Raw genomic sequence first — 57,671 nt, 5'->3', positions numbered from 1 at the left:
CATCACCCTTCTGTCGAGTGACACAAGACCACTGACTTTCAACTACGAAATGCTTGATTCGTCACCAATATCAGCTTGTCGACCGAGACACCCGAAATGCGGAGACCTAATGCTTCCCGTATCCGACCGACTTAAGGGCCGACACGATGAGTTCTCTTTCCAAACTGCTACATCTCTGCATTTACAGAGGCTCCAAGCTCGCCCTACGACAGCATTTTCGATTGATAGCAAAGTTCGTTGATGTCGCACCCAAACGCATTAAGATGCACATCCCCTCTTCGCACCTCCGAAATACTAAAATCTACAACACAAACATACCGCTTGCAAAGCGCCACCGCCATCAACAGCACCTTTTACAATCACAACAGCGCCTCGATCCGATAACCACGTTCATCAAAGCCCTACACCCTAACAAATACGCTACGCTAAACTCAGCGGCCACGGCGATTGGTACGCTACATTAGCAACTTAACCTCACAAAACGTAGATGGCATATAGTACTAAACCCTCACATCGGGAGGTATCAAATCACAATCACTTTCGCACAACCCAACTATGGTATCCGTTGCACCGGCATGCCCAGCCACACACGGACGAACACTCATCTCACCAACCCAGGTTGTCCGCGCTACCGCTTGCCCGCTTTAACTGGCTGCAAGACCCCATCTGGCCGAATACAGAATGAATCTCGAACACCACAGCAGTCGCCGTCGATATCCTCGTCGTTTGTCAGCGGATGCTCGTTGTCAGAAGGGACCAGTCTCGAAAAGTCGAGAGACGGATCTATCTCACCATCTACCCAAACCAGTGCGCCGGCGGAAATAAGATCAAGATGTACCTCGCAGTCGTCAGGAACCACATTCCGGGTCTGATTATGCTGACCCAAGCCCAAATGAATACCCGGCAAGCGCTCGTTGATATGAGAGTTCAGCGGACTCAACTTTCTGATTCCGACGTTAGTACCGAAGCCAACTTCCCCCACGCGATTGAAGAACGGAAAAGTCCTGCATATGTTGAGGACTCGCTGTATGGACGCCTCATCGCAACTAAGATCCTCTAGCTTGTCTCGCCTAAATACAGCAGTGACAGGGTGAGCAGCCAGGCGCGGATCAATTCTCGTGTAGAAGTTAGTGTTCAAAGCACTCTCTGCCACCAGCACCCCTTCCACGTGAGCCGGGAAGGTCGCCACTTCCCCTGGCGGCAAAATCACGAAGCCACCTGGGCGCGCCCGTCCCCGATTGCTAATCCATGTGTACTTCGTCGAGTCTAGTTCGACATCTAACATGGTTCCAGACGGTGTCTCTATATGGAGCTGCTTCGCTGACTGCAGTCGGGTTAGCACTCCAGCATTCAGCCTTGACAGTTCGGCGGGCTCCACTGTCATGGTTTCCAGAAAAAAATCCTCGCATACACTAATACAACGAATCACTTCGCACTTCTCCGGGCCAAACTCATCGAGAATCCGCCGAAACAGTGGAAAGTGTGACATCGTCTCCAGCTCGAACGATATGATCACGATACGGTCGAAAGATCCACACTCAGTAATCGACTCCTGTAGACGGCTACTCAGGCCCGGATCATCGAGAGGAGCCATAGGAACTCCGTCGAGTTTACCCTTGACATTACCTCGAGACCTAAGAACGGACAACGCGGTCGCCGCAGCTAGCCGACACTCTACCGTATAGCAGATTAAAACTGCGCTGGGCTGAGCTCTCTCCACGTAATACTCGCAAAACCTCTCCACCCCAGCTATTACGTCAGGTTCGAGGAAAGACGTGGTACAACCACTAACCTCGTTCATCAGCACTCTCCTTCTGAGCTTGTATAAATTCGAAGCTTTAACCTCATCCAATCTCTATCCGACAAGGGGGCCGACACTCCGCAAACAATTCACGGAGGTTGCCGACCCCCACGTCTACATATCATGTTTCATATGTAATTCGGTAACGACGTGCTATAGTGTGCCCGCCATCAGCCATATCGACATCCTCCAAATTCGTTATTTCAAGGGTAAAATCACCCTCGGCTTCACGGCCTTGGAGATCGCTCATAGCTTCCATTACCATTGTTTCCAGGTCAGACATTATTCATTCACCTCCTCTCAGTTTCTTCTATCCACGGGTTCCAAAGAGCGCATCGACCAATGATGCGTGGGACACTATGAGTTATCCAGGGGTATCGTGCAAACAGAACCTCCCGGCTATCGATCATGTTACGCCTTATCCGGAGAATGTGTCGCCGTCGAGCCCACCCTAGCTCCTTACGCTAGCCAGACGAAAACTGAGAGCCACAGTGCCCCCACCAACCATGCCTGGTACCTTCATCTTTACCCCCTTATGGTAATTATCACTACCAGAGTTATCGTCTGGTACATCTCTTAACCTAACACATCGTGGCGACGTTCTCACAGCATTATGACAAATTAGCGAAAATATACCTACTACCAGGATGTTTGGCATCTGACAGCTGAAAACCCCAGGATCGGTGTCCAACATTCGTAGGGGGAGACTGTCAGCCGAGGTAGGACCAGTTGCGACATGGGTTTCACCAACAGAGGAACATGGGCCTTTGGGTGATATTGCGATTGAATATGGGCAGCTCAGACGGATCAAAGACGGTCCTTGCTCTTTACTCTCTCACGTGGTTGAGTTATGAACCTACGATTCTGGTGACCAACGAGTTGAGCGCTTGCCGACGGTGATTGCAGTCTCTGTCATCCGTTTGGAGGACAAACATATTGACAGTTGCTGTTACACTGGGTGGCTTTTAACTTGATCACCGTTAAGGTCTCCCAGCCACTTAGCAGCTCGTGATCGTGCCATGATGGCAATGAACAAGACGAAGAGGCCAGAACCACGCTCTTATGCTACCTCCAGCCGAGGAGACGCTAACTGAGTTGCCGACCTCGCTACAATAGAGAGGAACCGTCTATTTCACAGGCGGACCGGTCACACTCGTCATGGCACTTGAGGAGGAGTCGTCGACCCCGCATCCTTCGATTATCTGGGCCAAACTGGCCAATGATTTGCTAGGGATCATCTCCCTTGAGGTATCCGAGCGCTGGGAGGATGGGGAGGTAACAGGAAAAGTTGAGTATGGCCTACTGATGAGCGCGGGGGGGAAAGTTTGAGGTGAGTGGCCTGGTTGGGTGCAGATTTCCTACTGGAATGTCAGTAAGAAAACAAAACACAATCAGAAAGGAAATCGCAGGTGACCATGATAACCCCTGACTTCTCGGGTAAGCCCACCTACGCCGTAACTGATGCGATAACCGAGTTGTTGCGCGTTCATGGGAAGGCATCTCATCGCTACCGCTCTTGAGGTAGAGGTGACTGAGATGGTAAACGAGCTCAAGAGTGCCGGTAGGGACGTAGTACGCAATGGCTACCTCCCCGAGCGATCCATCACCACCGCGATCGGAGACGAGCGAGGTTGAGGTAGCAAGAATCCGCTCTCGTGACGGCGATGGGTCGATCAACTTCTCATCCAAACTCATCCCTCCCCACCTACACAGATCCAAGTCCATCGATGCCTGGGTCGCCTATGCCTACCTGAAGGGGGTCTCAGAACGTGATATGGCCCAGGTTCTTGAGGTTGTCCTCGGTGAAGGAGCCAAGAAGCTGACCCCAAATGTCGTCTCCTCCCTCAAAGTCGAGTGGAAAGCTCAGTTCGACGAGTGGAAAAAACGGGACCTGGGTAAGATCACCTTCTCCTATGTCTATGCCGACGGCATCTATCAGGAGATTAGAGGCCCTAGCCTGCACATTTCGCTCATTTCGGACACCGAATCCGGAGTTTTCGGACAGGGAGTGAGCATTCGGGTAGTCATCGGGTGCCACGCCCAACCCCTACCTCACCTCCTTTCTGGTGACCGTTCTTGATCGGCGATTGATTTTTCTCATCCTAGGTGTTCGGCCACTCCTAATCCCTGTAGGTCGGTCGAGGGGGACTACTTTGCGCATCGATTCTCCGTTCAGTTCGATGCGGTGAAGGTTCGTTGTTAAGCGGTCAAGAAGAGCGTCAGCGATCGTCGGATCGCCAATGCTTGCGTACCAGTTGGCAACTGGGAGTTGTGAGGTAAGGATCGTTGAGCGAAGTCCATGACGATCCTCGATCACCTCCAAGGTGTCACTGGCGGCATCCGGGCTGATGGGTCGGATGAGGAAATCATCCAAGATCAACACCTCCACCTTGGACCAGGCATTCATGAGACGTGCCAACCTCCCATCACCACCGCGCGGTAATTCGGCAACGAGATGCATCGATGATCGATTGACATGACCAGGTTCTTCTGCGAAAAACCGCGCTCGCAAACTGTCAACAAAGACCCGGTCGTCGACAGTCATACCCTTAGGGCAATCCAACAGAGAGCCTATCGCTCACACCAGCAAAGGCCTAGCTCAGCCGGACACCCAAAGTAGCCAAACTCCTAGCACACCCAAAGTAGCCAAACTCCTACCACACGCCTTGCATCCGAGGCCGCTATCGCGAAATTCGAACGGACATTCGTCAACGAGCGTGACAGATTTCCAACCGTTTGGTCCCCTAACAAGGACACACTCGGCACCCCTTTATCAAAGGAACACTCCCATGCTCACCATCCGCAAGCTCTCCCTCGGCCAGGGTTATAGGTACCTCATGGACTCGATCGCCGTAGGTGATGGCCGAGGAGATCAGAGCTCAGAGCTGACCCGTTACTACGCAGAGTCTGGCACCCCACCGGGTCGATGGAAGGGTAGAGGGCTGGCTGATCTCGGAGGGGGGAAGGGGGTAGAGCATGGTTCAGAGGTCACCGAATCTCAGTTGTGGAACATGCTTGGACTTGTTGCTGATCCACTCACTGGTGATCCAGTTGGACAGGCGTTACGAATCCGACGGGTGAGCATGGCCGATCGGATCAAGGCCAGAGTTGCCCGGTTACCAGAGACTCTCACAGAGGAGGATCGAGCCTTGGCGATTGAAACGATCAAGGCCGAAGAGGCCCAAGCTGAAAAGAAGATCGGCAAGCCGGTAGCTGGTTTCGATCTCACCTTCTCACCCTCTAAATCCGTCTCTGTTGCATGGGCTCTAGCCGATTCGGAGACCAAGGCAATTATCTATCGGTGTCATCAACGAGCTATCGACTATGTCCTTGGCTATGCAGAACGTGAGGTGATTCACTCACGCTCTGGTAAGAACGGCGTTCTCCAGGAGGACGTCACCGGCATTAGTGCTGCAAGCTTTACCCACTATGACAGCCGAGCTGGTGATCCACAGCTCCACGATCATGTCATCGTCTGGAACCGAGCCAAGTCAATCTCTGATGGCAAGTGGCGAACCCTCGATGGGAGTGGCCTGTATAAGTCCATCGTGACCCTTGGCGTGATGCACGAAGGAGTATTGTCTGACCTTCTCACCGAGGCCCTCGGGGTTGGCTGGGAAGAGAGGGTGACCCCAGGTGGGATGTCAAAGTCTGAGATGATAGGAGTGCCAATAGATCTCATGGAAGAGTTCTCACAGCGGGTAGCGGCGGTCAGAGAACACAAGGCACATCTCGTAGAGCAATTTACTCTCGCTCATGGACGAACCCCAAGTGCGGTCGAATCGGTACGCCTCGCCCAACAGGCCAACCTCGAGACCCGCCAGGACAAGGTGCATCGAAGCCTCGCCGAGATGACAGATGACTGGCGCCAGCGAGCAGCCCGCTACCTCGATGATGACCCAACTACCTTCGTTGCCAGCTTGGCGAATCGCAATGAGTTGCCACTACTTCGTGCCGGCGATCTCAGTAAAGAGATGCTCCAAGAAGTTGCGGGCCTAGCCCTCGAGGGGGTCTCAGAGCGTCACGCCACCTTTGGACGCACAAACGTCCTAGCCGAGGTCCATCGCCAACTCCAGGGGTTACGCTTTGTCAGCCCCGACGACCGGGTAGCGGTTGCAGAGCGAACGACAGAGATCGCCCTGGGCGAGGCGATCCAGATCAGCTCACCTGAGCTCTATCACCTACCAGAGCGGTTTCAAAGAGCAGACGGCAGCTCTCGGATGCGACCAAAGGAGCGCCATCTCTATACCACCGCAACCCTCTTGGATGCCGAGACAGATCTGTTTCGGGCCGCCAGGTCCCTTGATGCTCCGGTCGTTTCGGTCAGCACCGTCAAGGCTATTACCGAGGTAAACCTACCGGGAAAAAACTTTACGATGAGCTCCGATCAAGCCCTGACAGTTGAGGCGATCGCCACCTCTCCTCGTCGCCTTGATCTACTCGTTGGACCAGCGGGTACCGGCAAGACGACGACGATGGCTGGCCTACGTGCTGCTTGGGAGCTAGAACATGGACCAGGTAGCGTCATTGGGCTAGCTCCATCGGCAACGGCTGCCCAGGTGCTAGCCGATGAGCTCGGCATCGAGACCGAGAACACCGCCAAGTGGCTCCATGAGTGGCGACAGAGCGCCAGGAGACAGGCAGAACGCGATCGCCTGGCCAGCCTTACCGCGGTAATTCCAGATGCTCCAGAGCAAAGGGGCGCCCGCCAAAGGGAGATCGAAAGGCTACAGGGGCTGCTCACCCGGTGGCGCTTTCACCCCGGTCAGTTGGTCATCATCGATGAGGCCTCTCTCATTGGAACCTTTGCCTTAGATGAGCTTGTAAGTGCCGCCCAAGAGGCCGATGCCAAGGTGTTACTGGTTGGAGATCCGGCTCAGATCTCGAGCATTACAGCCGGTGGGATGTTTGGATCCCTGGTTCGAGAGCGAGGAGACATGGTGGTGCCGACGTTGAGCGATGTTCGCCGCTTTGTCCATGCCTGGGAGAGGACAGCGAGCATGGAGCTACGCATAGGTGACGAGGAGGCGATCGATGCCTATGAGACGCACCAAAGGATCAAAGAGGGTGAACGAGAGGAGTTGATCGAGACACTCTATCAGGCCTGGAGGAGCGACGTCACAGCGGGCAAGGACTCACTCATGATCGCGGGGGATTCGGATACGGTAACCGAGTTGAACAACCGAGCCAGAGTCGACAGGGTTGCCACAGGTGAGGTAGCAGAGTCGGGGTTGAGCTTGGTCGATGGGGCTGTAGCTGGGGTTGGTGATGAGGTCGTAACTCGAGAGAACAATCGACTACTCACAACCGGCAAGGGGTGGGTGAAGAACGGTGATCGTTGGCGGGTAATAGCGACCAGTAACGACGGCACTATGACCATCAGACGCCTTGGAGGAAGAGGAGAAGTCACACTGCCACCTGACTATGTGGCCGAACATGTCGAGTTGGCCTATGCCACGACTGCGTATCGTGCACAGGGACGAACGCTCGATACTGCCCATGCGATGATCACCAGTACAACTCCACGAGAGGTTCTTTACGTCGCAGCTACGAGAGGGAGAGAGGCAAACCTCCTCTATGTCGATACCCACTATGACCCAGATCCCGCGACTGCACATGAGGGGACGACCGAAGTACAATCCGCTCGCCAAGTCCTTATCACCTGTCTTGCCAATCAGGGATCAGAGATGGGAGCCCATGAGATGATCCGGAAAGAACACGAGGAAGCAGAAGGAATCATCCGGCTCCATGGGGAGTATGAGACGATCGCAAGAATCGCCGAAGAGGAGCGGTGGAACGAGTTACTTACGCGCTCGGGTCTAACGGATGAACACCTAGAACAGATTCGAGAGAGCTCAGCGTACGGACCACTACTCTCAGCCCTTCGAGGTGCAAAGGCACGTGGAATTGACATCGACAATGACTTCCCAACAATCGTTACAGCACGCCAATTCGATGATGCCGATGACCTAGCGGCGGTGTTAGCCAACCGAGTAGCGAGTTGGACGCACAAGCATGGCAGCAGGCGGATCGGGGCAAGCAACCTTATCGCGGGACTCATCCCAAGAGCGACCGAGGTAACCGATCCAGACCTGGGCCAAGCCCTTATCGAGCGTGAGCGTGCAATCGAGCAACGTGCTATCGCACTCGCTGAACGGGCAATAGAGGAGCGGGCCAAGTGGGTACAACTACTCGGACAGATGCCATCAGATCCAACACACCAAGCAGCTTGGTTGGCAAACGTCGCGACGATTGCAGCCTATCGAGAACAGTGGAACATCACCGGTAACACGGTCATCGGCAAGGAGGAATGCGTCGATAGCATCGAACAGCTTGGGCAGTGGAGAAGGGCTAGCTCCGCGGTAAAGGCTGTTGTCAGGCTCTCTAATAGCACGGTGAATACGAGCGAGACGCACGGCCATATCGGTTTTGTCGAGAACAGTGCCACAAGAAATATCAATGCAGCTGAAAGGTAGTTCTGGTGTCGAAGTCGTCATCAGTGCTCGCTACAATGCCCCACCGCGTGGCTGTCCGAACGACGCATAGTCAACATCATGCTCGACCATGGAGTCAAGGAAGGACTGCGGCGCACTATATCGCAAACACTAGTCAAAATATCCACCATTTAGGCCCTTGGTGTGATCAACAATGACTCAAGGATCTGACTGACTCGAGCTGTGCTTCGGGGCTCGCCCTTGGCACCGGGCGGATTGGCATTGTGCTGGTAGTGAGTAACGTCCAAGTGATTGGCATCGAACTGTCCGACCCGATAGTCCGCGAGCTAAGGCGCGAGACGCACTACTCATCGCTGCCCCTGGCTGCGCCGAAGCTAACACGTAATCACGACGCTAGTGCCTGGTGACTTTTCCCTGGTCCATCTCGTCCCCAACGCCATTCCATTCTACAGACCCAGCCATACCAAGTAGCGTGCATCCAGAATGTTGCAAAACCCCTGGTTTCGGACGACCGCTACGTCGCTGAGCTGCAAGCCATCCGGAACGCGTTCACCCATACACAACCGGTCAGGCCGAGCCTGACGAGAGGCGCCGGGCCTCATTTCGGCATGCAACTCGGACTGCCGAACGACGCTGGACGTCCCGGAGATCTTCTTGCAGCGTACGGCCGTTCCCGTGATCCGCTCTGATGAACTCCTCGAAGCTTGCAGCGGCATCCGCGTGGGATACTCCCGTCAATGATAGAGTATCGCTCCACTCTTCTAGAAGATCAGCTTCTTCGTAGGTGTGTGCAAACGCTTCTTGGATGCGGAAGGTCTCGACTGCAAGGCGCGTAAAGTGCCAGATAAGTCGTTGCTGGAGAAGGTTCACCCCGTACTCCGACAGGCACGCTACTCGTTTGGCAGTGTTGAGATCGACTGTTAGGGCCGTCCCGAGTTCGTCGAGCCGACCGACATAGAAGTTGCTGTTGATGAGCTCGGGAAACGGCATGAAGTCGTAGTAGCCCTTCGTCCAAGCCTCGCGCCCGATTCGGCTATGCCCGCGAACTGCTGCGACGAGGATGCGTTCTCGCATTCGCGCCTGGGACCCGCGCATGGTGCATGGATGGGCGACAATGACGGCCATCCCACCATCCTGAATACCTGGGATCGGGACGTCAGCTAAGACGTCTCCGGTGAAGGCTGGGCGGTTGCTATTCACCTCCTGGCCTCGGGCCAGGTACAAGTCGGCGACTACAGCGTAGGTTTCGAGGTTCAATCATCGCCTCGGGAAATCGGACGAAGACCGAGTTCCCCGTCGGCGGCCTCAAATATCTCGAATTCCGAGAAGCTACGTTCGCGCCAACCTGGCTGCCAGTGGTCGAGTGCTGCCTCTGGGGTCTCGTGTCCCGTAGCCAGATCGAGTAGGTCCACAAAGTGACCATCGACAGCCATGTCGATCCCGGTCATGGGTGCTTCAGGGACGAGTGGCATTTCCAACCACGCAGCGACATCATATATGAGGTGGTCGATGCGGAGGATCTCGATGAACGCAAAGAGACGTGCTATGGCCAGTAGGTGCGGGCCGGTTGGGGATTCGCCTTGACGCCACCTTCGGACTGCGGGAACAGATACTCCAACCAGTCGAGCGATGTCTCGCCAGGCGAAGCCTCGCCCGGCGAGCTCGTCGAGCATCTCGGTCGCTGGCCGCTTCGCCATGTCCCGGGCCTTGCTGTTGAGCTGTGCCTGAAATGCTTGATGGTGGACTTCGCTCACTCGTCGACTTGCCTCTTCGACATCATCACCAAGGAGGCGAGTGACATTACGCAGATGGCCGACATCTTCGACCAGCTCGTCAATGGTCCGAGTCCGTGACACATTCGTCGGCGCTTCCGTGGTCGAGCTAGTCCGAGTGCGATCCGCCGTGATGAGGTCAGCCAACGTTCCCCTCCTTCGTGAACTCTGCGAGGAGCTTGTCGGTGACAAGCATGTCGAATAACGCCCGAATGGGTCGTCTGAGTTGGTCGCAAGTGTCCATAATGATCCCCGAGTCAAACTCGGGAATGTCGGGTGGCTCCCAGAAACAGTCAAAGTCCAGTGCGAACAGAGGCCCTGGACTGGGCGGAGTAGGCCGGTTGAGCAGGCCGACCGGGTTGACCACGTAACCAGTCCGGGGTCCGTACCGAAGTACCAACCTCTGGTCTGGTCCGGTCCTGTACTGTGCCGCTCCCTCCCACCCGGTTGAGACGAAGCCGGCATCGCTCATCGCGTCGAGTTGGGGGGCCAGGAGTGAGGCATCGACCCAGTCCTGCCAGGCCGAGGGGGCTTCGTTCGCAATGTCGGGCACGCGGACCTCGTCGATATAGCGCATACCTACGCGGGCGACTCCATCGGGCAGGAGGACCTCGGCTGCTGCGGCTACAGCACGTGCCACGATCTCACGGAACTCGGGGTAATGGCGATAGCGGGTGGCTTCGATGGTCAGGCTCTCTTCAGTGATCGCCACTGCCAGCGTACGGTCCCGCACAGTGAACCTCGGGATGGTCAGCATCGGCATCGCTTGAGGCACGGCACCGGCAGTGTTGACGGCAAACGTAACCTGTTGGACTTTCTGAGACTCGATGACCCACGCCTCGCCAAGCAGGTCCCGGAACGAGCGTTGCAGATTCATCGGCAGGGGACGGGTATCCGCGCTGTTCGGGAACCGCACCTCGACGGCGACCAGCGCCAACGGCGCGTTCGGGTATACCTCATGTGTATCGGCCACTAGCGTCCTTCCCTGAGTAAGAGCATAACCTAAACAGTAAGCAGATAGCATAGTTTAGGTGTAACCAATATCCGCCTGAGAGGAGGAACAATGACCGCAGATTCGATGCGACCGCTCGTGAGCCAACCTGCGAATGCCCGTGCTCAGGTCTTCCTCAGCCACTCCAGCGCTGACCGCCGGATCGTCGACTGGGTTGCTGCCCAGATCGAGGCCATGGGGATCGACGCCTACCGTGCCGATCACGATGTGCAGGCCGGCACGATGCTGGCAGAAAAGATACGTGATGCCATCATCAGAAGCGACGCACTGCTCGCGTTGCTCACTCCTCAGGGTGACTCCTCCCGTTACGTCCATCAGGAGATAGGCGCGGCGCGACAAGTCGGGAAACCAGTTCTGGTCCTCTTCGATCGCCGAGTGGACCCGACTTCCCTTGCCATGCTCGACGGGATTGAGTACATCTCCTTTGACCACGAGGACGTCGCCGCGAGTAGCGCGGACCTCATCGCAGCCATCAGAAGGCTGAGCGAGCTGCAAGGTCTTCCGACGCCCCCAGTCTTCGTCGTCAACACTCAGCCCGCCTTTCAGCTCCAACTTAGCGCTCAGCTCCAACTGAATGCCAACCAGGTTCTGATCGGTTTGCTCGTCCTGACCGCTGTTGCCGGGTTGTTGTACTTGGCCGTCAACTACGCCAAAGAAGACGGGCCAGGCACGGTCGATGGCGCATAGTGCCTTCATCCTGATAGCGCTGATCCACGAAGCGATCGACCATCGCCGGGGTGAGCCGTTCGATCCGGAGAGATCCCAACCTCTTCGTGATATGCCTTGTGGCCCACTCGTACTGCACCAAGGTGGAGCCAGCGATATCGCCTTCGTGGGTTGTGAGCCATCGGGTGAGCAACATGTCAATAGTCGTTGTTGCATTCTCGGTGACACCGGCATCACGTATTCCGCGAAACTTCGCTAATGCGGCTTCTGCCTCTGCCTTGGTGCGACATCGCTTCGATCGGGTGATGACTTTACCGTCGGGTCCGGTCCACTTCAAGAGGGCACGCCACTGGTCGCCATAGCGATAGATGCTGCCTTGGCCAAGCGTCCTTCGACCTCGCATTCTTTCACTCTAGCCGGTTGCCTATCCGGTTGCCTATGGGGTCACGGACGTGGCCTGGGGTGACTTACCCCAAAATGCATAATGCCAGCTCAGAAGCACTTTGTTGGACTCAATGAGACCCTATAAACCCTACTTTGCGGAACTGGCGATAACGTTCGCCTTCAGACAGAGAACGCCACGCTACTGGCAAGGGTGAGCGAGGTCGAAGGCCAGATTGGCGCACTCACCGAGAAGGTGGTAACCCTTACCAAGCTTGTCTGTGGCATCTCGTCGGAGAAGAGCAAGCCGATGGAGCCTAGAAGAGGCAACGACGATGCCGCAGATGAGAAACGCCCCCGGGTCAGAAAGATCTCAAAACTATGCGTCATTGTCTGCTCGCGCTGTCGCGAGTGCAACGCTAGCTCTGGCTGCAATTGGATATCCGAGTGTTCCAAGACCCGCAACAACACCTGATGCAGTTGGGGAAAGGATTGAATTGTGCCTAAATGTTTCGCGAGCCCAAATATTGGATATATGGACTTCAACCCACGGAAAAGGCGACATCTTCAAGTGCGTCTCGAAATGACCATCCCACAATCATCAGCGCTCCGGAATTTATGATCGCCGCCCTGATGTCTGGGTGTTTAAAGAGCAGTCCAATTAACTCGGCCTCGTTGTCAGATTGCTCCGCAACAACTGTCCAACCTAAGGGCTCGGTCACAGCCTCTACTTCGAGCACAACATCGTCGAGGGTTTCTTCCATATATGTGTCTGTTTCGATTTCCAAGCCGAACCAAATTTGGCCCATTGAGCATGAGCAACTGCGGTCGGTCGCTTTGGGGCTCTGAATTGGGGAGCTGGTTCATCCATCACCTTTTGATTGATTGCTTGAACTAAATAGAGACAAGTCTTCGAAGAAACGAGGGTAGGTTTTCAATACGCAATTTGGCCCGGAAATCTCAACTCCTGGGACTTGAAGACCTAAGAGTGATAGGCTCATGGCCATTCGATGGTCGTCGTAGGTCGCGAACCTGGTCGGATGCGGCTGGCCTGGATAGATCGTAAAGCCGTCCGGATCCTCTTGAGCTCGGATGCCGGCACGACCCAACTCTTCGACCATTGCAAGTATTCGATTCGATTCCTTATGTCGTATGAATCCGATTCCCCTTACTCGAGTTGGTGATGTTGCGAACACGGCGACTGCGGCGAGCGTCTGTGCTGTGTCTGACATGTTCGAGAGATCTACATCCACTCCAGCAAGTTGCTCGGGCCCCGTCAGCATCGTACGTGTTGGCTCTTGGATGATCTTGGCGCCCATCATTTCCAATACTTTGACGAATCCAACGTCACCTTGTATACTCGACGGGCCAAGACCTTCGATAGTGATTTGGCCGCCGGTAATCGCAGCTGCGGCAAGCATATATGAGGCCGCTGTTGCGTCGGGTTCAACCTCGTACGTAGTTGCCACGTAACCTGAGTTTCGAACGGTTAATCCGCTGACCTCTGCGCCAAATGCTGCCATTACCGCTCGCGTCATTTCCACGTACGGTTCGGAGACCAACGGTGAAGTGAGTTCTATCTCTAAGCCATCCGGCATCATCGCACCTGCGATGAGCAATCCAGACACAAATTGACTGGACAGATGACCGGCGATTTGGAGCTTGCCACCCTTAGCCGGTCCGCTCACCGACACTGGAAGCTGCCCTGGCTCCGCTAGGTTCTCGATCTGTCCACCGATTGAACGAAGTGCGTTGAACAGCGGCTCGAACGGACGCGACCTCAATTGTGAATCGCCGTCAATGATGGTCTTGGCAGTTCCTAGTGCCAACACGGGCAAGATGAAGCGTGAAGTCGTGCCCGACTGTCGAGCGTCTATGCGGGGCGGGTGGTGGTACTCAGATCCAGTGACGCCCTTCACGGTCGCGACGCAGTCAGTTTCGTTGACTGAAGTTTCGGCACCCATCAAAGTGATAGCATCCACCATCGCCCAAGAATCCTCGGCCAGTAATACGCCTCGCAACTCGCTTCGACCCGTTGCCAGAGAGGCGCACAGCAGCGCCCGATTAGTGAGGCTTTTTGAGCCAGGCGGTCTAACAACCACTTCGGGTCGTGTCAAAGTTCGCTTGATCGATACAACGTCCGGAAATGTACTGCGGGAGAGATGCATGTACTCATTATCGCTGACTTCGGCCTCAGCTGCAAAGTTACGAGCATTTCGCATTTTGAATTGGATGTGGCTCTTGCGTATTCCGAGGGTTTCCGCACAGCGATTCCGATTGAATCCGTACACCCGTTCCGAAGTTTTCGTACACCCGAGAGGGGGTCGGCGTCTGACGTTTGCGTCAGTGGCATCGGCATCCTTGGACAGGCAGTGAACAGTCTTTGGGTACTTGGCTCCGCAATTGGTTTAAATCGTGGTGATAGCCCGTCTGGCATGATCAGGAAACGCTTCAAGTTGAGAAGATAGTAGACATTGAGTGTCGATGACCCATCTTCATCTATCTTCAACCCACTGGAGAACCGCGCAAGCTTGAATTTAGAACAGCGACAGTTGCAAGCAGCTCAGCTCACAGCGGGTGTCGCGCAAGGAAACAAACGACGTCGAGTTTCGTGGAATTTGCACCGTTAGCACCATCGGATATAGGCGATCAATCTGGCTGATCGCCTGTTCTTGGCATATCCTGGAAGTCAGCCATCTCTTCAGGAGTCAACGCGTCAATGGCACGCTGGTATTCGATCTCTATTGCTTCTAAAGCATCTGTAGCTCTTCGCGCCGCCTTCAGCTCTTTCTTCGCTGATTTGACATAGACAAGACGCTCTTTCTCGCTTGCTTTGGCATGACGGGCAGCCGCATTGATCCTCGCGGCAAAATCGAAAGCAATCGGACCAGCGTTCTTGCCTGGAGGAAATACCGCCACACCGTTCACCTGAGGTCCTTCAATGGAAACATAGGCATGTCCAGAGCGGATCTTCTTTGGAGCCGCCAGCGAGAAAATCCCGAACGCAAGCATCCGTGTAGCGGTAAACCTCTGGCGTTCCAGAGTGGAGTCATCGGCCTTTGCGCTGACTCCAATGATCGAACCGCCACCCTGTGGGGTTTGGATCCACCGCTCGTAGACAACAACCCCTCCGCCAGAAATAATTCGTTTACCCTTTGGATCTGCGAAATACTTCAATGCCGCCTCAGCCTCATCTACCTCTGTGCCATACTCATCCCATGCAGCTCTATATCGATGCTGAAGATCTCTTGCTTGGAGGTATTCAGGGCTTGGGTGGCGGCGCCGTCGAACCAACCCAATCTGAGCTTTCGTAACCTTGGTTGCCTTGGATGTTGGCCTTCGCGCGAGGTACATCACCAATTTGGCTAACAGGAAGACTATGAGAGCAAGCTCCAGGAACGAACCAACGACTAAGACTGTATTGAAAAAAGAGGAATGGCTCGCCTGCATGAGAGAATCAGCGAAGAACAGGACAAAAATCGCCAGGAACGCACTACGAACCTGATGTTGGACAATTGCCTCTCGAATACTTTTCAGGCCATACTTGGTTGTCCCACCAACGCCTCCAGAACTCTCCAATGGATATTCAGGGCGATCATTACTCGAGCCGATCGACCAACTTGACGAGCTGGCTGAATATGTTCCAGGGAGTCCGGGTTCTGATTCCCGTTGTCCGTCATTACCAGTCGGTAATGACGGATCCTGTGTCTTAGTTGATGACTCCAATCGTAGTGAATCGTCCGAACAAACCGCACTTTCCCCGTACGGAAACTCGTCTATACACTCGACATCTTCATTAGCGTCCACCATCACTCCCCCAACTCCGGCGCGTCAACCACATCATCTTATGTTGGTCATAATGAGCTGGTGGATTCCAGCTCGCATTCACGAGATCTTAGCGGCGCGAAAACTAGATGTCGTCGCGACAGCAACAACCTGAAAGCGGGTCCAAAGGAACGAACCTAACGAGGTTGATAGATCGAGAGTTTATCAAAGTTCAATGGCATCCGTTTGAGCCAAGGACATTTCCTTACGGGTGTATAAACCAACCCACACTAAGCTGCGATGTGTTCACAGTCCGCTATGGGTTATCGGTATTCGCCTGCTTTTGGCGACGTAATCGGCGAGCCAATCTCGCTTCACTTCGTCTCTGCATTGTCTGCTTCCGGAGTTCCTGCTTAGATTCGTTGCGAGCAACTCTAGCCATATCAGCAATATGTCCACGTCCCGCCTCAGTTGCGGCGGCCTGCAAACGGGAGGGCCGTGCCGACACCCAACCGCAGGTACACCCCACCTGGTGAAAGCCTGGGGCATGTTGAATCCACCGTATGCGATGTCGCAGCCCCCCCGCAACAACAGTTCCAGGTCGCGCTGACGCAAACAATCCAGAGTGTGAGTGAAACATACTATGCCCCATCTGCCGATCATATCATGGTTCGAGCGTGGCAGAAGTGCGATTTACAGGATGTGGATCAACTGAACAACAAAGCTGCCTTTTAATCTCGGACTGACACATTCTTCTTCCGCTCGGCGACGGCTCATCAGTCGTCGATTGCCTCGATGCCAAGCTGCTTGAGGCGTTCGACATTGTCCTTCATCGCCTGAAGGACATCAGGGTTGTGCCCCTCCCAGTCCGTGAGTTCGCCCGTGACCAATAGTGGGTCACGAGAGCGGTACGACTTCGTTGGGTTGCCGGAGAACTTCTTGTCCGTGAGGTTCGGATCGTCCTCAATGGGGCCGGTTGGTTCCACGATGTAGACCTGCCGGGGCTCTCGCCGATTGCCAGCTCTGCTCCCCAGACAGCAGCGTCCACAGTTGCCGTCAGATAGACGTGGTTGGCCCCATTGCGGTTGCCAAAGTTGGAGTTGTAGCCGGGCTTGATTAGATCTCCTGGCTTCCGTCATCCATACTTTCTTTTATCACAAACAGGGCCAGTTCAACCAGTCAGTGCAACAGCAGACCGATGGTAGCACTCGTATGCGCTCCCTTACCCGAGTGAGCGCTTGGGCATGGTGTTGAACTGGTGGCTGATCGCGTCGAGGTCGTCTTGGTCGTAGATCGACAGGTCGCTCGACTTCGGCGGCCAGCGCCGGACAAGACCGTTGAAGGCCTCGTTGCTCGGGCGTTGCCAGGGGCTGTGCGACTCGACTCCTACACAGGAGCCAGACACTGTCTAGCTCCTGTGTAGTCGTTGGCACGAAATGAATGTCACGCTCGATGACGCTCATTGCACCGATGACTTCTTCCATCTCGACAAGGTCCATGTAGCCCCGCTCGCAGGCGCCGCCTGTGGAGTAGTCGAATGCAAGGCCGGTCTCGGGGTCCAACTCGGCTATGTACCAGTCATGGCTACCGAGAAAGTAGTAGACGTGGAGCATCTTCTCGGCCAGCGGTGTGTCCTCGGTGGCGTACAGCGCTGGAAAGCTCTGGAACATCGAGGAGTCGTCTCGCCTTCTCAACACTGGGAGCCTCCGGCTCTCGTCGCTCCAGTTTGATCGGCCTCGCATGATCACAGGGGATTGCCGGGATCAATCGCCAGCCAACGGCTGCCTTGCAGGCTTGGGAGAGGACTACTCGGATGAGGCGACGTGAACGAGGTGACAGCCCTGACTCTGCGAGTTGATCCACGAAGCGATCGACCATCGCTGGGGTGAGCCGTTCGATCCGGAGAGATCCCAACCTCTTGGTGATATGCCTTGTGGCCCACTCGTACTGAACCAAGGTCGAGCCAGCAATATCGCCCCCATGGGTTGTAAGCCATCGGGTGAGCAACATGTCAATAGTCGTTGCTGCATTCTCGGTGACGTCGGCATCACGTATTCCGCGAAACTTCGCTAGTGCAGCTTCTGCCTCTGCTTTCGTGCGACATCGCTTCGAGCGGGTGATGACTTTACCGTCGGGTCCCGTCCACTTCAAGAGGGCACGCCACTGGTCGCCATAGCGATAGATACTGCCTTGGCCAAGCGTCCGTCTACCTCGCATTCTTTCACTCTATCCGGTTGCCTATCCGGTTGCCTATGGGGTCATGGACGTGGCCTGGGGTGACTTACCCTAAAATGCATAATCCCAGTTCAGATGTACTTTGTTGGATTCGATGAGACCCTATAAACCCTACTTTGCGGAACTGGCAGTCAAGAGGTTCGTGGGTTCGAGTCCCATCACCTCCACCAAATTACACCAGCCCAGAGCGCATATGTGCATCAATGTATAGCTCTTGAAAAACTTCTCTGGCCCCTCCGCTGGCCCCTAAGGATTTCTAGGGTGCAATGGACGGCATGAGACAGTTACTGACTCGAAGAGCTTTGGGGAACGGGAAGCGTTGGAGTTCCTCACCAAATGGGACACACAACTCTGCTTAGCTTGCGGCTTGTAGCGTAGCCCCGCATTCGAACGCCAATCGGCGACACATAGCCGATGCGCCAATGGCGCCGCGTCTTGTTGTACCAGTGGATCCAATCAAATATCGCGGTTCTTGCCTCTTAACCTGCTAATCGAGGCGCTCCGCCCAAATTTTGAGGTGCCTCACGATTAGCCGGTTAAGAGGCAGTCGCCAACCGTTCCCATCGATTGGGCCATGGCCGAGATCCTTCAAGCATCTCTTTGAAGTCCTCGCTGAAGTACTCTGAACCATGATCAGAGGAAAAGATCGTCTCTGCCCAACATGCTTTGCCTTAGACGGCTTTGGCCAGGCTGAGAGCGTCGATGAACACCTTGTGTGTCCATGGTCTCACCCATCGCGTGACCAAGAATCCTCCTCGAGCAGGCATCCATGATGCACACCAGGTAGAGCCAACCCTCCTTAGTCCCGACGTAGGTCAAGTCACTGACCCGAAAGAACATCAAGTTTGTCGACCGTGAAGTTGGCGTTTGACCAGGTCATCACTCTTCCGCACATGGCGATTGAGGCTTTGTCGTGATTGTCTTTGCCCTACCGCTAGCCCCTTTAATTCCAAGCTCGGCCATGATGCGTCCTAAGCGTCGCCTCGAAAGACGTCGATTCCACGGCTCTTGGAGCTCGCGTGTAAGCCTTGGGGCCCCATAGATGTCGACTTTCCTCAAAGGCCGTGACAACGCGCTCCTTAAAGCGTTTCACGGGCACGACACGCAGCCTCATGTCTTGGGCGCCCCTCGTCGTCCCAACGACTAATAAGCCGATTGAGAGACCCCACACACCTGAGCGAGCACAGACAAAGGAAATTTAGCCGCACTTGTATCGATGAAGCGATAGATCAGCTCTCGCCTGTCTCCTTCACCCAATCGGTGCGAAAATCGTTGTAAGATCTCTTTACACCATTGCGAGCCGCTCGTTCTCCTTGTGCAAGCTGGCGATTCTCATCGACGAGGTCGCGACTAGCGCCACTTGCCCCTCGTTTGGCCTTGTCCGACTCATACACCCAGTTGGACAACGTCGCCACCTGGATGTCTAACTCTTTGGCAACCTGCTTGACGGATCGATTCGAAAGCTCGACAAGCCTGAGGGCGTCATTTTGAATTCTGGCTCAAATATCTTGGAACCTTTGTCTCTTTCCCCTTATCTTCTTCCATATCTACCATATCTACCAGTCTCCTTGGTGTTAAGGAGTAGTGTGTCCCGTTTTGTGAGTAGTTTCAGCGTGTGCTGCGTCCAAGACGTCTCAGCGACCGACAACATCGTTGGCCTAGGCTGATACCGTGCTACGACCGCTACATCGCCCACGGTTCATCCTTTCTGTCTTGGCCTTAAGTTCTCTATTGCTTGCTGCGTGCGGGGCACAACCAGCTCAGATAACCGGCTCCTCCAAAGCCTCGAAACCCGCTACCCCGTCGACTCAAAGCCATAGTGCGTCCCTACCATCGACGGTCCTCGGGACGATGACGACAGGAGTTGCGCCGACCTTCAATGCCCGTCAGGCACTCACGACCACCAACGGCTCTGGGGTGATCATCGTCGGCAATACCCGTTGCCAACGCGCTCGCTGTGAGGCTATCGTCACCAGTGCGTTGAACTCTTCGCTCACGCCAACCGCCTGGCAAACCATTACACTACCAAATCTCGGATTGCCAAAGACAAACGGTGCCAACGTTGTCTCAACGTTTCAATTTGCCACCCCTCAAGACGGCCTTGCTCTCTTTAGAAGCTATGGGCACACCTCGATCACCACCAGGCTTCTGGTGACCACCGATGGTGGGCACCGTTGGCGTGCACTCTCAGACCCAAACCACCTTTTCCTGGAGGCCACCTTCACCTCTCACGCACTCGTCGCGCTAACCGGGACCTGCTCTGATCGAGGCGGAGCTACCGCTTGTTCGGGCTATGAGCTCCTGCGTCGGTCGCTGGCGACCGGTAAGTCTCAGGTAGATCCACTCGTCACTCCAACCCTCCCCTATCCATTCCTCGAGCAGCCATCGCTCGCGGCCGAGGGGTCTACAGTCGCAGTCACCGTCGACCCTACTGGCCCAAGGACTGCCATGCCACGCCTCTTCCTGAGTCAACATGGCAGTTCACCCTACGCCGATCTCATTCGTCCTGCCCTCACTGCAGTCACCAACTGCACGCTAGAGATCCGGAAACCTGCCATCTGGGCGACGTGTCCAACAGGAATGCTAGTCAGCGAACTCCACGCTGACACATTGACCGGTGCCTTCACCCCGTTTTGGACTCCATCGGGAACCTTTGGTGACGACACACTCGCACCCGTCAGTGCCCAAGATGCTTACCGACTCGTCACCAACAAGGGAGGAACCAATGCCGCACTTGAGCTTACGACCGATGGTGGGCACCGATTCCGTACCGTCACCACGTTAGAACCGCCCCAATTTGCTATCGGCGGCACCTCGCTCAAATTCGTGTCACTGACGACGGGGTTCTTGACAATATCCGAATTTACTCATTCTCAGCTGCATCCAGCCATGTGGGGAACCATCAACGCAGGACGGACCTGGACCAAGATCTACCCGACCTCCTAACGAGGGAACCGGGCATATGCCCACTCACTCCCATCCCCACAGAGAGACCCAATAGCTGTGTCAACAAGAACTTTTGTTGAGACATCCCGGCTAACGGAGATCCGTCCACGAACTCGAAGGGACCTAGCCGAGCCTATCGCTGTCTCCTTACACCATCGATAATCTCGTTGTGTTGAGATGTGCGATGATCGCGATCGTAGGCGGGCTGACCACCGAAGTACCGACCGTCAGACGCATCAGACGCCGAACACCGAGCTGAACACCGTGGAGTGCGACACGCGCTCCAACTGCATGGGACAGTGAACTACACGAGAAGACAAGAGTCGCAACACAAAGACCAAGTGCAGTGGACCGCTGTTCCAGGTCGAACGACGACGATGAGTGCTCCTGTCAAGAGGACCAGAAGCACGTTGATCGAAGAAGTGACCAAAACCAGGAGTATGGCTGCGCGTGCCCCTCGGTCCATGGGTCAATGTCAGCCCATGAGCCGGTCAGGAACGCATCCATGTCGGCTCTTGTGATCCAAGGGGACACCGCCGCCTTCCCTCTCGCCAACGCCATCACCGCTCGCAACATCAATCAGCGATTACCGACACCGTAACCACGGCGTGATATGGTTTGACGTCGCTCACAGCAAATGCCACCTGGCGATGAATCGGGAGTGACTTGTGAAACTTCGCCAGACGTCCTTGGCGCGTTAGCGACTCATCGTTCGCTCAAGAGGTCTGCTAGCAACCGGCCCCATTCACGGACGACAACCACCGTCTCGCGCCATACACATGCGGATCGCCGAATCGAGATTACACTATCCAACCTATGGGGAGCTTCGACACATTCCGCTTCCTGATGGGCAACTGGTCACTTCGGCGCACCATCGATGATCACCTTGCCCAAATTCAGATCACCGTCGAAGGTACTGCAGCTGTTACCGGCACCGTCGAGGGGGCCCCAGAGGGCCGGTCACGCTCTGGCGTCTACGTCGAGAATGGCGAGCTCTGCATCAACGGTCACCACTGGCCTACCAACCGTCTGCTCACCATGACCAATGAATCCGACGCACCGATCATTCTTCGTTTTGGGGACACAAGGGTCTTTGCCGACCTCGATTTACGCAATGGCATCTGGCACGCGACTCATCACTGTGGTCAAGACCTATATAGAATCACGACGTCAATTGTTTCAGACCAAGAGATCGAGGAGTTATGGCAAGTGATAGGCCCATACAAGAACTACAGCGCCATGACCAAGCTCCAGCGCGCATAGCCAACCTCGGTGCGATCATGAATAGATCCGTTGGGACATCGAATCACCCACAGGACGTATACGACGCTCGCCCTACCGATGCAACGCGACACGGCGCAACCGAGAGCTATCTGCGAGCCGCGCCATAACCATGAAGGAGCTAACGGTGGCCGTGGTCGACGAACCACCACAACCGTTTCGCCTGTCGCTCTGTGCACTTCGCCTACATTAGGCCATCACCGAATTGAACGCTACCCAGCCCATCGCGGCTACACCTGACATATCGTCAGCGATCGCCGACGCGACTACGAGCGATCGCTATGGAGATACCCAGCGCCAGCGCTGCGTAAATAGAGCAGGCCGACCCCAAGTGCAAAGATGGTTGGGATCAGTCGCCAACTCATGTGCAAGGCGAGGTCGCAGATCAACGCGACGATCACCCAGCACATCGCTATCCCCAGCAGCAGAATCGGCGAAGACTGACGTTGACCCACCCGATAGGAGGGTAATCCTTCACTTTCTTGCGGTCTTGCATGCGACGATGTCATAGCGATACGATAGCCAACGATGCCGTCGGCAATCACGGTTGACACAGGAGCTTCACCGAGCCGTTACAACCCGGAAACAACCCATCAGAAGTTCTCAAGATATCGACGTAGCTCCCACTCGCTCACGAACCCTTGCGATGCCTCAACCTCTGCCATCAGATCCTCGCAGTAGCGACCGATAAGTCGATCGTCAAAGCAATCGACTAACTCTTCGTCACCGACCAGCGCCAGGATCGCCTGCTCCAAGCTTCTCGGAAGCTGACTAGGTGCCGACTCCGCCTGCTCGGTCGCAACTCCTTGCACGTTCTCCTCGAGTGGGGCAGGGAGCTTCAGTTCACGAGCTACCCCCCGCTCACCCGCTGCAAGCAGCGCAGCCAACACAAGATAGGGGTTGGCACTGGAGTCAGCTCCACGGTATTCAACGGAGATCGTCTCGTTCCCCGCCGGACTCAACCGGACCAGCGCTGCGCGACTTGCATGAGCCCACGTTGCATAACTCGGTGCCTCAGCGCCACGGTGCAGACGGCGATACGAGTTAATCGTCGATGCACTAAAAGCACAAAGCGCACCACCGTGCTCGAGAATGCCAGCGACAATCCGTTCAACTCTCTCCTGATCCTGTACGGTTCGGCTATCCAGCATCTGATGGATGTGCATCCCAGAGCCAGGGAGGTCATTCAATGGCCGAGCCATGAAGGTGGCGATCAGGCCCTCATCGTGGGCCATGTCAGCAATGACCGTTCGCGCATGCACCAAGCTATCGGCCAGTGCCATCGGACTCGCTGCGGCGACATTGATCTCGTATTGACCAGGGCCAGCCTCATGATGTGCTCCTATGAGTGATACATTCAGCCCCGCGAGCGCAGCCGTGATCCGCTCAAGTAAACGTTCACCCTGACCGCGGGCCCAGGAGAAGTAACCCTCCCCATCAATCGGCGTGAGGTCTGGACGCAACAGATACCACTCAAGTTCGGCTGTCCCGCGCCAACCATCGGCGCTCATGGAGGTCGTCGTTATCATTTGATGCAGCGTCTGACGTGGATCAAGTGGCCACACATTGCCCTCGTCGTCACAGACATCGCAGATCACACGCCCAATACGATCAGCGTTGATACACAGTGTCCTCGGATCAGGTCGCAACATCAGATCGGTCTCAATCAGGCGATTTCGACCTTCAAGGACCGAGCCATCCACTCGCACCCCATCATGCAACGCCCGCTCAAAAGATGAGCCTGGGATCTGCATCGCCCGCGTGGCACCCCCAAGATCGGTAAAGATCAGCCGCACCCAGGCGATATCAGCCTCATAACCATCCCGATCATTCGTCGACATATGTTGTACTCCTCCTAGTGTGCGACCGCGATAACACCGACAACCACGGCAATGGTAGCTACCAATCCAAGTCCAAATAAGCCAGCCCGCCTAAGGTACCTAGCAGTCGTGCTCAGCTGAACCTCACCCAACGGCGCCTCACGAGAGAAATCTCGTACCGACGCCGCAATCTTCGCAGGCTCCGCTAGGTCGCCGAGAAGCTCCTCGGCACTCTGGTAGCGATGTTCTGGATATCGGCGAAAGCTATGCATAATGATCGCTTCAGCCTCAGGCGAGACCGTGGAGTCAACTTCATGAATCAAGCGAGGCGTTCCCTGCAGGTGACCAGCCATGACTGCCAACCAACTGTCCCCCGAGAAGGGAACCTGGCCACAGACGAGCTCGTACATGATGATCCCCCAACTGTAGAGATCGCTTCGCGCGTCGCCACGCAACCCGCGTATCTGTTCCGGGCTCATATAGTCTGGCGTACCCATGGCGGGCGAGAAGTGCTTCCAAGTGAGCCGGCGAACCCCAAGGCTGACCGCACTGCCAAAATCGCTGATCTTGATGATCTGCTGAGGTGTGACCAAGATGTTCTCGGGCTTGAGATCTCGGTGCACCACATCGTGTGCATGCAGATACGCCAGGCCGCTGGCGATCTGGCGACCGATAGCAAATGCCTCATCCACCGAGAGTCTCTCGGCTCGACTCATTCGTTCGCGCAGGGTCTGGCCCTCGACATATTCTTGGACAAGGTAGGCCTTTGAAGGATGGCTTGGCGACACAAGCGCACGTTGTACATTGGGGTGCACGAGGCTCATGGCGAGGGTCCGTTCGCGCTCAAATCGCGCATAAAGCCCCGGATCGGCGACGAGTTCTGGGTGAGGAAACTTGATCACAACCTTAAGATCACACCTCGTATCGATCGCGAGCCACACCGAAGCGTAGGCGCCCTCGCCCAACAGCTCTTTCAAGACATAGCCATCGATAGAATCGCCTGGTTGATACAAGGCTATCATCCCCTCTTAAACCAGTGGCTCAACCCCGAGGTAGGCGTGACGACAGCCTTTGGCTCCTCAACCCGTGCGATCATGACCGTTACGTTATCGGGAGCACCGCGATAGATCGCCAGTTTCATCAACTCCTCAACAATCCCGTCCATCTGGTCCCCGTGAACACCATCTTCATTCCGGATCGCCTGCACCATCTCCTCGGGTGTCACGAGATCCCAGAGGCCATCTGAACACAGGAGTAAGACATCATCGTGGTGAAGGATGCGCTCAGCAATATCGGGGGTCGTCTGGAGTTCACGACCAAGACACCGCGTCAAAACGGAGCGAGCCGGGTGGCTGATGGCCTCCCTGGGGGTAATGAGGCCCCGTCGCAACATCTCAGCCACTTGGGAATGATCGTTGGTCAGCTGCTCCACTTGCCGTCGCCGAATTAGATAGGCCCTTGAATCACCAACATGGGCCACCATGGCTGTATCACCTACGACGGCCACAGCAGTCAGCGTGGTCGCCATCCCGTTGTTGTGACGGCGCAAGGCCTCATCGAGCACGGCCTGGTTCGCGAGGCGGAAGGCACTGCGCAACCGCGCCTTAATCGGTCGATCCACCGACTGGCTCCACGCCTGTGCCATCGTGACTACTGCGATTCTGCTCGCCACCTCACCAGCCTCATGACCCCCAAGCCCATCAGCAACGATCAGCAACGACCCACTCGCCCCATCGCCATCGTGGAAAGTTTCGGTAAGTGCGAAATCCTCGTTTACCTGGCGAACGAGCCCTCGATCGGACCGAAGACTCCAAACGAGCCCTTGTTCGGCACCCGATTGACGCAAAAGACCGTTGCCTCGCAAACGAGGCTCGTTGTCGAACTTCGACGCCTCAGCCATCACGTCCCGTCTCGCCATCGCATCGACCTATCGCTTTCGATGGCTGTGCCACCCAAAGGAGTCGGTCAAACCCCCAGGGGTGCGGGTCGACCGACTCCGACGGCACGCAAGCGACGCAACGGCCCAAGGTCAGTATCACGAGATCGCGGTTGAACCGAGGCGCTCTTGGTGAATGCGTTCGGCGTGACCCCGCAGCGGATTGAACAAAACCCAAGCAACACCAGCCAGGATCCATATCGCGACGATCATGATTGCCTTGACGGCATCGGTCGCACCACTCCCGCCACCAGCTAGCGCAAGGTAGATGACACCCGCAAGCTCGACAAGGTTCATCGCCAGCCCGAGTCCAGGGACGATCTTGTGCTTGACAACATGAGAATCGTGTCGCGAGCCAAAAGCTATGAGGGTGATCACACAGGTGATCCCATAGACGAGAAAGGTACCGATATTGGAGGCCAGCGTGATCTGGGTGAGGTTGTTCACGGTATGGACACCATAGATCCCGATCACCGCTGACACCCCGGCGAGGATCCACACCCCGGCTACCGGCGTGGCGAACCTGCCGTGCAGGATCCCGAGCACCGAGGGAAGCTCCTTGTCCTTTGCCATCGAATACGAGAGTCGTACCGCCGTGTTCATGCAGGCGAGGGTTGTGCCGAGCAACGCAAGCAAAACCGTGAGGGCAACCGCCATCGCCGCCGCCTCCCCTCCACCCCCAAAGAGGCGGTCAACGACGTTCGTGATCAGGGTTCCAATGGGTGCCCCATCGTTGCCCGCAGCTACGTATGGCGCGCCATTAACGCCCGCCATCGTCGCCTTGCCGAGGACAAAGTCACTCGAAAAGTACTCCAGCAGATAGCAAAAGCCGCCTTGGATGGCCAGGGCGATCAGCACGCCACGCTGGATGTCACGCTCTGGCTTGAGCGCCTCGGATCCAAGCGAAGTGATCGACTCAAAGCCTACCAACAGGAGAATGGCGATGGTCGACTGGTACAAGAGATTCACGAAGTCATGAGGCAACAAGACGCCGGCTGCGTTTTGCTGTACGTAACCTGCGTGCCGATAGATGATCCGATACGCGATGAAGATCGCACTGACCGCGACCAGGGTCACGATTTGGATCACGTTGATCGCTAGCGCCACCGTGGTGGAGCCCGAAATTCCCCGGTAGGCAACATACCCCACCAGCCCTGCTGCAACGACGGCGATCAGCGACAGGACTGGCCACCCGAGCTGGCCGCCGTGGTCGAGATCGGAGTAGAGGTAACCGACGATCGTCGCGATGAAGGCGATCATGATACCTGGATAGATCCAGTAGTACAGATGGCTGATCCAACCAAAGGCGAGTTTGGCCGGTCGAGCAAATCTGCGATGGGCTTCAGACTTCCTATCCAGGAAGGCGGCCTCGGCGAAGTAATACGTCGACCCGGTTCCGGCATTGGGGTAGATCTTGGCGAGCTGTGAATAGCTCCATGCAGTGAACATCGCGAGCACGAAGGCGAAGATCAGACCCGTCCACATAGACCCGCCAGTCGCTGCGCCATGATTGGTTTGAGCGGCCTGCTCTTGAAACGTCGTCCACAGGAAGGCTCCAGGCGCGATCAGCGCCATACCATTGACCGTGACCCCTGTCAGCGACAGCGACCGCTTGAACACCGGCGCCGCACCCGGCGGGCTCAGATCCGTTGACATCAAGACCTCCTTGACCTCGCACACCCACTACGAGGTTTGGCGAGAGCCTATCGATCCTCTGTTACACCTTTGTTTCGGGTCGATGAAGGGTTGATGCCAACCGCAATGCATGCCGTGCTCCTCGTTGCGTCGTCGCTAAGAAGACCAGCTCGAACACTTCGTTGGCTCCCGTTGGCCGTGACGTCACAGATCGATCTTGGCTCTTGGATCCGCCCACGAACACGCCCTCTACCGCTTGCCGGAGAATACACACGCTAACCATCGAGCGGCTGATAGGTTCATCAGCCGGAAGCAGGTGTCAGAAAACATAAAACGAGCCATCGAGCACGCATGCCTTAACCTTGACCGCGAGATCCGCCATCGGCCATCGGTAAGGACACCAGCGAAGCTATGATCCCCATCGCACATCGCTGGCTGCCCAGCCAGCCCTGCCTCGTCGTTGACCCAACGCCTAACGAAGCGACTCTCGTCCAATGGGCCCGCGGTCATTGGGTAACGGATTCCACCATGATCCGACGAGAAATCACTCAAGCTCTGCGTGAGCCACACCCGCTATCACAATCGACTCAATACCGACCAGCGGTGATCAGACGACGTGAGGGGACGGCCTACCCCTCCAACCCAACCAGCCAAACCCCACGATCAAATCCACCGCATCGCTGGCGCTTGTCAACCCGCACCGCTTCGAGATCCTCCCATTGGGCGTCGTGCGTGGCCACCAACGCCTTGATGACTTCGGTAACATCAGCAAGCTCCTCGAGTGAAGGCTCGGCCAGGTACTCCGCAACCTCTTCTTGCAACTTCACCCGCAACGCCATCACAAGTTCGTGCGCCGACAACGTCCGCGTACGCGGATCCCTACCACTTGCACGTATCATCTCTGGAATGAGATCCCTCACCAACTTTGGCAGCTCTGACTTCGATGACTCCGACATTCCTCCCCGATCCAGTCCGCTTCTATCCCAACGCAAGCCAATTGCAACTCGCAATCACGTCCAACCCATGCCCGCTCACATTGGGGCCAGCCCCACGCTCAGCACCGAAACGCTCGGCCACGCGCCCCACAACGACCCAAGCGAGCCAACATCAGCTGGTTCGAGCACGCCACACACGTGCTGAGCGCCATACATTGCCATCGTTACCTCGTTGGAAACACTAGCAAGCGAACTGGGGGCACAGAACGAGCAGGGTACGATTGGCGCCCGCCAACGCACGTGCCCGCCCTCACGACACTACGATGCTTGCCCCACTCCAGGGGCGACCAAGAGCATACGACCTCGAGTCCGTAGAATCCGGTCGCCAACCCGTACCCGCCATGACACCGGTGCTTGCCGGCTCGTCCCACCGGCGTGTGGACTCGTCCACAATGAGCGACCCAAGAAGGGGGCTAAGCAATGGGCCTAATATCACAAATATGAATACCCCATATCGGTCGAATAGATGGCTCGACAGGTACGTCAAATGCCCGGGCTCGGATCGCATTAATCGCTTGCCACTCGTGCCATACACTTCTCGACAGAGACATGACGACAATCGAGATCGGCCAAGCCCAAAACGCGACGAAGCCGGGGAGCACATCGATGTGCTCCCCGGCTTCGTTGTAGACACTACTAGCGGAACTGTAGCAACGGGCAGTTCAAAGAACTACCTGCTCAGCAACCCTTTGCGTTTATCTCCGACATCAGGTAGGTTGACAAACCGTGCGACCGTGACCTTGACTGCGTCGAGACTCCATACCCAACAGCCTCTAGATCCATCGACCCCCGGCGTGTCAAACGACTTCCAAGATTAAAATCTGCGAACCTCATTGTTCACTCCTTCCCAAAGAACACTTATCTTCATTTGTCTTCGTCATCCAGTATAGCAAACTTGATGCCTATTTATTCCTCGTGTCAAGCAAACTTTAGGGAAACAATGCATCACCAAAAACCCAACCAAGACTGTTGAACCCAAAATCACACTACCAACGATCGATACGGCGCAACTTGCCTGCCCAACCGTCCTGCCGATAGCCCATGAAGGTCCTTTAGCACGATGCTCTGTCGCCATCTAGCCCCGCAACCCGGATCTTCGACTCTATGACATCGCCGGACCGCCAAACCTGCTCGGAGGCGAGCACCTATCGACATCCTGACTTCTTGGCCGTGAAACGTCATCCAGCAGGTTGGTCCACAACATGACACCCCGTAGCAGGGGCCGATGAGCCATCTCATCATACTCAGGGGGGTACACTGGGGTTATGGCAAAAATTGCATTTTGGATCACCGCAGGCCCCGATCAAGTTGATAAGGCAATGTCTGGACTTCGTCTCGCACAGCGACTCCGAGCCAACCGCAACCAAGACGTGCGCGTTTATCTTTTCGGGCCAGGTGTGGCCCTCGGAGAGTCCACCCTTCCAGCGGTCGTCGAGGTTCTCAGTGATCTGGCGGCCGCCCAAGTGCCGGTCCAAGCCTGCCCTGCAAACGTTACCCAGATGGGGCTCGACGAGAAGGTGATCACTGAGCGCGGGATTGAGCTCGAGCCTGCTGGGAACATCATGATCGAACTCGTTGAGAGTGGTTACCAGGTCATCGGGGTCTAAGGCGATGCAATGATACGTTTCGCCTCAATCGGTCCGTAATCTCGCCAGTGCTCAAAGCTTTGCCAGGTGGGTGCGAGCTTAGCTGTGATACTTGCCAGGAATCCCAGAGCCAACACCGAGCGCTAGCACCGAGCACTACTAACAGCGTGCGCACTGTACCCAGTTTGCCGGCGATGCCACACCTCTTCCGACACGGGTGCCACCCGGCGTCGCGACAGACATAACGGCGTCAACCCGAGCGATGTCAACACACGCCACCGTGGAGCAGTGTCGGCGTATCTGCTGATGCCTGCCTGCCGAGAAGCGAGAGGGCTGCTAGCTCAAGTGCACGCTGCACCCGCGACAACGGTAATGGACGCCTCGCTGCATCAGAACTCCGAGCGCCGCTTGACACGATGCCCTCAGAATGTACGCCGTTGTCAACCTATCAACTGTAATCCCTTACCTGTTGAGCGCAGGGCCAGCCTAGTGATCAGCGATCCCCCCTCATAACTTGGCCGATCAGCAAGGTTGCCACCCCAAGACACGCGCTCGATCGAGGCCCAAAGTGTATGGCACACCTGGCAGGGATGGTCGAAGCGACCACACATCCCACTCAGGACATCCAAACGAAAGAGTTGGGCACCATCGCCGCGACGATAAACTCGCCTCATGCCATTGGCCGTAATACTGGGAGGCACTGGAGCCATCGGCATCACGCTCAGCCAACGACTCATTGCCGAAGGTTTCAACGTGATTGTGACCGGTCTCGACCCTGCACATGTGCCCCCAGCCCTGGAGGAGACCACCGCACGTTTCATCGCTGCCGATCGCAATGACCCGGCGACCTTGACAGGACTCCTGGCACAAGGAGCCGATCTGGTCGTTGACTGTGTCTGCTATCACGAACGCCAGGCAGCTATGCTCGTGCCCTACCTTGACAACGTGGCGAGAACCATCATGATCTCATCGAAGGCCGTCTACGTCGACTCGTTGGGCAACCACTCCAACTCCGAAGAGCCTCCGCGCTTCGATGGGCCAATCAGTGAAGATCAGCCGACGATTCGCCCCAATGGCGCCGACTGGACAACGAGAGCCGGCTATGGCGCCAACAAGGTTGCTGCGGAAGAGACGCTGCTCGATACCGGCTATCCCGTCTCAATTCTGCGCCCTTCGAAGATCCATGGCGCCTACGCCAGGCGTCCGCGAGAGTGGGTCTACGTACGACGCATCCTTGACGGTCGCAAGACGCTGCTCACCTCACCAGAGCGCAGCGGGGTCGATCATCCGAGCGCCGCCGCAAACATCGCCGCACTGATCACAACCTTGGCGCCACTACAGGGCTCGCACGTCCTCAATATCGCCGACCCCGATGCACCATCCGGCGTTGAGATCGCTCGCATCGTGGCCCAACAACTCGATACGAGCTTTGACGAGATATCAATCGATGCGGGCACAGACCGACGCTTCAACCCCTGGGACAGTCGCTATCCGGTTGTTCTCGACACCCGCCGCGCCGAGGCGCTTGGCTATCGTCCGATCGGCAACTACGCCACCACGGTCGCCGCTGAAATCGACTGGCTCGTTGATCTTGCCCATCATCGCAAAACGAGCCAATTCGACGAGGACCCTTTCTTCGCACCATTCTTCGATTACGCCTTCGACGATGCGCTCCTTGCCACAGCCAACCAACGACCGTAAATCCGCGCGACACCACACCCCTTCATCTCGCCGCCCTTACCTGCTCGTTCCTGTTGGCCGAGTCTCTCCGATAACGCGAGGGGCTGAGGAGGACCGCCGTACACCCTCGTTCTCATTGCCACGATGGACTACCCCGCTCACCTTCGGAGGTACTAGCCTCCCAAGGGCCACCAGGCGCCGATCACAACACCTGCGAAGCCAGCCCCAAGCCAAAGCGCCGCCTCACACTGCGAATCCGCAGCCCCCCGCATCGACTACGTCACTAGGTCCTCGGACCTTGCATCGAGAACCAAGGCACGACCGTGGCGCTAACGGTGCCCTTGGCGCCCAAGAGCGCGATGGCACCCAATCTCGTCGTCGCCCTCGCGAATGAACTACGCACCCGGTCAACCCAACGTAGCCAAGGTCCAACCGTCATAAGATCGTGCTCATTACCTTACAACACCCGACGCCGCTCGCCCCTTACAACCGATAGCGTGGGGCAAGGTCAAACCCAAGTTGGCGATCCAGTATCGCTTCGTTCGGTGAAGTTGTTTGCAGTTCTGGCCGCGTTAATCCAGCCAAGGATCCGGGGGTCCTGCCTGGGTGGGTCTACCAAAATTCTTGCGATGGGCGAGTTCTCATCGCACCTTCAACCCAAACGGTCCAAACCCCGCGCTCAAAGTGGGTCGACAACGAGCGTGAACGAGCGATAGTCCTATAGTTGATAGAGGGTGGATCGCTACATGCTAACCAGCGAGATCCCCCCAGATCACGTGGCTTTCACAAACCGGTAGCCGCCTCATCAACAAACCGGCATCACACCCATCATCGACTTTGGCTGCCAAATGGCGACTGCGATCGCACCTAGCACCACGAGGTTTGCGACTCTCGAGCTTGGCGGACTAACGCGCAAAGACCGCTACGAAGTCCCGCCAAAACGGGCCGAGATAGTGCACCGGCGCAAAGATCATGCCCGCGAGAACGTTGGTACCAACGATGCCAGTTCCCGACTGATCGGTATAGGTCGCAAAGTTCACCCAATCAGGGTTGATGTCAAGTTGCATCCCCTTTACTGCGCCTGCGTGCACCAACACCGCGCCAAGCAGCGCCGGTGACAGGCCCGGCCCACCGACCCAAACGAGATTCCCATTGGCGGTGACGCCGATCCCACTACGCCACGTGCTCACCAGATTACCCAACGAGTAGCCCCAGGTGATGAGTGGCGCCACACTAGCTTGCGGCGTTACCTCACCGTGATCGACTAACAAGGTGAGGTTCTGCCGCACGGCGACGACATCCGGGGTCATGGATACTTCACTCCCCCAAGACCCGATAGCAACGTCACCGTCTTGATATTCGACAAGCGAGGCGTCACCAGGCTGAAGTGGAGAGCCGTAGCGACCATCCTGGTAGAACCCACCTCCTGTCGGCGTGAACTGGAAACCGCCCTCAAACGCCGCGAGTAACGTCGAGTAACGAGAGGCCGGAATCGGTGCCTGGTGAGGCCAGGTACCACCGGGCTGCGTGGTACCCGCATAGATCTCAGTCTTCGCGTGATTCTGGTCGATCCATGCGATCGCAACCGGTGACCCCTGAGCCGTCGGGTTAATCGTGGTGGTGAAGACGGCCGAGCCCTGAGCGCTCTGATCGCCTGCTGGAACCCAAACCGATGGCCCCTCACCCGGAACCATCGAAGCAACCGGGAGCGGTGCATACCACAACTGCTCGTAGGAACCAACGAGGTTCGATGCCGAAAGGTGCCCACGATTCGCAAAGTGATCCATTGGGTACAGGGCGTTTGTATGGTGAGCGGTCAGTGCCACGCGTCGCAGGTGCTCGACCGACGAGTCGTTCCCGCCCCAGACCCACGCACTCAGGCTCACGATGACAAGGCCAACAAGCACTCGCCTCACGAGAACGCCCGCTGGTGCACTTCTCGTCACGGTAGGCGAACGAAAACTTCTCACGTACCTTAACCTACACCGATACGTGCACGCTACTCCCGAACGCGCGATCACAATCGGGAAGTCGGTGAAGGTCTACCCTACCCAACCATCCAGATCACCAACTGCAACGATGACGGTGTCTGACCAGAGACGATCAGGATTTGGCTCAGGTGGTCTACCGCTAGATGGGTACAGGCGACTGCCAACAGGCACCATGCAGCAAACGGCGGGGCTCGGCCAGCTGTTGTAAGGTTCGAGCGCCCAACACCTTGGTGCCAACTGGGTCGATGGCCACTATGGCCATCGAAGATAGCGGGTTCCGTTCCCCAGGCAACGGCACCCGAAGTACCAGTCCTCATGAGTCACTTCGCGCCGCGCGTAATCTAGCCTCATAACCAGAGTACGAGGGCCTAGAGGTCATGATTCCAATCGGTCTTGGTACCACGCATCGATGGTCAGTATTCGATGGTGCGTCATGGCGCACAAGCACCTAACGATACGGACAATTAGTGGCTACCAACATGAATCGCGGGGCTCCATCCAGGCGATCATTCAATGAATCAGTAGCGAAACAACGCTTGCACAGAGCACAGATGTTAAAGCATGCGGTTAGGGCATGATCTTGACTTACGTCGACACTCAGACTGCATGAGACCCCAATCGGTGCCAACGTAGCCAAACATGGAGACAATCACGACAACTATCTCAGTACCAGATCGAGCAGCCGTTGGCTTCGGAGCCACACTTGATGTCGCCTATCGCTATAGCGAGGTTAACAAGGTTGACCAAGACGCTCTTGCGCTAGAGGGTAAGACCCTTACAACTGGAGCATCTCCGGTACGGCTGCCGTTTCGCATGCATGTTGTGCCAATCGACGAGCATACCTGCGAGGTCGGACTCGAGGTCGATTTCGACACCACCTCCCCACAACAGGTGGAGGCCAACGAGACTTTTATCGCACTCCTACGTGAAGCGATACCCGCCACCATTCGTGACCGCGAGACGAACCCACCAGCAACCGTACAGCCTGACCATGCGTCACCGCCATCGATGTTCGACCGTCTCGGACCACAGCAACTTGCCCGATTGTTCAAACACCTCACGATCCCGACCGCCATGATCGGGCTACTGGGCCTGCTCGCCTCCATCGTGATCTTTGCTCAGGCTGCCGAAGGTACCACCATTACCCAGTTGGGGGTGGGCCCAAACGGTACCGCGATCACCGAATCTCTGCCCGGCCATAACGCGAGCGCCATCGTCGTCATCTTGGCCCTCGGTGGCGAACTCTTAGCTACGGTGATCGCTCGCGGTGGCGATCCTCCTCTTCTTTGGCTACGCTATCGAACTCCTGGCCAAGGATCGAGACTCCACTGGTGCTCAGACCCCGCGAGCCGACGATCGACCCACAAGTTATTAATCGTTCTTTCGAAACTCGAGGATCGCGATACCCGCCATCGCCGCCCCCATCGCGGCCACAATGGCGAGCGATAGACCGACTGGAACAAGCCATCCATCCCAAGTTACACCGGGGCTCAGAAAGCGCCGAGCCAGAGGGCTCATCGTGATCGAGTTAAAGACCACACTCCGCATCGGTCCAACGATATAGGTGAGTGGGTCGACCCTAGTGAGCACGGTCAACCATGTGGGCAGACCCCCGAGTGGATACAGTGCTCCCGACAAGAAGAAGAGTGGCATCACGAGCATCTGCGTCACCGCCATAAACGCCTGAAACTGTTGGATTCTCGCCGCCATCATGACGCCAAAAGCGGTCAGGGTAAACGATAGTAACAGCAGCTCACCAATGAGCGCCAGGATCAGTGTCGGCCGATATGGCACGCCGGCAAGGCCAGCCAAGATGAGAATGACGATCCCCTGTAGCGTCGCCACCGTCGTACCACCGAGACACTTACCAAGAACGATGGAGCCCCGGCTGACTGGCGCCACCAACATCTCACGCAGAAAGCCGAACTCCCGATCCCACACGATCGAGCCTGCCGAGAACAGCGCGGTGAACAGCGCCGACATCGCGAGGACCCCAGGATAGAGAAAGGTCCGAAGGTTCACCCCTGGAGGCATGCCATGCTTGGCAAGCGTCGAAAGACCAGTCCCCAGCACGAACAGGAACAAAATCGGCTGAATCAACGACGTGACCATCCGGAGCTTGTCGCGCCAGAAGCGAATGAGCTCACGCCGCCATACAATACTGATCGCCCGAAGGTCCTGCGAGAGACCACCGGCTGGAACGGCCACCCGAATGGCCGCCGCCTCGTCAGGCAGCCCAATCGGAACTGACGTCGATGTCGTCATCGTTACCTCCCTCGAAAGCGCTGCCGCAGCGCCCTCATCGAATCACTCGTCGTTGCCTCAGTGTCTCTGATAGTACGGCCCGTGTAGGACATGAACACGTCATCGAGCGATGGTCGTGCCACACTTACCGAACGAATCCCCACACCAAGTTCGGCGAACAGTCTCGGGACGAATTGCTCACCAGAGGCTACCGAGAAGGTCACCAATCCATCATGCATCCCGGCCTCGATTCCGAAGCTGGTTGTCAAGGTAGCGATCGCCTTGGGGTCGTCGACCGTAGCAATTTGGACCCGATCCTTTCCAACACTTGCCTTCAATGCCTCCGGTGTGTCGATCGCTTGAATTTGACCGTGATCGATGATGGCGATCCGGTCGCAATTTTCGGCCTCATCCATGTAATGCGTCGTCAAGAAGATCGTAATGTCCTCTCGCTGCTTAAGGTCGATGATGTACTCCCAGATCGACGAACGTGTCTGAGGATCAAGTCCCACAGTCGGCTCGTCGAGGAACAGTACCTTTGGAGCATGGAGAAGGCCCCGAGCGATCTCGAGACGCCGTTGCATTCCACCCGAATAGGTACTCACCAGACTCGCTCGCCGATCCCAAAGGCCAACCATCTCAAGAACCTGACGAAGGCGTGAATCCACAAACTGCTTGGGCACCGCATAGAGCTCAGCATGAAAGCGTAGGTTCTGCTCAGCGGTGAGGTAGGCATCAAGGGTCGTGTCCTGAAACACCAGCCCGATACTGCGTCTCACGGAATCTCGGTCACGCACCACGTCGTAACCTGCCACCTCAGCTGAGCCCTCGCTTGGCTGAGCAAGCGTACACAGGATCTTGATCGTGGTGGACTTGCCGGCTCCATTGGGGCCAAGAAACCCAAAAATCTCACCCCCAGCCACCTCGAAATCGATACCTCGGACGGCCTCCAGTGATCCGTAACGCTTGACCAAACCACGGACCACCACTGCCGACCCACGTTCACCGAAGCTTGGTAGAGGGCTCTTCGCCGAGCCTGTTGCTGTTGTTGCCACTCACGCCCTCCTTTGGGCCGTCCAACTCATCTGCGCCCGCATCATCACCGTCGCGTGTTTATCGAACAACAACGACGGACACTCCATCGCCACCCTCTGGAGCTTGTCGCCAATAACGGTGACGCGCAACCCACTGGAGACCTCTTGGTCTTTACCCGGCTCGTGGTTTGGGGCAACGACACTCCTCATTCATCTGTTGGTTCATCATCTATTGATAGCGACACCGCAAAGCAGCCCCGATACTTGAGACCGAACCCCGCAGCCAAGCTTCACGAGGGCCAACCTCGCTAGAGACCGCAACGACCTGTGTCCAAAGTCTGGCACGGTGCCGAGGATGCTTGTGTGGTACAACTACTTCTGTTCACCACTACTGTAGTCGATCGCCAAGAAGCCAGCAACACCGATCCCAACGCTGCTCAGCAGGACGTGTGCAGTACCACAGCGGCTGTATTGGGCGCACCCATCCAACACCCACCATGTGCCAAAGCTTCGACCATTCCCCTGCAGGGTGCGCTACACAAGATGGCCGATTTTGCGTGGTTGGCACCTCGCACGCTCGACACGTTAGCCACCCACCCCATCGACGTTTGATTCCCATGTTCGTCACTCATCCATGCGCGCCCACACACCACCAGAGAGAAGCACACGAGAACGTCAGGCATCGGTGTTGAGATACGATGCCTGGAACCACCTCTTCGTGATCGGTCAACGATACCGACGCTATCCATCGCGATGTTCTTGGTCGCGACGGCGTTCGTCACGACGTTGATGGGCAATTCGCAACGCTGTGGTCGGCAGGTTGCAAGGTCAGATCATCTGCGTATGCGATGCCGACAGACAAAATTGGCGAAGGGCCACAAGGTCAAGCCAAACCGAGCGCCTCGGTCACCGCCGTGCGTGCCGTGGATGCATCCTCCGCCCCCAGGGCACGACGACTCAGCCTCTTGGCCGTCGTCAAGGAGACCCCATCAAGCATCTCACGCACTGAACCAAGCGCTACCGGCGTCATCGACAGGCTGGTCACACCCAGTCCCGCCAGAACGACGGCGAGCAACGGATCGCTGGCTGCCTCACCACAGACTGAGATCGGAACCTTGGTGCGAGCACCCGCACGACTCACCGAGTGAATGAGACGCAGCACGACCGGACTCCACGGGTTGAGGAGTTGTCCGAGCGTCGGAGCGTTCCGGTCGGCCCCCATCAGGTACTGCACGAGGTCGTTGGTGCCGATCGAAGCAAAATCCACGAGCGTTACCGCCGAGGCAAAATCGAGTGCCAGCGCTGGCACCTCGATCATGACCCCCGCCTTGGGTAGTGCAACCGCCCTCGCCATCGCGACAAACGCCATTACCTCCGCTACGGTCGAGATCATCGGTGCCATCACGCGAAGATCCACCTTGTCAATCTCCTCACTGGCCAGCGCCAATGCCTCAAGCTGGCGCTCCAAGAGGCCAGGCAACACCCCAGCCAACCGGAAGCCACGGACGCCGAGCGCCGGGTTCTCTTCCGCTGCGCGATCGACAAAGCTCAATGGCTTGTCTGATCCAACGTCAAGGGTGCGCACGATTACTGGGTAACCAGATCCCTCGAACGGACTGGCTATCGCCCGATACGCCGATGCCTGTTCCATAACGTCTGGCTCGGCATCGCGCGAGGCGAAGAGGAACTCCGTTCGGACCAAACCAACACCACTCGCCCCAAGGGTACTCGCTTCGGTCGCATCCGCAACCGAACCGACGTTGGCGAGTAGCTGTACGGCCCCGGTTGCCAGTATCGAGCGCGCGCGCATTGCACGCGGCTTCGTGCCCTGACCCTGGCGTTCGGGTGAGCCCAGCTGTGTCGACACTCGGCCCCGCACAGGATCGAGCTCAACCCTAAGACCTTCGGCGATGTCAGAGGCCCCTCCACAGCCCATCAGCGCCGCAATATCGAGCGAGCGCAGGATGAGGGCCGCATGACCCGTGGGGCCGCCGTACTTAACGACGACGCCCCTGACCGAGTGGGGATCCAAGCGTGCGGCATCCGCTGCAGCCAACGAGTCGAACACCAGAATCAAGCCATCACCAGTCATCTCATCCGCTTGCCCCGACGAGGCAGCAGGCAACGTCTCGAAGATGACGTCACAAGCCCTGGCACCGATCTCGTTGATATCGTCAGCCCGCTCGCCGATGTAACCACCTACAGCGCGCAGCTCTTCGGCGAGCGTCGCAAAGGCACCAACTACGTCGATGCGGCGCACAACGATCCCAGCTTCGCCAACTTTAGCTTCGACAAGTTGTGGCGTGAGGATGGCTATCAGCCGGTCGACAAGTGTCGGGTCCTCTGCCATCATCGCCTGCGCGCCGAGAATCTCACCCACCTCGGGGGATGTCACCGACTGTAACTGGACGAGATCGCGGGCCGTCTCGGTGAGGGCGCTCTCGAGACGCTGGCGGAGGGCCTCGGAGTCTCCGAGGACGAGCGACTCCGTCGGATCTCCAGGCCCCGACACCCGGCCTTGTCGCGCTTTTGCTTGGTCATCATCTGCTTGCATCGTCCCCTCGTGACCAGTCTCGCCTGAGCGGGCCCCAGAGCTGCTGCGCGCCACTCGGTGGACGGTGCCCTGTACCGTGCGCGTGCCAACACCAAAGCCAACCCATTCACGGGCCCCCTGCAGTTCGCTAGCTTTAGTCACCGAATCGACGTGGTGCTCACCGTCAGCCAAGCTTGCGAACCTCCCAAGCATGCTTGCCAGCCCCGATGACTTCGCTCAGCGAGGACCCCATCGCAACCGCCATCGCACAGGCGATCGCTCCTTCAACCATCGGCGCATCGATAATCTGCACTCGATCGCCAAGATCGCCAAGATCGATGGCCGCACTGGCGGCGAGGAAGGATGATCCAACGTCCCCGATCAGGCCGATCGCGTCCACCCCTTTGAGCTGATCTAGCCCTTCGAGCACCATCGCGGCGTTGACCCCAAGCCCCTGTGCCGAGGCATCGACATCGCCACCGACGGCCACGAGCGCCAACTCATCGCCGGCCAGCGCCTGGACCAACTCGACAACACCGAGCGCGAGTCGCTTGGAATGTGAAACGATGAGAAGCCCAATCGTCATGCACTGACCGTCGCTTGCGACTCGAGTAGCGCCTGAAACCACAAGGCCGAGGAGCGAGACCCTGGATCGACATGACCAACACTACGCTCGCCGAGGTAGGCGGCCCTCCCGCGTTTGGCGACCAAGGCACTGGTGGCATCCGAGGCTTGACGCGCCTGTTCTAGGGCCTGTGTAAGCGCTGTCTGATCCTCGGCCGAGGAGGCCACCAACCCCTCGGTAACCGGAATGAACACGTCCATCATCGTCTTGTCTCCAACCACCGCTCCCCCACGCGTCGCGAGTGCTGCAACAAAGTCAGCGAGCGCCTGGACAAAACCGGCCCACGAGACCTCGGACTCGTCAGGCAAGGATGCCCCAAATTTGAGCATCGCCGACCCCCAAAGCGCTCCCGAGGCTCCACCAACGGTGCTCATCAGCGTCATCCCCACGAGCTTGGCATCCGAGCGCAGACCTCCCTCGGGGCTAGCATCAAATGCATCCACGACCTTAGCCAATCCGCGATCCATGTTTGAGCCATGGTCTCCATCGCCGATGGCGGCATCCAGGTCGTTGAGCTCACCTCTATGTTCGTGAACCAGTGCCGCAAAGCGACGCCAGAGCTGGCGAAATGTGGTGTCATCCATGTAAGGCATGTTAGTGCCCGACGATGCGCAACGCCGGGGTGTCAGCTCGAGCTTTGAGTCGCCTCGCCCGCTCCTCGTCGAGGCGCAGCAACGTCAGCGACGCCCCCGCCATCTCCAGCGAGGTCATGAACTCACCCATCAGTACCCGCTCCAAGACCAACCCTCCATCTCGAGCCAGTTGACCCAGATGCGCCGTCATGATCGCGAGCTCAAGCTGCGGTGTCGCGCCCATCGAGTTGACCATCGCAGCGATCGGTTCACCGCTGGTGAGCGAAAGTTCGTCGACGAGCCGGTGAAAGAGACGAGCAGTGACGTCCTTGGCACCCATCATCGGCACCCGCTCGATACCAGGCTCACCGTGGATCCCGATACCCATCTCCATCTCCTGATCACCGAGTTCGAAGGTCGGCTTACCGTTGGCTGGCACCGTGCACGAGGTCAAGGCAAACCCCATGGAGGCGACGTTGGCGACGACAGCATCTCCAACCGCCTTAACCGAGGCCAAGTCAAGACCCTCTTCGGCTGCAGCTCCGGCGATCTTGTGTACAAAGACGGTGCCAGCGATACCGCGTCGACCGGTGGTATAGAGCGAATCCTGGACAGCGACGTCATCGTTGACCAGCACGACCTCGGTACGGATACCGTCGGCATCCGCCAACTCCCGGGCGATGTCGAAATTCATAACGTCCCCGGTGTAGTTCTTCACCACCAACAGCACCCCCGCACCATGGTCAGCTGCCTTGATGCCGGCATAGACCTGATCGGGAGTCGGGGAGGTGAAGACCTCCCCGGCCACCGCGGCGTCGAGCATCCCAAAGCCGACATAGCCACCATGTGCCGGCTCGTGTCCCGACCCGCCACCAGAGACGATGCCGACCTTCCCAGCTTCCTTTGGATTCGCGCGCGCAAGAACCGAGGTCTGAGCCACGCGCACCAGGTACTCCGGATAGGCGACCACCATACCATCGAGGGCCTGATCGACGACCGTCTCTACTGCGTCAATGATCTTCTTCATCGGTTCATCCTCACTGTTCGGCCCAACGCTCGGAGCGCTCGACGGCGCGCTTCCAGCCAGCGACCAGCTCATCTCGGCGCACAGCGCTCATCGATGGGTAAAAGAGCGCATCGCGCTGCCAGACCTGGGTGAGTGGTTCAAAGCCATCCCAGACACCGACGGCAAGACCGGCCAGGAAGGCAGCACCCATCGCTGTTGTCTCGGTCACCTTGGGCCGTTCGACTCTTGTACCAATAATATCAGCCTGGAACTGGGCCAAGAAGCTGTTGTTGATGGCTCCCCCATCGACGCGCAGCACGTCGACGGCCTGTCCTGAGTCCGAGCGCATCGCTTCGAGGACATCTCGCGACTGATACGCGATCGACTCAAGCGCCGCTCTGGCGATGTGGGCTCGATTCGAGCCTCTGGTCAACCCTACGATGGTGCCTCGCGCATAACTGTCCCACCACGGAGCCCCGAGTCCGACAAAAGCCGGCACCAGATAGACCCCGCCGGTATCGGGCACCGACAGTGCTAACGTCTCGGTCTCCTCGGCCTTGGTGATCAACCCGAGCTCATCACGGAGCCACTGGACCACTGCCCCGGTAATGAAGATCGAACCCTCAAGGGCGTAGGTCACCTTGTGATCGATCCCCCAGGCCAGTGTTGTGACCAATCCATTGTCGGACGCGACCGCCTCAGAGCCGGTGTTCATCAAGAGAAACGAGCCGGTCCCATAGGTATTTTTCGCCGAACCAGGCGTATAACAGCCCTGTCCAAAGAGGGCAGCTTGCTGATCACCGGCGATCCCCGCAATCGGGATGGTGCGGCCGAGCCAACTCGCATCGACCTCACCAAGGACACCTGAGGAGTCCACGACGGTGGGACACATCGAGCGCGGGATGTTCAACAGACCCAGCAACTCGTCATCCCACTCGAGATCCCGGATGTTATAGATCATGGTCCTCGAGGCGTTCGAGTAGTCGGTGACATGGAGCTCATTGTGGGTCAACTTGTTGATCAACCACGAGTCGATCGTCCCAAAGACGAGGTCACCACGCTCAGCCTGTTCACGAGCACCAGGGACGTTGTCCAAGATCCAGGCGACCTTAGTGCCGGAGAAGTACGCGTCGATCACCAACCCCGTCTTGGCCCGCACCATGTCAGTGTGGCCAGCCTCACGGAGACGGTCACACATCCCAGCGGTTCGACGACACTGCCACACGATGGCGCTATAGACCGCCTGCCCGGTATGCCGATTCCAGACCACCGTCGTCTCCCGTTGGTTGGTGATTCCAACGGCGGCGATGTCGGCCACGTTGATGCCTGCCGTCTTAACACAGCTCTGGATCGCCTGCCATTCGCTCTGCCAGATCTCCTCTGGATCGTGTTCAACCCAACCGGGCTGGGGGTAGATCTGTCGAAACTCCTGCTGTCCAATCGCCACCGGCAATCCGGCATCGTTAAACAGTATCGCTCGCGACGATGTCGTGCCCTGATCGAGGGCGAGAATGTACTTAGTCACTGGTGACCATCCCTTCTTCCAACTCGTCCGTGGCAGTCTCTTGGGCCACCTCAGCCGGATGCTTTGCTCGATAATCAAGTGTCATTTCGATAAATATCTTGTAGATACCAACGGCGATCGCGGCTCCAATGAGCGGTCCAACGATTGGGATCCACCAATAGCCTCCTTGCCCTGGACCCGGGAAGGCGTTCTTGCCCCAGCCAAAGAGCCAGGTCATGAGGCGAGGACCGAAGTCACGGGCCGGATTGATTGCATAGCCGGCATCGGTACCAAAGGAAAGCCCGATAGCCAAGACTGCGAGCCCAACGATAAAGGGGCCAAGATTCGAAATTGGAGCCATGTTTCTTGCATCATTGATCGCCAAAATGAACAGCAAAAGAAAAGCTGTACCGATGATCTGGTCAACGATGGGTCCAACCCAGCTGCCGTGAAAGTACGAGGCTGGGAACGTGGCGAAGATCGAAAACGTCGTCAATCCCCCACTGGAGCCGCGCGACACCACATGATGGACCAGGTTGTACTGATCGATCGCCTTGTAGTAGTCCGCATAGACGATGAGAGCCCCACTGAAGGCACCGAGCACTTGGGCAATCCAATAGGGCAACACCTTCTTCCAGGGAAGGTTTCCTTTGATCGCTTGAGCAAAGGTGACGGCTGGGTTCAGATGAGCCCCAGAGACACCTCCCGCTACATAGACGCCCATCACCACGGCGATCGCCCAGCCCCAGCCGATGAGCATCCAGCCACCAGCTCCTTGAAAGATAACCACGGTTCGACCAGACATCGTCAGGCCGACGACGGCAACCGCCACCGACCCGGTCCCGAAAGCGAGCAACACCAGGGTCCCTAAGTACTCCGAGAGCAGCTCCCCCCAGGCTGTTGCACGCCATCCGGTCTTACCGTAACGCACCTTTGTAGCCATTCTTTCCCTCCTTCGGCCGCCAAAGCGTCCGCTATCAAAGGCAAGCGAAAACAGCAAAAAACCCAAGCCCTCACCAAGGACTTGGGTTCTCTCTTTCTCTCACCCACCACCGATATTACACCTTTCCAACAAGGGGCGTACATTAGATACCAATATTTTTGAAACACTTGGCTATGGTTCCCACCGAATCACAATGCTTTCGCCTTGGAGCGAGTTCCGGGGACAATATCTGACACAATCGATGACAGAGCCTTGCAGCCTCTGGGCATCGGTTACGAGTGCAGCTCATGCAATCTGCGCATATTACCAATGCACCAAACGAGCTTGGTCACTACTTTCGTGTCCCTTGGCATACGCTCAAACAGCATCGTAACCAGCGAATTGCCATCCGATCAGCGTCGTGTCCTTCTCCCGACGAGGATCTTGTATCGAGAATATCAACACCGCCATGATCTTGAGTCCGACCAGATATAGATCGTTGACAGATCGTGTAATTCCAATATTAGAACTCCTCTAATATTGGACTCGAACAAACTCATCAATCATCGACATCATCGGTCACTTCCAATAGATCACCAAGCGTCTCAAGTACCGGACCAGCCTCATCGCTGAGCTCAACGACGACAACGTCTCCCTGGTCGATGCCGAGCGCCAGGATCTCCAGGATGCTTTGCACGTTTGCCGAACGATCGCCCTTAGCGATGGTACCGACCACCCCAGCCCCATGCATCGCCTTGACCAAACGTGCCGCCGGCCGGGCATGAAGTCCCGAGGGATCGATGACCCGTAATCGACATTGTTGCATGAACCCTCCCTACTAACCCAATCCCTGCGCCTCAGCGAGGAGGCGGATGGTACTCGTCGACACCCCTAAGGCCCCAGCCTTGTGCGCCGCCACCACCTGGCCCATCTGGGTGATCAACCCACCTGCGATCAATGGCACGTCAATCGCGTCTGCAACCCGTGTGATCTGCTCAGGCAGGACTCCCGGTAGGACCTCAACCGCATCGGGCTCGGTTCTAGCGACGTTGCGCAGGCCAGACTCAACCGATGAGGAATCCAGCAGAAAGATCCGCTCGATGGTGAGCAGGCCAGCCTTCTTGGCCGCTATCGCCGCCGACGGATGGGTGGTGATGATCCCGGCTGGGTGTCCAAGACTCGCCAGCAACGCAATGCCTTGGGTGTCATTGGTGATGCCACGTAACATGTCGACATGGACAAAGACACAAAACCCTCGCTCGCTCAACAACTTGGAGGCACCGAGCACCTCTCTGCCATTCCCGCCTAAGAGAAAAACCCAGGTCGGCTCCATGTCGGAGACCACCGTGAGCACATCAGCAGGGTCCCGGGCAGCAAAGATCACCTTCGGAATCATGTCCGGCGAGATCATCTGCGGTTGAGCGTTCACCTGAGCACCGCTGCGTGCTCGAGCTGGGCTGCCATCCACCGTGCCGGATGGAGGGTGCGGTGACCGGTGAGCTCTTCCAAGTGAATTGCACAGGTGCCACTATCGGTCAAGATGATACCCGGTCCATCGATAACCTCGTTGGCCCGTCTTCCCAGCGCCTTCGCGACCTCGGTATGCTCGGATTTAAACGCATAGGAGCCAGCGGCGCCACAGCAGTTGATCTCAAGAATCCGAGGCATCTGCTCGCTCGCCCGTTCGATCAGCGACATTAGTGAACCCTCCCCACGCGCCACCTTTGAACGGCAGGTGGCATGGGTGTAGAGTACCTCGTCTTGATGATTGGCGCGCAACTGGGAAAAGAATCCAGGACTGGCGTGGTCGAGGACAAACTCCACAAAGGGAACGATAGGGGTCGCTAGCTCCAGCCTGAAGTAGCGAGGCCACTCGATGCGCAGGGTATCGTCACAGGTGGCGTTCAAGGTCACGATTGCCTCAAGGTGTGCAGCTCCACGCCGTAGTGCCCGGTAGGTGACGTTGGCTGTCCGCTCGGCCTCGCCGAGCAGGCCTGAGGCATACGCTGCCGCCCCGCAACAATGACTCGCCGCCGGCAAAGCAACCGGTGCAAAGCCCAGACGTTCGAGCACTGCCATTGCGCCGGTGAGCGTCTCTGAATCAAAGCCACGGGTGAAACAATCGACGAAGATGCCTACCCTTGGCTTGTTCTTATCTGGCCGCACCTTGCGCTGCCGATAGGACCGCTTGATCGGCGATGGAGATGGCCACTGTGTCGTGGCGCTGACGCCGAACGGGACACCAAGTGGCTTTGGCAACTTGACGAGTCCAGGCGCCATGGCCAACCACTGGGGATGGGTCAACAGGTAATCTCTTAACATCAGTCGGGTCGACTTTGGGGCGTGTTGCTTGTGCTCGGCGATCAAATGCGCAATTGGCACCCCGACCGGGCAGGCATCCTCACACAGCTGGCAAAACGTGCAGTCGTTGACGTGGGCCATCGCCGCATCGTCACCAGCCTGAAACCGTCGATACCAGTCGGGGCCAAGGGCTTTTGGACCAGGAAACTGCTGATCGACTCGGTAGACCGGACAGGCCGTCACACAAATCGCACACTTGATACAGGCATCCTCAAAGTCAAAGCGCTTCACGGGTACCCTCCTCGATCATTCCAAGGGCCATCCGGACCGATCCAACCACCATGGCTCCGCCATTATGATCCCGATTCGGATTCCAGCCTCCAAGCGCTCGCCCGATCGCAAGCACGCGACCGCTACCAAGACAGTCGATCTCGTCGTGCCCGACCCGATCGAGATCGTTGATGCTGTGCATCTGGCCGATCTCGCGGTTGACGAGCTCGTCGATGATCGCGCCATCGACGGTTACTCGGGCCCCACCGCCAAGCACCCCACCGGTTGCGAGCAGCACATAATCGCCGCCAAAGCTCCTGCCATCAGCGGTCGTCACCGTCGCGGTTGGCGTGACCTTGACGACATGGCCACTGATAAAATGCACGCCATCTCGGCGGAGCGACTGCTCCCAACGATCCCGAATTCGTACACCACCCACGCTCGGGGACAGGAGCGGGAACTCCCTGATCGGGCGCCCTACCTCCTCAGAGAGACGGCCAAGCAGGTAGGTCGTCCGCTCGAGTCCGACGATCTGTGGCACGATCACCCCCAGATCACGGGCACAAGAGCGAAGACCCTTGATCAACTCTTGGCGCAGCCAAGTGAGGCCTGCATCGGCATCAAGATAGCTTGCAAATCGGATCGCGCCCCAGCTCTCGTCCCACCCCGATGGACGAGCAAGCCGGACCTCGATGGCCTGGCGTCCAGTCTGGGCACGGTAATTGGCCGCCTGAGCCTCGACGATCGAATCAGCGAGCCCATCCACCCCGACGATGATCAGATCCTCGGGTTCGAGGCTCGCATACTGCCAGCTTGGCACCAGAAACGTTGGACGAAGATTGCCCGTTGCCGTTACCGTGCGTGCCACCACCTTCTCATCAAAACGTTCAAGAGCAACACCAAAGTTAGCAAACAGCCCTACCACGTCACCAAAGGCGCCCAACCAGTCGGTCAGAGAACGCTGGATCGGGAACGTCTCGAAGGCACCTGGTGTCGTTGTAAAGCTGAAATCGCCCGACCACATCGCGAGCGTTCCTTGTCCATCAGCGATAATAGTGACCTCATAACCACGCTGGCGCAACAGGCTGGCGCCAAGGAGGCCGGCGGGGCCGCGTCCAATGACGATTGCGCTCGCCGTCATCGAAGCTCCTCTCCAAGTGCCTGAGTGGCACTCGCCTGCTCCAACGCGATCAGACGAGCGTTCGAGCCCCAACCCACGACATCAAGACCATGTTCACGCTCACGTCGCAGCGCCAAGAGCTCCTCGGTAAAACTCGCTGGAGAACGTCGACCCAACACCCGATGGGCACAGAAGGTGCCCTGACACGGCCCCATTGAGAACCAGGTAGCAAAGCGTTCCTGGGTTTGAGAGCCCGTGGCTGACCCTAAGTCCGCCTCGTAGACCTGTTCGCACTCGCACAGGAGAACACCTCGTTCTTGGGGATCGCGACGCTGGCTAGCCGTTGCCTGCTTCTCACGGATCGGCGTCACGCGACTTTGCGCGGGCGCATCCACCTGCATAGTCTTGACCAGCTGGTCACCCAGCGTCTCTCCCATCAACCGAAACGTGGTCCACTTGCCACCGAGCACCGAGAAGGCACCCACCAGTCCATCGCTATCCCCGTGATCGAGAACGGCAAAATCCCGAGAGACCGTCCGTGAATCCCCGGTGAGACCCGAGGGCTCGTACAGCGGTCGAACCCCGTTGAAGCCACGTAACACCCGCCAATGTTCCAGATCGGGGATTAACTCGCGACCGAGCCCCATCAATCGAATCGCCTCGCTCCGATCAGGCTCGGGCGCCTCCGGTTCGGGCTGGGCAACATCAGTGGTACCGAGGATCACCACCTCCTGGTGTGGCACGAAGATGTCACCATCGCTTGGAGACTTCAATCGGTTGACAACCACGTCAAGTCGCCGGTTTGCAAAGATCAACATCAGTCCATACGACGGTTGGACCTTGATATCGAGTCCCCAATCGCGTGCGACAAGACCTGCCCATGGGCCAGCGGTGTTGACTACCGCATCACAGTCAAGTACCCGACTCCCGTCACGACCCTCAACCTTGACACCGGTGACCCGTCCACCAGCCACACGGAGGCCGATGGCCCGGGTATGGTCACGCAGGCTTGACCCTCTTGATTCCAGCGCATCTACCAGTGTCGCCAGCATCTTGAACCCCTCGAGTACGCCATCGGGAACCCAGTAGGCTCGCTCGACATCCGGCGCCAGCATTGGTAGCTCCTGTCGCAGTTGCTTCAAATCTGCGGCATGGATCGGCACCTCGAGCTCATCAGCTTGATCTAACCAACGCTGCTCAAAACCATCGTCGTCACCATACTTCTTGACGAAGTACCCCCCAGTTGGGACGACCGCATCGGGTGCGAGTTGGCGCAGGAGCTGGTTCTCTAGGTAGCACTCCTTGGCCGCGTTTGGATCGGTCACGAGGTAGCGCCCACCGCTGTGCAGGAGTCCATGAAACCGGCCCGAGGTTCCTGATCCGATCTCGTTCGCCTCGAGAACGACGACCTCAATGCCGCGCAGCGTCAGATCCCAAGCAACACCGAGCCCGGTTGCACCAGCTCCAATGACCACCACCTTCATCTCTGCTCCCCTCCATGATCGCTACCAGGAGAAAACACAAAAAGCCCGACAGCAGATGCTGTCGGGCTCTCAATAATCTTACGCCACGCCTAGCAGTCAACAACGACTAGACCTCATCCTAAGCCATCGCGACACGCGTGTCAACACCGCAATTCATCACCTTTCGCAAGGAGTGGATTCATTGGATCCAATGCTGAGCGCTATTGGCGAATGCTGCCCTCAAACCGACGCTCCCACGCCTCATGACGTTTCTTCGCGTCTCGCAAGAACGGTGAGTATGCGATAGCCTTCAGCAAGGCATCATTGGCAACCTTGGCGGCACCAGACAACGGACGCACGACATCAAGGAACAAGACAGCCCGCAGCTCCGTCGAGTCATTCCAGGCGCTGTGCTGATAGCCATCATCAAAGAGCAAACTCTTGCCCTCCTCCCAGTGCCGGGTTTCGCCTCCAACCTCGATGCCACAGAGATCGTTGGGCTCGGGCACCCGCAAGCCCAGATGGTAACGCAACACACCCCGATATGGGCCACGATGTGGCGGTAGGTGCTTGCCAGGGCTCAAGATCGAGAAAAACGCCGTCGTCAACCCTGGGACCTGCTCGAGTAGTGCTGCCGTCTTCGGGCAGCGCTTCCAGTTCGCTTCGGAGCGATACCCATATCCCATAAAGAACACGGTCTTCCACTGATCGTCGTCCGAGATCGAAGCAACATCACGCGAGATGTCCTGGAAGTTCGGTAGGTCATCACGACGTCCAAGTAGCTCATCGAGCTCCTCGCGCATGTCCTTCCACCCGTTCTCAAGCGTCTGGGTCCACGGGAAAATAGCCGGGTCCATGAACGGTGTGGTCGGCACAACCGACGACTGAAGCAGCCAACCCTCGAGGCCAAAGATCGCAGCCTCACCTCCGTTGAGTGCCGCTTCGCGGAGATCCTCTCGTACCTGCTTGAGATCGGTTCCAGCCGATCGAAGGTTGTCGCGTGCCTCCTGTAACGCCACCTGCCATGTTTTGGTCATGATGTCTCCTCTCTTCGTCCGCAAGGGTAGCGGGCAACCGCTACGGTCTCACGTCTTTGACCATCAGCTTAACGCCAACACCGCCGGATCACTGATCATGATCGCGACACCACCAGCAACATAGGCCCCACACCAGCAGCTCGCCAACTCCCGACGAGCATCATTTTGTAACTGGGAGGATGCGTCGTCTGACCAACGATGTTGTCCGCGATCACCGAGCTCGCCACCATCTCATCGACCGCTGTCTGGTGCGTAGCAGGATCGAAACCACCGGCTGTTCTCATGTCCGCTCGACCTTAACCTCGGTCCCTTCGAACATCGCAGCGTACATGAGGGCTCACGAGCCAACCCGCACGAAGCCGAAGATGAGCACTCATCTACGATGATCGACCGCGGGTTAGCTCAGGATCAGTTTCACGAGCTTGCAAGAATCATGCGCGCCCGATCCCGCATTTTACGCCTCCAATTGATGTTCCAAGCCGCGAAGATGACATAGGCCACACCGAAGTAGATCAGGTCACCAGCGGGTTTTAGAAGGTACTCCCCGACAAGCAACACCACGACAATCGCGAAAATAATAGGAGTTGGGTCCCACTGGGTAACCGTCGCCTGTGCGACCTCAACCACGACGCTCGCAAGATATGGATCCGATGGCACCGTGCCCGCCCGAAGGTGACCGTAGGCTTCCCGCTGTTGTTCACGATATGGGAGAGCCGATCGCAAAATCATCAACCCAGTGTGCTGACGCCGTTTACGCCATACGACAAAGCTCACAACCAATCCTGCGGCCGCCACCAGCACCAGCACCAGCCCTATCACCTTTGAGATTTCACCCACGTTCACCTCCACCCGCGCCTAAAGCGTCAGTCTAGCGCTTGGCCACCCCGGAGTTCGGGATCACCATACACGCCTTCTTAGACCAGCGAAGGACCGTTGAGGTATCGTTCAGTCAACCCACGAAGTTCCACGTTGAGCTCATCTGAGACGCGGTAGTCAAGTGCCGCCAGCGAGTCATCCAGCTGGGACACCTTTGATGCCCCAATGATCGGCGAAGTAATCCCCGCTTGTCGTATGACCCAGGCAACTGACAAGGTCACAAGGCTGACGCCTTCTCGCTGAGCGATAGCCTTGAGCTGCTCCACGGTGGCAAACAACTCCTCATGCCAGTAGCGCTCGCGATACAGTTCACTCGCCGGAGTCGAGTTAAACCTAGTTCCCTCTGGTGGTGCGGCCTTTGGGTTGTGCTTGCCAGACAACAGGCCCCCAGCGATCGGATTGTAGGGGATCACGCCGATCCCATCTTCGTTCGCGAGATCGAGAAGATCCCGCTCGATCACCCGATACAGCAGGTTATACCGCGGCTGAGCTGATGAGAACCGCTCCCACCCATGACCCTCTGCCATCGCATTGGCTTTGGCCAACCGGTACGCTGGGTAGTTTGAACACCCGACATAGCGGACTTTACCCATATGGACCAGATCAGTCAGAGCACCCATGGTCTCCTCAACCGGGGTATCAGGGTCAAAGCGATGGAGCTGGTAGAGGTCGATGTAATCGGTCCTAAGCCGGCGCAGGGATGCATCAACAGCATCGAAAATATGCTTACGAGAATTCCCCTGATGAAACGGCTCCTTTGCCGTAGCACCAAAACACTTGGTGGCGAGAATAACCTTGTCACGCTTGCCCTTGAGCCAACGGCCAACGATCTCTTCGGTGGTTCCTGCTAGCTGCACACCTCCCCCAAGTGGGTATACGTCAGCGGTGTCAACGAAATAGACTCCGGCATCGAAGGCTCGATTGAGGATCGGGATCGAATCCTCCTCTGTGGTTTGCAAGCCAAACGTCATCGTCCCAAGGCACAACCGCGAGACCTTGAGACCTGTGTTACCTAGCCGAACTACCTCACTACCCATTGCGACTCAAACCGCCTCTCCCACTCTCGTATAACCCCTGTCATTGGCTGCTGGGGGTTTGGACATTGCCACTGCTGGCCTGACCTAACCTTGACCCTACCATGCATACCCGCCATCCTCAAGCGAGCAAGCATGTACCTATCGGGACCGCCACCGCAACAGCAGCTCACGCCGCCAACCCCTGTATGCTCAAGACAGCCAGACAACTCAAGGCTTGAACACCATCAGCCAGACCAGCACGATCAACAAGACCAGTGCCGCATCGTTGTAAATCCGACTCCATCGATCCCATAGAAGCCCTCGGAGTTCGGGCGACACCGGACCCCCACCGAGCTCCTTCGCCAACAAACGTGCCCTCTTCGGGATTGCCCCTCCAAGACCACCCAAAGCCAGAACCATCGCATAGATGACAATTGCGGCATCCACCCAACCGGTGCCGAAGCCGAAGTGTCCAACACCAACGAGCGCTATCCCACAGACACCCACCAGGGTTCCACCCGCAACGACAAGTAGCACCCCAATTGGCGCGAGTCCAAGGATCGTTGCTACCTCCAGGGCGGATCCCGCACGCCTTGCCCGGATCAACACGAGCCCGGCGAACACCACGCCGGCCACAAGGGTCATGGCACCAAGAATATGTCCCAAGAGTAAAACATGGAACAATAAGGTATGTCGTGCAGCTACCACCAACCGCCACCCAACTGTCGCATCCCGTAACCTCCTCAGCCTGCATTAACCACCATGTCGAAAACAAATGAGTATGCCCTGTCTAAACGACCTTAGACAACACGACCGCATCTGGCCAACGCTCCAGGATCCCCAACCTCAACACACGCCACCGACCTACCCCACGCTGCCGATCCCTCTACATACGAGCAGACAAACCTCGCTACCTCATCAATCAGCCAAGATCACCCCCCCGTAGCAGGCTAACCGGCACCCGAGAGATCGATATCGGCACGTGCACAACGCAGAATCGATCGCCACAGGCACGCAATACAATGGCTACCCCAGCATTGCAGCGCAATTGGGTCCTTGCACCATGCCAACCAGGAAGTCCAGCCAGCCCGCCCAACACAAAACAACCACAAGGCTCCACTATCCAAAGCGCGTCGCGATCAGCGAGAGGGGAGCATGTGGTCCATGAAATCAGGGCGCCATGCCACTAATGGCAAATCGAATCTAGGAAAGCGACACAGGCGCATCCCCACCATGACCACTCCGACCTTGCTCTTCGAAACCCCCAACCCCCCAAAACAGCACAACCCCCCTCACGTGGAGGGGGGTTGTGAAACGAGCGGCAGTGCCCTACTCTCCCAGGGGGCCTCCCCCCAAGTACCATCGGCGTAGGTGGGCTTAACTGGTCGTGTTCGGAATGGGAACGGGTGTCTCCCCACCGCTATTGCCACCGCTCGAAGCTTGCTAGCGATGCATGCAGAACTTGATTGAATCAAGCTTGCTTCATCTTGCCTGCTTGGGTCTTGTTTATGTCATGTTGCTCAACATTATGTTGCTCAATGCTGTGTTACCTAGTCACGTTGTTTGGCCAGCACACACGAGAAGGAAAGAGCGAGCACGGGTAACTCCAAGCCCTCGGCCGATTAGTACCGGTCGGCTGAACACATTGCTGTGCTTACACCTCCGGCCTATCAACGTGATCGTCTCTCACGGGCCTTACCAGGTTAACCCTGTGGGAAACCTCATCTTGAAAAGAGCTTCGCGCTTATATGCTTTCAGCGCTTATCCCTTCCGTAGGTCGCTAACCAGCCGTGCCCTTGGCAGGACAACTGGCACACGAGAGCTACGTCCGTCCCGGTCCTCTCGTACTAGGGACAGCCTTTCTCAGGTTTCCTACGGCTGCATCGGATAGGGACCGAACTGTCTCACGACGTTCTAAACCCAGCTCGCGTACCGCTTTAATGGGCGAACAGCCCAACCCTTGGGACCTACTTCAGCCCCAGGATGCGACGAGCCGACATCGAGGTGCCAAACCTTGCCGTCGATATGGACTCTTGGGCAAGATGAGCCTGTTATCCCCGGGGTACCTTTTATCCGTTGAGCGACGGCGCTTCCACACGCTACCGCCGGATCACTATGCCCTGCTTTCGCACCTGCTCGACTTGTGGGTCTCGCAGTCAAGCTCCCTTTTGCCATTGCACTCTAACGACTGATTGCCAACCAGTCTGAGGGAACCTTTGGGCGCCTCCGTTACTCTTTAGGAGGCGACCGCCCCAGTCAAACTGCCCACCTGACGCTGTTCCCGATCCGGATTCACGGACCATGGTTAGAGCTCCGGCACCGACAGGGTGGTATTTCAAGGACGCCTCCCGGGCAGCTAGCGCCACCCGTTCATAGGCTCCCACCTATCCTACACAATCGGAACCAAAACTCAACATCAAGCTACAGTAAAGGTCCACGGGGTCTTTCCGTCCTGATGCAGCTAACGAGCATCTTTACTCGTACTTCAATTTCGCCGGGTCTGTGGTTGAGACAGTGGGGAAGTCGTTACGCCATTCGTGCGGGTCGGAACTTACCCGACAAGGAATTTCGCTACCTTAGCACCGTTATAGTTACGGCGGCCGTTTACCGGGGCTTAGGTTCGAAGCTTCGCCCTAAAGGGCTAACCTCTCCCCGTAACCTTCCGGCACCGGGCAGGCGTCAGAGCGTATACGTCGTCTTAGCGACTTAGCACGCTCCTGTGTTTTTAGTAAACAGTCGCTTCCCCCGATTCTCTGCGACCCACTCGGGCATCAAGGGGGCAAGCCCCTCTCACCCTAACTGGGCCTTCCTTATCCCGAAGTTACGGAAGTAATTTGCCGAGTTCCTTAACCACAGTTCTCCCGATCGCCTTGGTATTCTCTACCTGCCTACCTGTGTCGGTTTGGGGTACGGGCGCTCTTACCACTCGCTAGAAGCTTTTCTCGGCAGCATGGGATCAATGACTTCACCTAAAAGCGGTTCGGAATCACGTCTCAGGCTTTATGAGGTCCGGATTTACCTGGCCCTCGCCCTACACGCTTTCCCCAGGACAACCAACGCCTGGGATCATCTACCCTCCTGCGTCCCTCCATCACTCAAACGTGGTAGTAGCGGTACCGGAATATGAACCGGTTGTGCATCGACTACGCCTCTCGGCCTCGCCTTAGCTCCCGACTTACCCTGGGCGGATTAGCCTTGCCCAGGAACCCTTAGGCTTTCGGCGGAGGGGTTTCTCACCCCTCTCTCGCTACTCATGCCAGCATTCTCACTCGGACACGCTCCACGACCGCTTACGCTGATCGCTTCAGTGCATGCCCGACGCTCCCCTACCATATGGACACCAGAAATCTGGTTCCACATCCGCAGCTTCGGTGTCTGACTTAGCCCCGTTACATTGTCCGCGCAAAACCACTCGACCAGTGAGCTATTACGCACTCTTTAAAGGGTGGCTGCTTCTGAGCCAACCTCCTGGCTGTTTTTGCGGTTTCACATCGTTTTCCACTTAGTCAGAACTTAGGGACCTTAGCTGGCGGTCTGGGCTGTTTCCCTCTCGACCATGAAGCTCATCCCCCATGGTCTCACTGCCAGACTCTAGAGCATCGGCATTCGGAGTTTGATTGGGATCAGTAAGCCTGTGGGGCCCCATAGCCCATTCAGTGCTCTACCTCCGATGCTGAACATCTGACGCTGTACCTAAATACATTTCGGGGAGAACCAGCTATCACCGGGTTTGATTGGCCTTTCACCCCTATCCACAGGTCATCCCCTCTGTTTTCAACCAGAGTGGGTTCGGCCCTTCACGGGGTCTTACTCCCGCTTCAGCCTGCCCATGGATAGATCACCCGGCTTCGGGTCTACCGCAGGCAACTCATACGCCCTATTCAGACTCGCTTTCGCTTCGGCTCCCCCATACATAGGTTAACCTTGCCACCCACGGTAACTCGCTGGCTCATTCTTCAAAAGGCACGCCATCGCAGAACTTGTCTGCTTTGACTGCTTGTAAACCAACGGTTTCAGGTTCTCTTTCACTCCCCTCTCGGGGTACTTTTCACCTTTCCCTCACGGTACTAGTTCACTATCGGTCGCCTGAGGAGTACTTAGCCTTACGAGGTGGTCCTCGCAGATTCACACGGGCTTTCCCAGATCCCGCGCTACTTGGGTGGCGATCGAAGGAGGTTGGGGGTTTTCGTCTACGGGGCCATTACCCTCTGTGGCGCAGCGTTCCAGACTGCTTTGACTAACCGACCAACTTTGTAACTCCTCCTAGGCTCTGGCGAACCTAGATGATCACTCCCACTACCCCAAACCGGCAACGCCGCCAGGCTATCACACCGGTTCGGTTTGGGCTCTTCCCTTTTCGCTCGCCGCTACTTGGGGAGTCACTGTTGTTTTCCTTTCCTAAAGGGTACTGAGATGTTTCAATTCCCCTTGTTCCCTCCTCCTGCCCTATATATTCAGGCAGGGGTGACATCGCATTCACTGATGTCGGGTTTCCCCATTCGGAGATCCATGGATCGAAGCTTGGTAGACAGCTCCCCATGGCTTATCGCAGTCGCCTACGTCCTTCATCGGCTTCAGGCGCCAAGGCATCCACCGTTGGCTCTTAATAACTTGGAGTACTTATGTTGATTACTCGTGCTCGCTCTTTCATTCTCAAAGTGCGCGACCGTTGGTCACACTGTAGCTGAAGAGGGATGCCAGGCTTCGACACTTTCTTTGAGACTGCCTTGCCATCGGCACTGGATCCGTTGAGCGGAATTCGGTCAATCGTAACCATGTGCGATGGGTTGGCATGTGCTCCTTAGAAAGGAGGTGATCCAGCCGCACCTTCCGGTACGGCTACCTTGTTACGACTTCACCCCAATCACCGACCCCACCTTCGACGGCTCCCTCCATTACTGGTTGGGCCACCGGCTTCGGGTGTTGCCGACTTTCGTGGTGTGACGGGCGGTGTGTACAAGGCCCGGGAACGTATTCACCCCGACGTGCTGATTCGGGATTACTAGCGACTCCGACTTCACGCAGTCGAGTTGCAGACTGCGATCCGAACTGAGACCGGCTTTATGGGATTGGCTCCCCCTCGCGGGTTGGCGACCCTTTGTACCGGCCATTGTAGCATGCGTGCAGCCCTGGATGTAAGGGGCATGATGACTTGACGTCGTCCCCACCTTCCTCCGAATTAACTCCGGCA

At 57.1% G+C, this 57,671-nt stretch carries 46 protein-coding genes, 3 rRNA genes and 1 pseudogene; 9 read left to right on the top strand and 41 right to left on the bottom strand.

Annotated elements, in window-relative coordinates; all coding sequences use genetic code 11:
* Positions 1-628: 628 nt before the first annotated feature.
* The gene (locus MP439_02105) at positions 629-1,489 is read right to left on the bottom strand and encodes a hypothetical protein (protein MCI2974855.1); all 861 of its coding nucleotides are present in this window, start codon (positions 1,487-1,489) and stop codon (positions 629-631) included.
* Between the two features lie 433 nt (positions 1,490-1,922).
* Positions 1,923-2,084, bottom strand: a complete 162-nt coding sequence (locus MP439_02100) for a hypothetical protein (protein ID MCI2974854.1) — start codon at positions 2,082-2,084, stop codon at positions 1,923-1,925.
* A gap of 1,296 nt (positions 2,085-3,380) precedes the next feature.
* Here MP439_02100 and MP439_02095 point away from each other — a divergent pair.
* The gene (locus tag MP439_02095; protein ID MCI2974853.1) at positions 3,381-3,881 is read left to right on the top strand and encodes a transposase; all 501 of its coding nucleotides are present in this window, start codon (positions 3,381-3,383) and stop codon (positions 3,879-3,881) included.
* On the opposite strand, the gene MP439_02090 is transcribed toward MP439_02095, so the two are convergent.
* Entirely contained in the window at positions 3,849-4,346 is a 498-nt protein-coding gene (locus tag MP439_02090; protein ID MCI2974852.1) for an ATP-binding protein, read from the bottom strand. The two genes, MP439_02095 and MP439_02090, sit on opposite strands and share 33 nt — an antisense overlap.
* A 244-nt stretch (positions 4,347-4,590) precedes the next feature.
* Here MP439_02090 and MP439_02085 point away from each other — a divergent pair, with 244 nt between their 5' ends.
* Positions 4,591-8,277: a relaxase domain-containing protein gene (locus MP439_02085; protein MCI2974851.1), complete on the top strand. Its 3,687-nt coding sequence runs from the start codon at positions 4,591-4,593 to the stop codon at positions 8,275-8,277.
* 546 nt (positions 8,278-8,823) lie between these two features.
* Here the strand turns inward: MP439_02085 and MP439_02080 are convergent.
* The 3 genes from MP439_02080 to MP439_02070 are packed head-to-tail and all read right to left on the bottom strand — an operon-like array spanning position 8,824 to position 11,001.
* Positions 8,824-9,456, bottom strand: a complete 633-nt coding sequence (locus MP439_02080) for a hypothetical protein (protein MCI2974850.1) — start codon at positions 9,454-9,456, stop codon at positions 8,824-8,826.
* A gap of 53 nt (positions 9,457-9,509) precedes the next feature.
* The gene (locus MP439_02075; GenBank protein MCI2974849.1) at positions 9,510-10,175 is read right to left on the bottom strand and encodes a helix-turn-helix domain-containing protein; all 666 of its coding nucleotides are present in this window, start codon (positions 10,173-10,175) and stop codon (positions 9,510-9,512) included.
* The gene (locus MP439_02070; protein MCI2974848.1) at positions 10,168-11,001 is read right to left on the bottom strand and encodes a TIGR04255 family protein; all 834 of its coding nucleotides are present in this window, start codon (positions 10,999-11,001) and stop codon (positions 10,168-10,170) included. Before MP439_02070 ends, MP439_02075 begins: the two co-directional genes overlap by 8 nt.
* 90 nt (positions 11,002-11,091) lie before the next feature.
* Between MP439_02070 and MP439_02065 the strand changes: the two genes are divergently transcribed.
* Positions 11,092-11,727, top strand: a complete 636-nt coding sequence (locus tag MP439_02065) for a toll/interleukin-1 receptor domain-containing protein (GenBank protein ID MCI2974847.1) — start codon at positions 11,092-11,094, stop codon at positions 11,725-11,727.
* Here MP439_02065 and MP439_02060 read toward each other — a convergent pair.
* From MP439_02060 to arr, 5 genes and pseudogenes are all read right to left on the bottom strand, one after another.
* On the bottom strand, positions 11,681-12,109 hold the full coding sequence (locus tag MP439_02060; protein MCI2974846.1) for an N-terminal phage integrase SAM-like domain-containing protein: 429 nt from the start codon (positions 12,107-12,109) through the stop codon (positions 11,681-11,683). The genes MP439_02065 and MP439_02060 overlap by 47 nt on opposite strands.
* A gap of 520 nt (positions 12,110-12,629) precedes the next feature.
* Positions 12,630-12,875 (bottom strand): type II 3-dehydroquinate dehydratase, encoded by a 246-nt coding sequence (locus MP439_02055; protein MCI2974845.1) that lies wholly within the window; start codon positions 12,873-12,875, stop codon positions 12,630-12,632.
* Between the two features lie 75 nt (positions 12,876-12,950).
* The gene (gene aroA, locus MP439_02050) at positions 12,951-14,255 is read right to left on the bottom strand and encodes a 3-phosphoshikimate 1-carboxyvinyltransferase (protein ID MCI2974844.1); all 1,305 of its coding nucleotides are present in this window, start codon (positions 14,253-14,255) and stop codon (positions 12,951-12,953) included.
* A gap of 481 nt (positions 14,256-14,736) precedes the next feature.
* Positions 14,737-15,900 (bottom strand): hypothetical protein, encoded by a 1,164-nt coding sequence (locus tag MP439_02045; GenBank protein ID MCI2974843.1) that lies wholly within the window; start codon positions 15,898-15,900, stop codon positions 14,737-14,739.
* Between the two features lie 728 nt (positions 15,901-16,628).
* Positions 16,629-16,969, bottom strand: a pseudogene (arr, locus tag MP439_02040) (NAD(+)--rifampin ADP-ribosyltransferase).
* 141 nt (positions 16,970-17,110) lie between these two features.
* Between arr and MP439_02035 the strand changes: the two are divergent.
* On the top strand, positions 17,111-17,275 hold the full coding sequence (locus MP439_02035) for a hypothetical protein (protein MCI2974842.1): 165 nt from the start codon (positions 17,111-17,113) through the stop codon (positions 17,273-17,275).
* Positions 17,276-17,436: 161 nt separating this feature from the next.
* On the opposite strand, the gene MP439_02030 is transcribed toward MP439_02035, so the two are convergent.
* A complete protein-coding gene (locus MP439_02030) occupies positions 17,437-18,069 on the bottom strand; it encodes a hypothetical protein (protein ID MCI2974841.1) in 633 nt (210 codons plus the stop codon).
* A 1,869-nt stretch (positions 18,070-19,938) separates the two neighbouring features.
* Here MP439_02030 and MP439_02025 point away from each other — a divergent pair.
* Both MP439_02025 and MP439_02020 read left to right on the top strand, forming a co-directional pair.
* On the top strand, positions 19,939-21,033 hold the full coding sequence (locus MP439_02025; protein MCI2974840.1) for a hypothetical protein: 1,095 nt from the start codon (positions 19,939-19,941) through the stop codon (positions 21,031-21,033).
* An 816-nt stretch (positions 21,034-21,849) separates the two neighbouring features.
* Positions 21,850-22,296, top strand: a complete 447-nt coding sequence (locus tag MP439_02020; GenBank protein ID MCI2974839.1) for a DUF6314 family protein — start codon at positions 21,850-21,852, stop codon at positions 22,294-22,296.
* A gap of 284 nt (positions 22,297-22,580) precedes the next feature.
* Here MP439_02020 and MP439_02015 read toward each other — a convergent pair whose 3' ends face one another.
* The 6 genes from MP439_02015 to MP439_01990 all read right to left on the bottom strand — a co-directional run bounded on the left by MP439_02015 (position 22,581) and on the right by MP439_01990 (position 28,661).
* Positions 22,581-22,868, bottom strand: coding sequence for a hypothetical protein (locus MP439_02015; GenBank protein MCI2974838.1), 288 nt, complete (start codon positions 22,866-22,868; stop codon positions 22,581-22,583).
* A 39-nt stretch (positions 22,869-22,907) separates the two neighbouring features.
* A complete protein-coding gene (locus MP439_02010) occupies positions 22,908-24,155 on the bottom strand; it encodes a glutamine synthetase family protein (protein ID MCI2974837.1) in 1,248 nt (415 codons plus the stop codon).
* Positions 24,156-24,169: 14 nt separating this feature from the next.
* The gene (locus MP439_02005) at positions 24,170-25,156 is read right to left on the bottom strand and encodes a serine/threonine protein kinase (protein ID MCI2974836.1); all 987 of its coding nucleotides are present in this window, start codon (positions 25,154-25,156) and stop codon (positions 24,170-24,172) included.
* A complete protein-coding gene (locus MP439_02000; GenBank protein ID MCI2974835.1) occupies positions 25,153-26,052 on the bottom strand; it encodes a protein phosphatase 2C domain-containing protein in 900 nt (299 codons plus the stop codon). The genes MP439_02005 and MP439_02000 overlap by 4 nt, the downstream gene beginning before the upstream one ends.
* Before the next feature lie 117 nt (positions 26,053-26,169).
* Positions 26,170-27,726: an APC family permease gene (locus MP439_01995; GenBank protein ID MCI2974834.1), complete on the bottom strand. Its 1,557-nt coding sequence runs from the start codon at positions 27,724-27,726 to the stop codon at positions 26,170-26,172.
* A gap of 608 nt (positions 27,727-28,334) precedes the next feature.
* Positions 28,335-28,661 carry a nucleoside triphosphate pyrophosphohydrolase gene (locus tag MP439_01990; GenBank protein ID MCI2974833.1) on the bottom strand — a complete coding sequence of 109 codons (327 nt, stop codon included), beginning with the start codon at positions 28,659-28,661 and terminating at the stop codon, positions 28,335-28,337.
* Positions 28,662-29,965: 1,304 nt separating this feature from the next.
* On the opposite strand from MP439_01990, the gene MP439_01985 reads away from it, so the two are divergent.
* Both MP439_01985 and MP439_01980 read left to right on the top strand, forming a co-directional pair.
* Entirely contained in the window at positions 29,966-30,307 is a 342-nt protein-coding gene (locus tag MP439_01985) for a DsrE family protein (protein ID MCI2974832.1), read from the top strand.
* Positions 30,308-30,958: 651 nt separating this feature from the next.
* Positions 30,959-31,987 carry an NAD-dependent epimerase/dehydratase family protein gene (locus MP439_01980; GenBank protein ID MCI2974831.1) on the top strand — a complete coding sequence of 343 codons (1,029 nt, stop codon included), beginning with the start codon at positions 30,959-30,961 and terminating at the stop codon, positions 31,985-31,987.
* 884 nt (positions 31,988-32,871) lie between these two features.
* On the opposite strand, the gene MP439_01975 is transcribed toward MP439_01980, so the two are convergent.
* Entirely contained in the window at positions 32,872-33,936 is a 1,065-nt protein-coding gene (locus MP439_01975) for a hypothetical protein (protein MCI2974830.1), read from the bottom strand.
* A 660-nt stretch (positions 33,937-34,596) separates the two neighbouring features.
* Between MP439_01975 and MP439_01970 the strand changes: the two genes are divergently transcribed.
* The gene (locus MP439_01970; protein ID MCI2974829.1) at positions 34,597-35,406 is read left to right on the top strand and encodes a hypothetical protein; all 810 of its coding nucleotides are present in this window, start codon (positions 34,597-34,599) and stop codon (positions 35,404-35,406) included.
* On the opposite strand, the gene MP439_01965 is transcribed toward MP439_01970, so the two are convergent.
* The 22 genes from MP439_01965 to MP439_01860 all read right to left on the bottom strand — a co-directional run.
* Positions 35,329-36,222, bottom strand: coding sequence for an ABC transporter permease (locus tag MP439_01965; protein ID MCI2974828.1), 894 nt, complete (start codon positions 36,220-36,222; stop codon positions 35,329-35,331). The two genes, MP439_01970 and MP439_01965, sit on opposite strands and share 78 nt — an antisense overlap.
* Before the next feature lie 2 nt (positions 36,223-36,224).
* On the bottom strand, positions 36,225-37,256 hold the full coding sequence (locus MP439_01960; protein ID MCI2974827.1) for an ATP-binding cassette domain-containing protein: 1,032 nt from the start codon (positions 37,254-37,256) through the stop codon (positions 36,225-36,227).
* Positions 37,257-37,445 carry a hypothetical protein gene (locus MP439_01955; GenBank protein ID MCI2974826.1) on the bottom strand — a complete coding sequence of 63 codons (189 nt, stop codon included), beginning with the start codon at positions 37,443-37,445 and terminating at the stop codon, positions 37,257-37,259.
* A gap of 673 nt (positions 37,446-38,118) precedes the next feature.
* On the bottom strand, positions 38,119-39,960 hold the full coding sequence (locus tag MP439_01950) for a PEP-utilizing enzyme (protein ID MCI2974825.1): 1,842 nt from the start codon (positions 39,958-39,960) through the stop codon (positions 38,119-38,121).
* Positions 39,953-40,354: a hypothetical protein gene (locus tag MP439_01945; protein MCI2974824.1), complete on the bottom strand. Its 402-nt coding sequence runs from the start codon at positions 40,352-40,354 to the stop codon at positions 39,953-39,955. The genes MP439_01950 and MP439_01945 overlap by 8 nt, the downstream gene beginning before the upstream one ends.
* Positions 40,351-40,977, bottom strand: coding sequence for a dihydroxyacetone kinase subunit L (dhaL, locus tag MP439_01940; GenBank protein MCI2974823.1), 627 nt, complete (start codon positions 40,975-40,977; stop codon positions 40,351-40,353). Before dhaL ends, MP439_01945 begins: the two co-directional genes overlap by 4 nt.
* Positions 40,978-40,987: 10 nt before the next feature.
* Positions 40,988-41,992, bottom strand: a complete 1,005-nt coding sequence (gene dhaK / locus MP439_01935) for a dihydroxyacetone kinase subunit DhaK (protein MCI2974822.1) — start codon at positions 41,990-41,992, stop codon at positions 40,988-40,990.
* Between the two features lie 10 nt (positions 41,993-42,002).
* Positions 42,003-43,496 (bottom strand): glycerol kinase GlpK, encoded by a 1,494-nt coding sequence (gene glpK / locus MP439_01930; protein MCI2974821.1) that lies wholly within the window; start codon positions 43,494-43,496, stop codon positions 42,003-42,005.
* On the bottom strand, positions 43,489-44,418 hold the full coding sequence (locus tag MP439_01925; protein MCI2974820.1) for an aquaporin family protein: 930 nt from the start codon (positions 44,416-44,418) through the stop codon (positions 43,489-43,491). The genes glpK and MP439_01925 overlap by 8 nt, the downstream gene beginning before the upstream one ends.
* A 538-nt stretch (positions 44,419-44,956) precedes the next feature.
* A complete protein-coding gene (locus MP439_01920) occupies positions 44,957-45,223 on the bottom strand; it encodes an HPr family phosphocarrier protein (protein MCI2974819.1) in 267 nt (88 codons plus the stop codon).
* 12 nt (positions 45,224-45,235) lie between these two features.
* The gene (locus tag MP439_01915) at positions 45,236-45,808 is read right to left on the bottom strand and encodes a glycerol-3-phosphate responsive antiterminator (protein ID MCI2974818.1); all 573 of its coding nucleotides are present in this window, start codon (positions 45,806-45,808) and stop codon (positions 45,236-45,238) included.
* A gap of 14 nt (positions 45,809-45,822) precedes the next feature.
* Complete coding sequence (locus tag MP439_01910; protein ID MCI2974817.1) at positions 45,823-46,989, bottom strand: 4Fe-4S dicluster domain-containing protein; 1,167 nt, start codon at positions 46,987-46,989, stop codon at positions 45,823-45,825.
* The gene (locus tag MP439_01905) at positions 46,976-48,109 is read right to left on the bottom strand and encodes a hypothetical protein (GenBank protein ID MCI2974816.1); all 1,134 of its coding nucleotides are present in this window, start codon (positions 48,107-48,109) and stop codon (positions 46,976-46,978) included. The genes MP439_01910 and MP439_01905 overlap by 14 nt, the downstream gene beginning before the upstream one ends.
* On the bottom strand, positions 48,106-49,572 hold the full coding sequence (locus MP439_01900; protein MCI2974815.1) for an FAD-dependent oxidoreductase: 1,467 nt from the start codon (positions 49,570-49,572) through the stop codon (positions 48,106-48,108). The genes MP439_01905 and MP439_01900 overlap by 4 nt, the downstream gene beginning before the upstream one ends.
* 200 nt (positions 49,573-49,772) lie before the next feature.
* On the bottom strand, positions 49,773-50,588 hold the full coding sequence (locus MP439_01895) for an aspartyl/asparaginyl beta-hydroxylase domain-containing protein (GenBank protein ID MCI2974814.1): 816 nt from the start codon (positions 50,586-50,588) through the stop codon (positions 49,773-49,775).
* A gap of 95 nt (positions 50,589-50,683) precedes the next feature.
* The gene (locus MP439_01890; GenBank protein MCI2974813.1) at positions 50,684-50,872 is read right to left on the bottom strand and encodes a hypothetical protein; all 189 of its coding nucleotides are present in this window, start codon (positions 50,870-50,872) and stop codon (positions 50,684-50,686) included.
* 130 nt (positions 50,873-51,002) lie between these two features.
* Complete coding sequence (locus tag MP439_01885) at positions 51,003-51,425, bottom strand: hypothetical protein (GenBank protein MCI2974812.1); 423 nt, start codon at positions 51,423-51,425, stop codon at positions 51,003-51,005.
* 77 nt (positions 51,426-51,502) lie between these two features.
* Positions 51,503-52,423 (bottom strand): aldo/keto reductase, encoded by a 921-nt coding sequence (locus tag MP439_01880; protein MCI2974811.1) that lies wholly within the window; start codon positions 52,421-52,423, stop codon positions 51,503-51,505.
* 285 nt (positions 52,424-52,708) lie between these two features.
* Positions 52,709-53,125 carry a hypothetical protein gene (locus MP439_01875; protein MCI2974810.1) on the bottom strand — a complete coding sequence of 139 codons (417 nt, stop codon included), beginning with the start codon at positions 53,123-53,125 and terminating at the stop codon, positions 52,709-52,711.
* Positions 53,126-53,796: 671 nt separating this feature from the next.
* Positions 53,797-53,914 (bottom strand): 5S ribosomal RNA (rrf, locus tag MP439_01870).
* 168 nt (positions 53,915-54,082) lie between these two features.
* Positions 54,083-57,097, bottom strand: a 23S ribosomal RNA gene (locus tag MP439_01865).
* 188 nt (positions 57,098-57,285) lie between these two features.
* Positions 57,286-57,671 (bottom strand): 16S ribosomal RNA (locus tag MP439_01860); the annotation flags it as partial.

This window comes from Ferrimicrobium sp., from assembly GCA_022690815.1.
GTDB lineage: Bacteria > Actinomycetota > Acidimicrobiia > Acidimicrobiales > Acidimicrobiaceae > Ferrimicrobium.
The sequence above is the reverse complement of the archived record's forward strand: the minus strand, read 5'-3'. Positions and strand labels throughout refer to the sequence as shown.

Bases quoted from the DNA above. Each gene is read 5' to 3' on its own strand.
- MP439_02060 (MCI2974846.1), bottom strand. From the start codon at position 12,109: ATGCGAGGTCGAAGGACGCTTGGCCAAGGCAGCATCTATCGCTATGGC.
- MP439_01985 (MCI2974832.1), top strand. From the start codon at position 29,966: ATGGCAAAAATTGCATTTTGGATCACCGCAGGCCCCGATCAAGTTGAT.
- MP439_01980 (MCI2974831.1), top strand. From the start codon at position 30,959: ATGCCATTGGCCGTAATACTGGGAGGCACTGGAGCCATCGGCATCACG.
- MP439_02030 (MCI2974841.1), bottom strand. From the start codon at position 18,069: ATGCGAGGTAGACGGACGCTTGGCCAAGGCAGTATCTATCGCTATGGC.
- MP439_01875 (MCI2974810.1), bottom strand. From the start codon at position 53,125: ATGACCCTTGTGGCCGGCGTGGTGTTCGCCGGGCTCGTGTTGATCCGG.
- dhaK (MCI2974822.1), bottom strand. From the start codon at position 41,992: ATGAAGAAGATCATTGACGCAGTAGAGACGGTCGTCGATCAGGCCCTC.
- dhaL (MCI2974823.1), bottom strand. From the start codon at position 40,977: ATGGATGACACCACATTTCGCCAGCTCTGGCGTCGCTTTGCGGCACTG.
- MP439_01915 (MCI2974818.1), bottom strand. From the start codon at position 45,808: ATGATCTCGCCGGACATGATTCCGAAGGTGATCTTTGCTGCCCGGGAC.
- MP439_02095 (MCI2974853.1), top strand. From the start codon at position 3,381: ATGGCTACCTCCCCGAGCGATCCATCACCACCGCGATCGGAGACGAGC.
- MP439_01945 (MCI2974824.1), bottom strand. From the start codon at position 40,354: ATGACGATTGGGCTTCTCATCGTTTCACATTCCAAGCGACTCGCGCTC.
- MP439_02005 (MCI2974836.1), bottom strand. From the start codon at position 25,156: ATGATAGCCTTGTATCAACCAGGCGATTCTATCGATGGCTATGTCTTG.
- MP439_01970 (MCI2974829.1), top strand. From the start codon at position 34,597: ATGGAGACAATCACGACAACTATCTCAGTACCAGATCGAGCAGCCGTT.
- MP439_02025 (MCI2974840.1), top strand. From the start codon at position 19,939: ATGACGACAGGAGTTGCGCCGACCTTCAATGCCCGTCAGGCACTCACG.
- MP439_01890 (MCI2974813.1), bottom strand. From the start codon at position 50,872: ATGAGAACAGCCGGTGGTTTCGATCCTGCTACGCACCAGACAGCGGTC.
- MP439_02100 (MCI2974854.1), bottom strand. From the start codon at position 2,084: ATGTCTGACCTGGAAACAATGGTAATGGAAGCTATGAGCGATCTCCAA.
- MP439_01925 (MCI2974820.1), bottom strand. From the start codon at position 44,418: ATGGCTACAAAGGTGCGTTACGGTAAGACCGGATGGCGTGCAACAGCC.
- MP439_01895 (MCI2974814.1), bottom strand. From the start codon at position 50,588: ATGACCAAAACATGGCAGGTGGCGTTACAGGAGGCACGCGACAACCTT.
- aroA (MCI2974844.1), bottom strand. From the start codon at position 14,255: ATGCATCTCTCCCGCAGTACATTTCCGGACGTTGTATCGATCAAGCGA.
- MP439_02090 (MCI2974852.1), bottom strand. From the start codon at position 4,346: ATGACTGTCGACGACCGGGTCTTTGTTGACAGTTTGCGAGCGCGGTTT.
- MP439_02020 (MCI2974839.1), top strand. From the start codon at position 21,850: ATGGGGAGCTTCGACACATTCCGCTTCCTGATGGGCAACTGGTCACTT.
- MP439_01990 (MCI2974833.1), bottom strand. From the start codon at position 28,661: ATGTCGGAGTCATCGAAGTCAGAGCTGCCAAAGTTGGTGAGGGATCTC.
- MP439_01920 (MCI2974819.1), bottom strand. From the start codon at position 45,223: ATGCAACAATGTCGATTACGGGTCATCGATCCCTCGGGACTTCATGCC.
- MP439_01995 (MCI2974834.1), bottom strand. From the start codon at position 27,726: ATGTCAACGGATCTGAGCCCGCCGGGTGCGGCGCCGGTGTTCAAGCGG.
- MP439_01955 (MCI2974826.1), bottom strand. From the start codon at position 37,445: ATGAGGAGTGTCGTTGCCCCAAACCACGAGCCGGGTAAAGACCAAGAG.
- MP439_02105 (MCI2974855.1), bottom strand. From the start codon at position 1,489: ATGTCACACTTTCCACTGTTTCGGCGGATTCTCGATGAGTTTGGCCCG.
- MP439_01900 (MCI2974815.1), bottom strand. From the start codon at position 49,572: ATGAAGGTGGTGGTCATTGGAGCTGGTGCAACCGGGCTCGGTGTTGCT.
- MP439_01965 (MCI2974828.1), bottom strand. From the start codon at position 36,222: ATGACGACATCGACGTCAGTTCCGATTGGGCTGCCTGACGAGGCGGCG.
- MP439_02000 (MCI2974835.1), bottom strand. From the start codon at position 26,052: ATGGCGAGACGGGACGTGATGGCTGAGGCGTCGAAGTTCGACAACGAG.
- MP439_02085 (MCI2974851.1), top strand. From the start codon at position 4,591: ATGCTCACCATCCGCAAGCTCTCCCTCGGCCAGGGTTATAGGTACCTC.
- MP439_02010 (MCI2974837.1), bottom strand. From the start codon at position 24,155: ATGTCGACGAATGATCGGGATGGTTATGAGGCTGATATCGCCTGGGTG.
- MP439_01905 (MCI2974816.1), bottom strand. From the start codon at position 48,109: ATGACGGCGAGCGCAATCGTCATTGGACGCGGCCCCGCCGGCCTCCTT.
- MP439_02065 (MCI2974847.1), top strand. From the start codon at position 11,092: ATGACCGCAGATTCGATGCGACCGCTCGTGAGCCAACCTGCGAATGCC.